Genomic DNA, 57671 nt, shown 5'->3' with positions numbered 1-57671 from the left:
CGGACTCAGTCCGCCCCGTTCCGACGGCCACATGGCATGATGCCTGACGTCGTTCAGATTGCTGGTCAAGATGGTCATCAAGGGCAAAGCCACCTCATTGGATATCGCACACATGGCCGGCGTCTCGCAGCCGACGGTATCGCGTGCGCTGCGTGGCAGCCCGATGGTCAATGCCGAAACCCGCCAGCGCATTCTCGATATCGCCCGCCAGCTGAACTACAAGGTCGACAAGAACGCCTCCAGCCTGCGCTGCCAGCAATCCGGCACGCTGGCACTGCTGTTCTTCGAGGACCCCACCAACGATGACTCCTTGATCAACCCGTTCTTCCACTCGATGCTGGGCTCGATCACCCGTGCCTGCGCGTTGAAGGGGCTGGATCTGCTGGTGTCGTTCCAGCAGTTGTCCAGCGACTGGCATGCCGATTTCGAGGACAGCAACAAGGCCGACGGCATCATCCTGCTGGGGTACGGCGACTACCACGAGTCGGTGGAGCGGCTGCAGCGGCTGGTGGAGCAAGGCACCCACTTCGTGCGTTGGGGCGCGGCCTTGCCGGGCCAGCCCGGCGTATCGATTGGCAGTGACAACTTCCAGGGCGGCTTTGATATCAGCGCGCACCTGCTTGAGCAAGGCCGCCAGCGCATCGCCTTCCTCGGCCATGCGTCCAGCCACTACCCCGAATTCGAAGAGCGCTACCGCGGCCATGTCGAAGCCTTGGCCGCGCGCGGCTTGAGGGCAGATCCATCGCTGCAGCATGACGCCATCACCACCGAGGACTCCGGCCACGCTGCCTGCATCGCCCTGCTCGACAGCGGCAAGGATTTCGATGCCATCTGCGCGGCCAGTGATCTGATCGCCATCGGCGCATTGCGTGCATTGCGAGAGCGCGGTGTACGCGTGCCGCAGGACATCGCGGTTACCGGCTTTGACGATATCCCACTGGCAGCATCGGTATCGCCGCCGTTGACCACGGTGCAGCAGGACACCAAGCAAGCCGGTCAGCTGCTGGTCGACAAGCTGTTGAGCCTGATTGCCGGCGAGGCGGTGGAAGGCCTCACCATTCCGGTAAGGCTTGTGGTGCGGGAATCATCGCTTGGCGTGTGATTCGAGCAGCAAGTGCTGCCGCATGCCTTGGCTCAGCTGAAATCCTTGAGGATTTCGCCCACACCTGACGGCGAGATTTCGAAGCCCAGCGGCGTGCCGGGGTTGATGACCACGCCGTAGCCACCTGGCACACGGCGCAGCACGTCCAGCATCAGCATGCGGATGTTGTGCGGTGCCTGCTGCTGGTGGAAGCCAACCCGCGCCATATCGGTGAATACCGCAACGTGCAGCACGCCCTGCTTGTCGAACAGCAACGGATCAAAGCCACTGCCGTCGGCCGTGACCAGACTGCCGGTAAGCAGCACCACTTCGGAGGCGACGAAGGCCTGCATGAAGGCGCGGATCGGCAGCTTGCCGTCCATTGCGGTCTGCAACAGGGTTTCGATGGGGGTTTGCGGGGGGAGCTGGTTCATGCGGTGCCGCCGGGAATGCCTGGGGGCGGATTGTAGCGGGTGGGGCTTTGGGAGTCGCAAAGGCTGGTGCAGAAGCAAGAGCTACCCCTCCCCGGCCCTCCCCTTGCCTTCGGCAAAGGGAGGGAGACAAGCGCCCCCTGCCGCGCCGCGATCTGCCCCCTCCCTTTTGCGTAGCAAAGGGGAGGGTTGGGGAGGGGTGCTTTTGGCGCGGGGAACTAGCTAGCTAAAGCTGCCCTCACCCCAACCCCTCTCCCGCTAGCGGGAGAGGGGCTTAAGCGAGCATCACTGCGCCAGTCGCACGTCCCTGGCGTGCTGATCCGCCATAGCAGCATCCAACTGCACACGCAGCTCCGGCTGCAAGACCTGCCCCTCCAACACAAAAACCTTGACGCCATGCGCCGGCACTTCGGTCTTCAGAGAAGTTTTCACCTTCAGCGAGCGGCCATCCAGCACATCACGCCACTGCCCGGCTTGGAGGTATCGGCTCACCTCGAACGAGCGCGCAGCATCGCCCTTGTTCAGCAACACCAGCACCGTCTGTGCCGTGTCTCCATGCTGCAGCACACGGTAGAACACTGCCTCATCGCCCTGCAGTCGTTCATTCACCTGCAGACCGCGCTGCAATGCAGGCGTGGCTTCACGCAACTTCGCTATACGCCGCAGCGGCGCGAAAATCGGGCTCTGCCCTGCCGCATCCACACGTTGCTGGCCAAAGTAGGCGCGATTACCCGCATGTTCGGCGCGGCCGCGCATGAAACCGGTCTCCGAGCCGTAATAGAGCACCGGAATGCCGCGTGCGGTGAACAACCAGTTATGCGCGTCGATGAAGCCGGCATCGCTGGCATCCAGCCGCGCCATGTCGTGGTTGTCGTAGAAGCTCATCAGTGCGTATGGATTGGCATACGGGCCGCCGCTCAGGTGCAGCGGTTCGGCTAGCGCTTCAAAGCCCTTCTGCTCTTTGCCGAACACCGAGGACATAGCACCACGCAGCGGGAAATCCAGCACGCTGACGTTGGCGTTCGCCGGCCAGGTGTGCTCGGCAATCTTGGCGGCGTCGTAGTCGAAGGCTTCGCCGAACATGAACATGTCCGGGTGCTCGGCACGGATGCGGTTTACGAACTCATGCCACCACGGATGTGGCAGCCAACCGATGGTGTCGATGCGCAAGGCATCCACACCCTGCGCGGTCCATTGCAGGTAGGCGCCAACCAGGTAATCCATCACCGCCGGATTGTGCTCGTTGAAATCCGACAGCTCGGCCAGGTTGCCGTCGAAGATCGAGCCCTTGCTGCCATCGACCGGGCCGATGTTGTTGTAGAACGCGTGCAGCGGGTTGTGCTTTGGATCGAGCTTGTCCGGTGCAAGGTTCTGATGGTAGGCGATCAGCTTGCCGTCCTTGTCGAATATCTGCCCGAACTGCGGCTGCCGCTTGGGCATGGTCCAGGCTGGCGAACCGTGGTTGCCGACGATATCCAGCACCAGTTTCAGCTTGGCATCGTGCAGGCCCTTGCTCAGCCCGGCGAAATCCAGATCGGCGCTGGGCAGATGCTCGTCCAGCTTGTAGAAGTTGATGCCCCAATAACCGTGATAGCCGGTCTTGCCGCGGTCAGTCAGCGTGCTGGTGCAGCTGATCGGCTTGCTGCCGGTGAAAGCCTGATCGGGATTGTCGATGATCGGCGTGATCCACACCGCGCCAAAGCCGAGCTGGCGGATGTAGTCGGCGTTGTCCAGCACGCCCTTGAAGTCGCCGCCGAGGTAACCGATGTTGCCGTCGATCTTGTCGGGGCACGGCACCGGGATATCGAATGTGCGGTGTTCGCCGCCCTGGTCGCGATGGTCGTTGCTGGTATCGCCATTGACGAAGCGATCGGTGACCACGAAGTACACCGCGTCACTGGCGAATGGCTCAGTGGTGCCGATGTAATCCGGCCGGTTGCCGGCCAAGACCGAACCCGCCGCCACTGCCAGACCAACCGCTGCTGCCAAACGACTACGCATCACACCACCTCCTGTTGCGACGGAACCCGCAGCACGCACAAGCCGGCTACGAACAGACTGCATCCACCCAGCACCAGCACGTGGATGGGATCGCCACCAAGCCAGTTGCGCAGCGCAAAGCCCAAGGCACTGGCTGCGACCAGCTGCGGGATCACGATGAAGAAATTGAAAATACCCATGTACACGCCCATCTTCGCCGCCGGCACGCTATCCGACAGCAGCGCGTAAGGCAGCGATAGGATGGAGGCCCAGGCGAAGCCGACGCCGACCATCGACAGCAGCAGCCAATGCGGGTCCTTGATCAGCATCAGCGAGATCAGGCCCAGCCCGCCCAGCCACAGATTGACCAGGTGGCTCCAACGCAGGCCGATGGCGCGCACCATCAGCGGAATGATCAGCGCCGCCACAGCAGCAAAACCGTTGTAAGCGCCGAACAACACGCCGACCCAGTTTGCACCTTCGTTGTACGCGGCAGACTGCGTATCAGTGGAACCGAAGTGCGTGCCCGCCACCGCTGCGGTGGTATAGATCCACATCGCAAACAAGGCGAACCAGGAGAAGAACTGCACCCACGCCAGCCGCCGCATCGTGCCCGGCATGCTGCGCAGGTCATCGACGATGGTAGCCAGCATATGCGTGCCCGGCAGCACCCGCGCCACGGTGAGCAGCAGGCCGTAGCTGGCACACAGGCCGGCCAGTACGTAGAGCATGCGGTCGCCTTGGCGCCAGGCGATCAATGCCGCCAACACCACGCCCAAGCCAAGCCACACGCCAATCTGCCGCCACTGCGGCAGGCCGCCAGCACGCTGCACGGCATGCACAGCGGCCGGCTCCGCATCATCGAAACTGGCCAGCTCGGCCGGCGAATACTCGCGCGTGCTGAACACCGTCCAGCTCATCGCCAGAAGCAATACTGCTGCGCCGAAGTAGAAGGCATAGCGCACGGTATCCGGTACTTCACCCGGTCCCGCGGTATTGGCCACGCCGAAGTGCGCAAGGATGAAGGGCAGGAAGCTGGCCACCACCGCGCCCACGCCGATGAAGAAACTCTGCATCGAAAAACCGGCTGGGCGTTGCTTGGGCGACAACTGGTCACCGACGAAGGCGCGGAACGGCTCCATCGAGATATTGATCGAGGCATCCAGCACCCACAGCGTGCCAGCGGCGATCCACAGCGTCGGCGAGTTGGGCATGACCAGCAGGGCGAGCGTGGTCAGCACCGCGCCGATCATGAAGTAGGGGCGACGGCGACCCCAGCGCGTCCAGGTGCGGTCAGACAGGTAGCCGATCACCGGCTGCACCAGCAGGCCGGTCAGCGGTGCGGCGATCCACAGCCCTGGCACCGCGTCCATCGGCGCGCCCAGCGTTTCAAAAATGCGGCTGGCATTGGCGTTCTGCAGCGCGAAGCCGAACTGGATACCCAGAAAGCCAAAACACATGTTCCAGATCTGCCAGAACGACAGCTGCAGTTTGCTATTCATCAAGCGCTTCCCCCCTCCGGGAATCACGGATGCGATGTTGGGCGCGGATGCGCTGCGGCCATGGTAGAGGGCGCACCTGTGATCTGCACCGCTGTTGCATACGTATTCAATGCGGCATTGCGCCCACAGCGGCCTCCACCGGGGAATAGTGGCGCCACGTGCCAACCTCGGAGGGCGGCGCGCCGACCAGAACCCGGAGTTGAGACCCGCATGGCCGATACACGTCCCACCCCTGCCCGCCTGTCGCTGAAAGCTGCCTTCGCGCTGCTGCTGATCAGCTGCCTGCCCGCTCACGCCGCCGACCTGGCGCGCGTTACCTCACCCGACAAGCAGCTCGTGGTGATCGTCGAATCCCAGCACGAAGGCCGCCCCTCGTATCGGGTGGAACGCAAGGGCGAGGCGGTGATCGCGCCGTCGCGGCTGGGCATGCTGCTGGGCGATGGCCGCCTGGAGCGCAATGTCGCGCTTACCGGGCAGTCACAGCGCAGCTTTGATGAGACCTGGGAGCAGCCCTGGGGCGAGCGCCGTCTCACCCGCAATCACTACAACGAACTGCGCGCCAGCTTCACCGAGAAGCCCGGTGCCGGCCGCAACTACGAGCGCCGCTTTGACGTTGTGTTCCGCGTCTACGACGACGGCATCGGCTTCCGCTACGAATTCCCGCAGCAGGCGGGCATGAAGCAGGCACAGATCCACGCCGAGCTGACCGAGTTCGCACTGGCCCGCCCAGCCACCGCCTGGTGGATTCCCGCCTTCGAGTGGAATCGCGAGGAATACCTGTACCACCAGACCCCGTTGAAGGAGGTCGGCACCGCGCAGACCCCGCTGACCCTGCGCAGCGACAACGGCCTGCACATCTCCATCCACGAAGCCGCGCTGGTGGACTACGCCGGCATGAACCTGGCGCGTGGTGATGGCGACATCCTGCGCGCAACGCTTACCCCGTCCAGCAGCGGCGCGCCGGTGGTGCGCACCCTGCCCTTCAACACGCCGTGGCGCACCATCACCCTCGGCGAGAAGGCGGGCGACCTGGCTGAATCAAGCCTCATCCTCAACCTCAACGAGCCCAACGCCATCGGCGATGTGAGCTGGTTCAAGCCGGCCAAATATGCCGGTGTTTGGTGGTCGCTGCACCTTGAAACCGAAACCTGGGCGACCGGCCCGAAACACGGCGCCACCACCGAGAACACCCGCCGCTATATCGACTTCGCCGCCGCCAATGGCTTCCGTGGCGTGCTGGTGGAAGGCTGGAACATCGGCTGGGACGGCGACTGGTTCGCCAACGGTGAGGCCTTCGACTTCACCCGCGCCACCCCGGATTTCGACCTGCCCGGCCTTGCCAGCTACGCCGCCGGCAAGGGGGTGCACCTGATCGGCCACCACGAAACCGCCTGCGCGGTCAGCCATTACGAACGCCAGCTGCCTGCCGCCCTGGACCTGTATGCGCGCAACGGCGTGGATGTGATCAAGACCGGCTATGTCTGCGACGCAGGCGACATCCACCGCCAGGATCAGGTCGATGGCCCGATCACCCGCGAATGGCACGAAGGCCAGTGGATGAGCAACCACAACCTGCGCGTGCTCAAGCAGGCTGCCGCCAAACACATCGCGATCAACTCACACGAGCCGATCAAGGACACCGGCCTGCGCCGCACCTACCCGAACTGGGTATCGCGCGAAGGTGCCCGCGGCATGGAATTCAACGCCTGGGGCAACCCGCCCAACCCGCCCGGTCATGAAGCCACGCTGGTATTCACCCGCATGCTGGGCGGGCCGATGGATTACACCCCCGGCATCGTCAGCCTGAAGGGCCGCAACGGTCTGGCCCTGCGCAGCACCCTGGCCAAGCAGCTGGCCCTGTACGTGGTGCTGTACAGCCCGGTGCAGATGGTCGCCGACTTGCCCGAGCACTACGCCCAGCACCCCGACGCCTTCCAGTTCATCAAGGACGTGGCGGTGGATTGGGAGGAAAGCCATGTACTCAACGGCGAAGTTGGCCAATACGTGACCTTTGCCCGCAAGGCGCGTGGCAGCGAGGAATGGTTTGTGGGCAGCGTTGGCAGTGAAAAGCCGCAGGCGCTGGATGTTGCCTTGTCATTCCTGACCCCGGGCAAGCGTTACCGCGCGGAGATCTACCGCGACGGGGAAGGCGCGAACTGGGAGACGGCACCGTTTGCGTTCGTTCGCGAGGCACGCGAGGTTGGCAGTGGCGACCGGATCAAGCTGCAGTTGGCGGCTGGTGGCGGCGCTGCGGTGCGGTTTGTTCCGGTGGAGTAAGCGCTGGGCGGCTTGAAGCCCAAGGCTTTGGGCTTTGGGCTTTGGGCTTTGGGCTTTGCTTCACAGCCGTCATTCCCGCGAAGGCGGGAATCTCTCCTGGCCTTTGGCCTTTGGCTTTGCTTCACAGCCGTCATTCCCGCGAAGGCGGGAATCGCTCTTGTCTTTGAATTTTGCGCGGAACGTCACGAGCGCAGAGCGATTCCCGCCTGCGCGGGAATGACGGCATAAAACCAAAGCCAGAGCCAGAGCCGGGGCCAGGCCGATTCCCGTCTTCACGGGGATGACGGCGTAAAGGCGGAACCCCCGCAGAAAGCGTTTTCAGACCTATCTGCCCCCGCAAACCCGCATTGAATACGTATGCAGCCCAGCGCCACGGGCTTGCCCGCTGATTACCATGCGAGTCAGTCGCAGGCAGCAAAAAACAGCGATGCATCCCCCACCCAAAAAAATACGGGGGAGCACAAAAAACATCCAAACGACATCACCTGGGAGAGGGGAGTATGTTGAACACCAAGCGCAATCTGCTGAGCGTTGCACTGGCCTCAGCCATCACATTGACTGCCACCGGCGTGCACGCACAGACCGTGGACGACGAAGCCAAGGCAAAGCCGAAGGCAGAAGCAACCGATCTGGACACCGTCACCGTCACTGGCATCCGCCGCGGCATCGAGAGCGCGATTTCGGTCAAGCGTGACTCAACCTCGATCGTGGAAGCCATCTCGGCCGAAGACATCGGCAAGCTGCCGGACGTCAGCATCGCCGAATCCATTGCCCGCCTACCCGGCCTGGCCGCCCAGCGCGTCGCCGGCCGTGCCCAGGCCATCAGCGTGCGCGGCCTGTCGCCCGACTTCGCCACCACCCTGCTCAACGGCCGCGAAATGGTCAGCACCGGCGACAACCGCTCGGTGGAGTTCGACCAGTACCCGGCCGAACTGATCAGCGGCGTCACCGTGTACAAAACCCCGGACGCCGGCCTGGTTGGTCAGGGCCTGTCCGGCACCTTGGATCTGCAGACCGTGCGCCCGCTCAGCTACGACGAGCGCGTCATCGCCGTCAGCGGCCGCTACCAGAAGAACTCGCTGGGCGAAGCCGCTGGCGAAGATCCGTACGGCAACCGCCTCAACTTCAGCTATGTCGACAAGTTCGCCGACAACACCATCGGTCTGGCCATCGGCATCTCCCATTCGGAGATGTCCAAGCAGGAGAACCAGGTCGGTCTGTACGAGCCCTGGCAGGCGATCGGCAACAACTGGCGCCCGGGCGTTGCCGCCGGCACCTTCTATTCCGACGGTATCAAGGCGTTGCGACGCACCGGTAACGCCAAGCGTGACGGCGTGATGGCGACCCTGCAGTTCCGGCCGAACAACAGCTGGACCAGCACGCTGGACACTTTCTACACCAAGGCCAAGGAACACGACACCGCCAACCAGATGGAAATCCATCTGGGCGATTACAACGGAAATTACGACCGTTTGAACGTCACCGACGTGGTGGTCAACGGCAATGGCAGCTTCGTCAGCGGCGTGGCTCACAACGTCTATCCGTTGGTGCGCGGGATGTACAACAACCGCGAAGACACCATCAAGGCAATCGGCTGGAACAACGAATTCAATTTCGGCGATGTGCGTGTTGTTGCCGATGTCAGCTGGTCCAAGGCCGAGCGTGACGAACTGAACCTGGAAAACAACCTGCAGCTGCTGCCGGCACCGATGCTGGATTCGGTGAAGCTGAACTTCGCTGGCGGCAACTTCCCGCAGTTCACCCCGGGCCGGGACTATTCGGACTTCAGCAAGCTCTACCTGACCAACACCATCTATGGTTCTGGCTACGGCAAGACCCCGCATGTGGATGATGAACTGAAGGGCTTCAAGCTGGCTGCCACCTTCCCGGTGCCGGAAGGCTTCAGCTGGTTCTCCGACTTCGACGTCGGCATGAACTACGCCGACCGCAGCAAGAACAAGACCCAGGCCGAAGGCAACATCAATCTGGGCGCGCAAGGCATCACCAGCATCGCCGCCGACCTGCAGTACAAGCCGGTCAATCTTGGCTTTGCCGGCGCAGGCTACATTCCGGCCTGGAATGTGCCTGCTGCAGTTGGCCGCTACATGGTGTTCAACCCGACCACCACCGAGAGCTATCTGATTCCGAAGCAGTGGACGGTGGACGAGAAGATCACCACCACCTTCCTGCGCGCCAACATCAGCACGCATATCGGTTCGATCCCGGTGCGCGGTAATGTCGGTATCCAGGCCCAGCACGTTGACCAGTCCTCAAGCTCCAACTACTGGGACGGCTCGCAGCCGGTTGGCAGCCAGGTGATTCCGATCAACGCAGGCAAGAAGTTCCTGGATTTCCTGCCGAGCTTGAACCTGGCCTTCGAGCTGCCAGCCGAAAACACCGTGCGCTTCGCTCTGGCCCGCCAGGTTGCGCGTCCGCGCGTCGACGAACTGCGTGCCTCGATGGAATTCGGCATGGACACCAACACCGGCAAGCCTGGCTCCAGCGGCGGCAATCCGACCCTGGATCCGTGGGTAGCCAACGCAGCCGACCTGTCCTGGGAAAAGTACTTCGGCAACAAGGCCTATGTGGCCGCCGCAGTGTTCTACAAGGACCTGAAGAGCTACATCTACACCGAAAAGCGTGACGGTTACGACTTCACCAACCAGGTGGCGGAGTGGCTAAAGGTTGGCACCAATGCAGCCCAGCTGCAGGTCCCGGCACAGTCGATCGGCTACTACACCGCACCGTTCAACGGCACCGGTGGCAGCCTGCGCGGTGCCGAGCTGACCGCATCGTTGCCGCTGGACCTGTTCTCCGATGCCCTGCGTGGCTTCGGCGTGGTGGCCAGCGCCAGCTTCAACGACAGCGACATCATGATCAAGCCGGATCCGGCCAACACCTCCAGTGTTGGCAGCGCGCCGATCATGCTGCCCGGCCTGTCCAAGCGCGTTTACAACTTCACGGCCTATTACGAAAACAGCGGCTTTGAAGTGCGTTTGAACCAGCGCAAGCGTTCGGACTTCATCGGTGAAATCGGCAACTTCAACGGCGCGCGTACCCTGCGTTACGTCAAGGGCGAGAACGTGTTGGACGCGCAGCTCGGCTACAGCTTCGGCGACGGCACGATGTTCAACGGCCTGAGCCTGTTCCTGCAGGCCAGCAACCTGACCAACTCCAAGTACGAAACCTATGCCGGTAGCAAGGATCGTCCGCTGGAAACCGTGGAATGGGGCCGCACCTACCAAGTGGGCGTGAACTACAAGTTCTGATCGGTTCTGGTTGAATGCGAACTCAAGGCCCGCTGCTTTTGCAGCGGGCCTTTTGCGTTGGCGGCGAAATTGCTGCAAAGGCCGCATTGAAGCGTGTTGAGACCGTAGTTCAGCGCTTCGGCTGGTGCTTCTGCTGGTGCTTCTGCTGGTGCTTCTGCTGGTGCTTCTGCTGGTTCTTCTGCTTGTGCTTCTGGTGGTGCTTCTGCTGGTGCTTCTGCTGGTGCTTCTGCTGGTGCTTCGGAAGTTTTGCCGTCATTCCCGCGTAGGCGGGAATCGCTCTGGCTCTGGCTTCGCTCTGGCTCTGGCTTCGCTCTGGCTCTGGCTCTGGCTTTGGCTTCGCTTCAGCTCTGGCCTTGGCAATTCCCTTCTCCCGCTTGCGGGGGAAGGTGCCCGGAGGGCGGATGGGGGAGCTTTCGCTTTGGTCTGCTACTAAGAGCGCCCTCACCCCAACCCCTCTCCCGTAAACGGGAGAGGGGCTTTAGCAACAGCCAAAGCCAAAGCCAAGAGCAAAGCCAAAGCAAAAGCAAAAAAAAAGGCGGAGATGCTATCTCCGCCCGCACAAAAGAGAGAACAACAAAAATCAGCTGCGACGCGCGCAATACACCGCGTGTCCAGGCAATACCAGTTCGCCAGCCTCAACTGCACCAGCCACCGGACCCGGCAGCGCCAAGGCCTGCCACTCACCTGTCGGCAACGCATGCCGCACGGCCTCGCCCGACAGATTGAAGGCCAACAACAAAGTCTCTTCCCCGGCTTGACGCTCGAACAACAACACCGGCTCAGCACTATCCAGGAAGCGAATCGAACCCTCGACCAAGGCCGGATGCGCCTTGCGCCAGCTCAGGAAGCTGCGGAACGCGTGCAGCACCGAATCGCCATCCACCTCCTGCGCCTGCACTGACAAAGCCTGATGCTCGGCAGGAATCGGCAGCCAAGGCTTGCCAGTGGTGAAGCCAGCCAACGCCCCATCGGTCCACGGCATCGGCGTACGGCAACCGTCGCGGCCCTTGAAATTCGGCCAGAAGGTGATGCCATACGGATCCTGCAGCGCTTCAAACGGTACGTCTGCTTCGCCGAGACCCAGCTCTTCACCCTGATAGATGCACACAGAACCACGCAGCGAGCACACCAATGCCGCCAGCATCTTCGCCAGCGACGGTTTGGCCGGATGGCCGCCCCAACGCGTCACCGCACGCTGCACGTCATGGTTGGAAACCGCCCAGCACGGCCAGGACTCGCCCATCGCCGCTTCAAGCCGCTCAACGGTCCCGCGGATGTAGGCCGCGCTGTAATCATCCACCAGCAGCTCGAAGCTATAGCCCATGTGCAGGCGGCCCGGCGCGGTGTACTCGGCGGTAGTCGCCAGCGAATCTTCCGACGAAATTTCGCCCAGCGTCACCGCCTGCGGGTACTGATCCAACAAGGCACGCAGGCGTTCGAGGAAACCAATGTTCTCCGGCCGGGTGTTGTTGTAGTAGTGGTACTGGAACGCATACGGGTTGTCCGGGCTGAAACCTCGACCAATGCGCTCGCTCTCCGGCTTGGGCGGATTATCGCGCAGCTGCGCGTCATGGAAGCAGAAGTTGATCGAATCCAGACGGAAGCCATCCACGCCACGGTCCAGCCAGAACTTCACGTAATCCAGGGTTGCCTGCTGCACTGCCGGATTGTGGAAATCCAGATCCGGCTGCGAAGCGAGGAAGTTGTGCAAGAAATACTGCCGACGCCGCGGTTCCCACTGCCAGGCCACGCCACCGAAGATCGACAGCCAGTTGTTCGGTGGGCTGCCGTCATCGCGCGCATCGGCCCACACGTACCAATCGGCTTTGGGGTTGTCGCGGCTCTCGCGGCTTTCCTTGAACCAGGCATGGTCTATCGAGGTATGGCTGAACACCTGGTCGATCATCACCTTCAGGCCCAGCGCATGCGCCTTGGCCAGCAAACGGTCGAAATCGGCCAGATTGCCGAACAGCGGATCGACATCGCGGTAATCGGCAATGTCATAGCCAAAATCCGCCATCGGCGACTTGAAGAACGGCGACACCCAGATCGCATCCACGCCCAACGAGGCCACGTAATCCAGGCGATCGATGATGCCCGGCAGGTCGCCGACGCCATCGCCATTGGTGTCCAGGTAGCTGCGCGGGTAAATCTGGTAGATGACGGCACCACGCCACCATGGAGTCTTGGACATCGAACGCCCCCCTACGGGCCTCAGAGCCCCTGTTTCAGGGCCGCGAAATGTATGCCGGCCAGCTTAGCGTTGGTGCTTTGCCGGCGGTGTTGCTTGCATACGTATTCACTGCGCAAAGGCCCGGTTCTGTTCGGTTTTCGTCCCCGACGGGCCGCCTGCGCCCACACCGCCTATAATCCCGGTGGTACCCCCTGAAGTCTTCCTATGAGCATCGCTGAACATATCCGCCCCGCGCTGGGCCTGCCTGCCATCCAGACCCTTGCCGCAGCGGACATGGCTGCCGTCGATGCCCTGATCCGCCGCCGCCTGTCCTCGGACGTGGTGCTGATCAACCAGATCGCCGACCACATCGTCTCGGCGGGCGGCAAGCGCCTGCGGCCGATGCTGGTGATGCTGGCCGGCCATGCGGTCGGCGGCGCCGGCCCGGAGCACCACCAGCTGGCGGCGATCATCGAGTTCATCCACACCTCCACCCTGCTGCACGACGACGTGGTCGACGAATCCGACCTGCGCCGTGGCCGCAGCACCGCCAATGCCCTGTGGGGCAATGCCCCCAGCGTGCTGGTCGGTGACTTCCTGTACTCGCGCAGCTTCCAGCTGATGGTCGAGCTGGAGCGCATGGCGGTGATGCAGATCCTGGCCGACACCACCAACCGCATCGCCGAAGGCGAAGTGCTGCAGCTGCTGCACGTGCATAACCCGGATACCGACGAAGCCGCCTACCTGCGCGTTATCGAGCGCAAGACCGCGGTGCTGTTTGCCGCCGGCACCCGCCTCGGCGCGCTGGCCAGCGGTGCCGACGAAGCCGTGCAGCAGAAGCTCTATGACTACGGCATGCATCTGGGCTATGCCTTCCAGATCGCCGACGATGTGCTGGATTACTCCGCCAATGCCGACGAACTGGGCAAGAACCTGGGCGACGACCTGGCCGAAGGCAAGGCCACCTTGCCGCTGATCCATGCGATGGCGCACTCGGACGAAGTGGTCCGCAATCGCCTGCGCGAGATCGTGCAGGATGGCGACGCCAGCGCGATGCCGGAAGTATTGGCAGCGATCCATGCCACTGGCGGTCTGGAATACAGCCGCAAGCGTGCCGTTGAATACGCCAACGCCGCCGAACTGGCACTGGACGGCCTGCCGGAAACCGAAGCTGTTGCCGCCCTGCGCGGTCTGGCCCGTTACGCCATCGAGCGCAGCCACTGATCGCGATGGCAGGCCTGCAACAGTTCAACGAGGACGAACGCGCCGTGCTGTTGGCGGTGAAAGGTGTAGGTGCCACTGTGGTGGCACGGCTGGAGCAGCTGGGGTTTCATTCCCTGGCGCAGCTGGCCCAAGCCGAGACCGGCGATGTCGTCAGCCAGGCCTCGGCCATGCTGGGCAGCAGCTGCTGGCGCAACAGCCCGCAGGCACGGGCGGCGATCAGTGGGGCGATAGCGGCGGCGAAGAGCCGTTCGTCGTTGTAGGAGCGGCGTCAGCCGCGAAGCCACGCTTGTTCCCGGCGCTACCAAAGGCGAACCGCCAGCAGCGCATCCCGTGCGGACAGCTGTTGCCGCGATCTGACCGATGGCCGGCTTCGCGGCTTACGCCGCTCCCACAAACCTGTAAATCTGCAAACTGATGCATTGCCGGTGAAGCCCCTGCCGAGCATGGCTCGGCACTACGCTCCCTCCCTTTGCCGCAGGAAAGGGGAGGGTTGGGGAGGGGTGGCTTTACCGCCTTTGATCTGGCTCCGGCTCCGCGACTGTCGCAGCTCCCGCAAAGCTGATGCATTGCTGGTGAAGCCCCTTGCCGAGCATGGCTCGGCACTACCGCTTTGAGATTGCTGGTGAAGCCCCTGCCGAGCATGGCTCGGCACTACCAAGAGCCGTTAGTCGCCCAGGCGCTCTTCCAGAAAATTGTCCATCATCTTCCAGGCGCGCTTGGCGGCGCGTGGGTCGTAGAGGCAGCCCGGCGGGCTGTTGGCGTCGGACTCAGCGAAGCAATGCACCGCGCCGCTGAAATTGACGAATTGCCAGTCGGCCTTGGCTGCGTCCATTTCGCTGCCGAAGTTGGCGATGTCCTCGGCGGTGACGCCGCGATCAGCCGCGCCATTGAGCACCAGGATCGGTACCTTGCCGCTACCGGCAGCTGCCGGGGTTGGGGTCGACAAGCCGCCGTGCAGGCTCACCACACCCGTCAGAGGCATGCCGGCGCGGGCCATTTCCAGCACGGTGGTGCCGCCGAAGCAGAAGCCCACGGCAGCAATGTGCCGGGTGTCCAGTGGAACCTTGCCAGCCTGCGCCTTCAAGGCATCCAGCGCCGCCGCTGCGCGGGCACGTAGCAGGCTCCTGTCCTCGCGCAAGGGCTTGGAAGCCGCCGCAGCTGCATCGTTGTCTTTGGGCCGCACATTCTTGCCGTACACATCGGCAACCAGCACCACATAGTCATCGCCAGCAATCTGCTCGGCCTTGGCAATCGCCGAGGCGTTGACGCCGCGCCAGTTCGGCACCATCACCACGCCCGGTCGGCGCGCATCGCCGTCATCGTCGTAGACCAGCACCCCACTGAAGGTGGTGCCGTCATGCTGCCACTCCAGCGGCTGCGTCTTCATCGCGGCCCACGCTGGCGCCCACGCTGGCGCCGCCGCCAGCCCCAGCATCGTCACTGCAGCCCATCGCCACTTGTTCATGCCTGCGCTCCTGAGAAGAGGACGGAGGCAACCTGTCGATATCGCCTCCCGTGGCGCATTGTGCATTGGCGGCGTTACGCAGGTGTGCTTGGATATGCATCCCCAACGTGTCCTTCTGCATATGAGCCTCGTCGATACCTTCCTTTCCGGCCTTGTGCCGCGCCTGCCGGCAGATGACGCCCCTATGTGGCGCTGGGTAGAAGGCGCAAGCCATTCCGACCTGCAACGCCTGCAGCTGCAGTGGCCGCAGGTACCGGCAAGCCTGCTGGAGCTGCTGGCACAGGTGGATGGCAGCCACTACCGGGACTACCCGCAAGGTGAGGTCAACGTGCTGATGCTTGGCTCGGACGTCGGCGACGGCAGCTACCCCTACTACCTGCGTTCGGTGCAGCAGATCTTCGAGGACAGCACGCAGTGGGACGACAGCATCCGTTCCATCTACGAAGAGTGGCTGGACGATGAGCCGGAGATTCTTGGTGCCGGCATCGATGCCGACGTGCCGATGGGCAGGCGTCTGTGCTTCTCGCACTGCATGAACAATGGCGGCACATCGATGCTGTACCTGGATTTCGATCCTGCCGACGGCGGCATCAGTGGCCAGGTCGTGCGCTATCTGCACGACCCGGACAGCTATGCGGTGATCGCACCCAGCTTTGATGCTTACCTGCAGCAGCTGATCGACGGCGGTTACGCCTTCACCGATGAAGAGGAGTGATCTGCAGGGAGCGGGCGGCGCCGACTGCCAGTCAGCGCCACTTCGGCCTCGGCCAAGGCCTTACAGGATGCCGATACCCGGGATCGCGCTGATGCTGTCCGGGTCAAACCCGGCCAGCTCGGCGAAGTGCCGCCCGCGCGCCACATAGTCCTTGTAGGCACCAAAGCTGGGCGCACCCGGCGACAGCAGCACTACCCCGCCCTGCCCGCCCAACGCAGCACGCGCCAGTTCCACCGCATGTGGCAGATCGGTTGCAGCATGCAGGCCAAAGCCGCCAGCCTCGGCCAACGGGGCAAGCAACGTATTGATGCGCGGGCCGTTGTTGCCCATGGTCACGATCTCGACCGGCGCGTTGTCGCGCATGTGCTCGGCGAAATCCTGCCAATCCACGCCGCGATCATGCCCGCCAACCAGCAGCGCAATGCGCTGGCCGGCAAAACAATCCAACGCCGCAAGCGATGCGTGCGGCGTGGTGCTGATCGAATCGTTCACCCAGCGCAGACCATCGCGTTCGCCCAACAGCTGCAGGCGATTCGGCAAGGGCCGGAAACTCTGCACCGCAGGCGCCAAGGCAACCGCGTCCAGACCGAGGGCTTCCAGCGCGGCCAACACCGCACACAGGTTGCCGCGGTTGTGGCGGCCGGGCAGCGGCGTGTTCGAGGTGTCGAACACCGCTTGATTACCGCGATGCACGACTTCGCCGACCATATGCCAGCCTTCGGGCTGGTTGAACCAGACGATCTGGCTGTGCGGGAGCTGCAGCGCGCGCAGGTGTTCGTCGGTTGCATTGAGCACCGCCACACGCGGATGGCCGCCGGTCACCAACGACAGCTTGTCGTCGATGTAGCGTTGCTCGCTGCCGTGCCAGTCCAGATGCTCCGGAAAGATGTTCAGCACGATGGCGACGTCCGGCCGCGTACCGCTGCGGGCGACTTCGCCGGTCTGGTAGCTGGACAGTTCCACCGCCCAATACTCCGGTGCCGGCTGCGGGTCCAATGCCTCCAGCAGCGGCAGACCGATATTGCCGATCAGGCCGGTGCGATGCCCGCCCGCGCGCAGCAGGTGCGCCAGCAGCGAGGTGGTCGTGCTCTTGCCCTTGGTGCCGGTCACGCAGACCGTGTTCGGCAGCGCGCCATCGGCATCGGCATGCTCGCTGAACCACAGCGAGGTGCCGCCGATGAATTGCGTGCCCTGGGCAAGTGCATGCTGCGCCTCGGGCTTGTACGGACTGATGCCCGGCGACTTGATCACTACGTCGAACGAAGCCAGAAGCTCACCGCTCACATCGGTCTCGACACGCAAGTGCGCATCACCCAGCGCAAGAACTTCAACCGCTTCTGCCGCAGAACAAAGAACCGTCAGCCGTGCAGGAAACCGATCTTCCGATTCCCCATTCCCAACTCCCCATTCCCTATCACGCAAAGCGTGATAGGCCGCGCGGCCCTCACGCCCCCAACCCCACAGCGCGACCCGTTTGCCTTCAAGCTGCGAAATTCGCACGCAGACGCTCCCACAGTGCTGCCGGGATGCGGTGCTCGCCATCAAATACCAGCAGCGGTTCAATCTGCAGTTCGTCCGCCGACAGGGTCGGCTGGATCAGGGTGGCGAAGCGCTTGACCAGCACGTCTTCCTTCCAGTCCGGACGCGATGCCAAGGTCGCCATGGCCGCGCGCGATTCCTTGCCCTCGCCCACGCACTCGAACGGTTTGTGATCCTGGAATTCCAGCAGCGCGTCGTAGCCGCCAGCCTGTTCCATATCGTCCAGCAGGTTGCGACCGAAGATGCGCACCAGGCGGATCTTCGGCATGAACGGGGCCAGCGCCAGGAACACGAAGTGGCACTTCGGGCAGACGCCGCACCAGCGGTTCACCGGGCGCTCGCCGAGGATGTGGAAGTTGCGGTTGCAGCTGGAGAAATGCGCGTCGTAGAAATCGGTCTTGGCGAATTGACGGGCAACCGCCAGTTCCGAGAGCGGGCGCAGCAGCGAGTAGTAATTCAGGTCGGCGGCAATGTACTGCTGCACGTATTCGCCGAACGCCTTCTCGAAGGCCCAGCCCTTGGACCACTGGTGGTTCACCTCACCGGTACCGGCGATCTGGCTGCCGTAGCTGGCCGAGCGCTCGTTGGAGAACACCACTTGATCCACGCCCTGCACGACGGCGGCCAGCACCATGATCGCCGAGTTCACCGCGGTGACCGGGATATGGCCGTTCCATGCGCCCTGGCGATTGAGCTCGAACAGCTCTGGTGCCAGCGTGCGGCCGATGTTGAGGGTCGGCAGGCCGGTGCGCTCGGCGCAGGCACGGATCAGCTGCGAGCCGCCGATCCAGGTGACGGTTTCGGCAACGCCAGCGTTGCGCAGGGCTTCGATGCTGACCAGCGAGTCCTTGCCGCCGCCGATGGCGACGAGAGCGTGGTGGGCCAGCCCGAGCGCAGGCGCTTTACTCCCCTCTCCCTGCGGGAGAGGGGCCGGGGGTGAGGGTACGGCTGCGGAGGAAGCTGCGTCGGCCGACGCCCCCTCTCCCCAACCCCTCTCCCGGGGGGAGAGGGGCTCAGTCACCGGCAGCTTGAACCGGTCACGCAGGTTCAGGCCGTTGCGGTAGGCGAATTCGCCCAGGCCGTTGAAGTACACCGTCTCCACCAACGCGGCCGTGGCCGCGTCGATGGCGTAGCTGTCGATGCTTACCTGCGCCGGCACCGCTGCCTTGTAGTAGCTGACACCTGCAATCAGGTGCAGCAGCTGCAGGGCGCGTTGCACCGCGGCCGTGCGTTCGTCGTCCAACTGGAACGGCGCGCCCGGCACGGTGACGGTCTCGGTCAACTCCGGACCGTCGTCGAAGGCATATACCAGCCGTGCCACACCGGTGTCCGCGGCGAAATCGCAGCGGACGAAGCGGAAACGGGAAACCTGGTCTTTATCAAAAGCTGTCATGGCGTATCCGGAAATCAAACTGGCCGTTGCGCGTCAGCGCGCAACGGACGACAAAGGTTTTCGCAGCAAACAGACGTCATTGCACTTCATCAATGACGTCCTCGCGCGGCAAGGCGCGTTGGTTATAGGTACTGGCCATGCTGAAACCATAGGCGCCAGCATCGGCGATGACCATCACATCGCCCGGTGCGGTCGCCGCCGGCAACTTCACCCGCTCGGCGAACACATCGCTGGATTCGCAGATCGGGCCGACCACGCTGAAATCCACATCGCGCTCAGCATCCAGCCGCGACAGGTTGGCGATGTCGTGCCAAGCGTCGTACAGCGCCGGGCGCAGCAAGGCATTCATGCCGGCATCCAGACCAACGCGATGCACGCCGTCCTTCTCCACCACCTGGGTGGCGTGGGTCAGCAGCACGCCGGATTCGGCCACCATGAAGCGGCCGGGCTCGATCGCCAGCTGGAAGGCCGGGTGCACCGCCTTGATCTCAGCCAGGCCAGCAGCCCAGGCTTCCAGATCGAACGGCTCGTCGTCATCGCTGTACGGCACCGGCAGGCCGCCGCCGATATCGAGGATTTCGACGCTACCGATGCGGCGCGCGAAGCCGGCCATCTCATCAACCATCTGCTTCCAGTGGCCACTGTTCTCGATGCCACTGCCCAGGTGCGCGTGCACGCCGGTGATGCGGATATCCAGCGCGCGGGCAGCAGCGATGAACTCGTCCACACGCAGCGCAGACAGGCCGAACTTGGAATCCTTGCCGCCGGTGTTCACCTTCTTATGGTGACCATCGCCGTGGCCCAGGTCGATACGCAGCCACAGCGAGCGGCCACGGAACACTTCCGGCCAATGCTTCAGCAGCTCGACGTTGTCGACGGTGACATTGACGCCCAGCGCCAACACTGCCTGGTATTCGTTGATCGGCGCAAAGCTCGGGGTGAACAGCACGCGCTCCGGGGTGATACCCGGCACCGAGGCGAACACCAGCTCCACTTCGCCCTGCGATACGCATTCCAGGCCGAAACCTTCGGCAGCGAGGGTGCGCAGGATCTCGGGATGCGAGTTGGCCTTGATCGCGTAGAAACGGCGGTCGATCGCAGGGATCGCCTTCAACTGGCGGGCGCGCTCGCGCACCTTGTCCAGATCGTAGATATAGGCCGGCGTACCCTGCGCAGCCAGCTCCAGCAGCTTCTTCTGCTTGGCCGGCGCCTGCCACCACGGCGTCTGCCGCGGGCGGATGCTGCCGATGATTTCGCGCCAGCGCGGGCCGAATACCTGTTCTTCGTAGACCGGCATCGCACCGCTGTCGATCAGCTCGGCGTGCAGGATCGGCAACAAGCCATCAGCATCCGCCTCGTCGATCACGAAGGTCAGGTTCAAGTCGTTGGAGGACTGCGAAATCATGTGCACGCGCTCCTTGCCGAACGTGGCCCACACGTCGGAGAGCTTGTACAACAGCGAGCGCATGCCGCGACCAACCAGGGTGATCGCCGCGCACGGCACGATCACCTTGACCTTGCAGATCTGCGACAGGTCGGCCGACAACGCGGCCAGCACATCGGTGTTGACCAGGTTTTCAGACGGGTCCAGCGACACGGTGACGTTGGTTTCGGCCGAACCGATCAGGTCCACCGACAAGCCATGCTTCTTGAACAGGTTGAACACGTCGGACAGGAAGCCGACCTGCTGCCACATGCCGATGCCTTCCATCGAGATCAGCACGATGCCGTTGCGACGGCTGATTGCCTTGACCCCCGGTACCGGCTCGGCGGCACCGTCGATGCTGGTGCCCGGCATGTGCGGGCGCTCGGTATCGAGGATGGCCATCGGCACGCCGGCATCGCGACAGGGCTTGATCGAGCGCGGGTGCAGCACCTTGGCGCCGGTGGTGGCGATTTCCTGCGCCTCGTAGTAATCCAGGCGGGTCAGCAGGCGCGCATCCGGCACGTCCTTGGGGTTGGCGCTGAACATGCCCGGCACGTCGGTCCAGATTTCAACGCGGCTGGCACCGAGCAGCGCACCGAAGTACGCCGCCGAGGTATCCGAACCACCGCGGCCGAGGATGGCGGTGCCACCGTCGCCGTGGCGGGCGATGAAACCCTGGCTGATCAGCATGCGGGTGGGCTGCGCCGAGAAGCGCTGCTTGAAGTCGCCGCCGCCCTGCCACTGGCAGTTCACCGACAACCGCTGCGACCACTCGGTCTGGTTGGGTGCGGGCGGAAGTGCGTCCAGCCACTCACGGGCGTCCATCCAGCCAAAATCGAGGCCGTTGCTGCGCAGGTAGGCGGCACCGACGCTGGAGGACAGCAGTTCGCCCTGGCCCAGTACTTCGGCCTGCCAGTCCAGCGGACGGCTGGCCGCGCGCGGGTCGTCCAACAGCGCCTGCAGCGCGGCCAGGCGTTCAGCCAGCACTTCGCTGCCCAGCTCCAGCTCGGCGAGGAATTCGTTGTGACGGGTGACCAGCGCGGCCACGCGCTCGCGGCTGTCGGCGGCGCCATCGGCAATCGCGGTCAATTCATTGGTGACGCCGGACAGGGCCGACACCACCACCAGCACCCTGCCGCCGGTCTCGTCCGCACGTTTTTTCGCCAACTGACCGATCGTGTTCCAGCGATGACGACGCGACACCGAGGTGCCACCGAACTTCAGGACGATCCAGCGATCAGCAATTGGGGAAGCAGACATTGGCTTTGAGGATTCACTAGTGGGAGAAAGACCCGGCAATGCGGGCGGAACCCCCGATTCTATGCCAAGCCTGTTGTGCCGGGACGGCTGAGTTACCAGCGATACCATCGCCGCCCGGCCTCCCCTCCCGGGATGCAGAAAGTAGCATTTGCAACGATCCGGGTCATCTTTGGGTGAATGGGGCCGGATTGCGGGCTTTGGCTTTGGCTGCGGCTTTGGCTGCGGCTCCCGCTTTGGCTCCTGCCTTTAAATGCCCCAAAAGCCTTGCCACCTCTAGCACTTTCACTCAACTCCCCTAAGCTGAGTCCAGCCCCGCCACGTCCCACGTCCCAAAATCCCCCCCCAACCCACCCCACCCCAAAACCCATGCCCCCACGTCGCTACCTGCAACTGGACGTCTTCGCCCCCCGCCCCGGCAGCGGAAACCCACTCGGCGTCATCTTCGACAGCGGCGGCCTGGACACCGCCGCCATGCAGGCCTTGGCCGCCTGGCTGAACCTCTCAGAGACCATTTTCTTCCTGCCGCCGGATGAAGGCGCCAGCTACCGCATCCGCATCTTCACCCCCAGCAGCGAACTCCCCTTTGCCGGCCACCCCAGCGTCGGCGCGGCGTGGGCCGCAGTTACTACAGGCTTGGCAAAACCAATTGGCGGCCGGCTGATACAGCAATGTGCTGCCGGTCTGCTGCCAGTGCAGGTAAGCGGACCAGAAGATGCTCCAACCATCCTGTTGGCCGGCCCTCCCGCCCAGCAGCTGCAGACCGCGCCAGGCGCTGTACCGGAACAACTGCAGGCACTACTCGCCCCCGGATACACCCCCGAACTCTGGGATAACGGCCCACGCTGGTGGCTGTTGCCGGCCCGCGACGCAGCCAGCGTGCGTGCCTTGAGCCCGGACATGACCGCAATCCGCGACTGGAGCAATGCCACCGACGCGACCGGTGTTGCGGTGTTTGCGGCCGAAGCCGGCCCAGACCACGCCGTGGTGGTCCGCGTATTCTGCCCGGCAGATTCGGCGAGCGTGCCAGAGGATCCGGTAACCGGCAGTGCCAATGCATTGATTGCCGCGTGGCTGCAGCAGCGCGGTCAGTTGCCGGGAAACAGCGGCAACTACGTGGTCAGCCAAGGCCGTGAAGTGGGACGCGATGGCAGCGTCCACATATCAATCGATGCGCAATGCACGGTCTGGATCGGCGGTCAGGTGCAGCCGGTTATCGCCGGACAGGTGCACTGGTAAGCTGCCCAGCCGTCGCTCGGAACCGATTCGCAATGTCTGTTCGCCGCTATCTGCAGTTGGATGTGTTCGCCGCCCGTCCTGGCACCGGTAACCCGCTGGGTGTCATCGTCGACAGCGAAGGCCTGGATGATGCAGCCCTGCAAGCCATCGCCGCCTGGCTGAACCTGTCCGAGACCATCTTCTTCCTGCCGCCGGACGAAGGCGCCAGTTATCACATCCGCATCTTCACCCCCAAGGGTGAACTGCCATTCGCCGGCCATCCCAGCGTCGGTGCCGCTTGGGCCGCGGTGGAACTGGGCCTGGCCACGCCGGACGACAACGGCCAGTTGATCCAGCAATGCAAAGCCGGTCTGCTGCCAGTGCGGGTACAGGGCGGTCGCTGGTTCCGCCAGATCCATGTGCGCAGCCCGCAGGCAGAGCACCGCGATATCACCCTCGATGCCCTGCCCGAAGGCCTGGCTGCGCTGGCCAAACCCGGCCACAACCCGGAGCTGTGGAACAACGGCCCGGACTGGTGGCTGTTGGAAGCCGGCAGCGAAGCCGCCCTGCGTCGCTACAAGCCGGAGCTGACTGCCATCGGTGCCATGCCGGGCCGCGGCAAGCTGGCGGTGTATGCGCCGGCAGATCGGCCGGATGTGGGCTACCAGTACGCGGTGCGCGCCTTCGCTCCAGGCGTGGGTGTCAACGAAGACCCGGTAACCGGCAGCGCCAACGCACTGGTTGCCGCGCAGTTGCTGGCTCAGGGGCGGATCAAACCCTTCCAGCAATACCTGGCCAGCCAGGGCCGCGAACTCGGCCGCAATGGCGAGGTGCGGGTGGAAGTGGATGCGGACTCCAACATCTGGATTGGTGGTGAAGTACAGCAGGTGATTGCTGGGCAGATTGAGTGGTGAGGGCGCAAGCCATGCCGGCTATTCCCTTCTCCCGCTTGCGGGAGAAGGTGCCCCGAAGGGGCGGATGAGGGGAAGCGCGCGAAGCACGCATGCCTTTGCCTTTGTCTTTGCCGACAGCAACAACCCAAAAACACCAAGCAAGCGGACTACGTCCGCCTCCCCTCACCCCAACCCCTCTCCCGCGAGCGGGAGAGGGGCTAAAGCCAAAGCCAACTGCCAAAGCAACGGCAGCAGCCGCAGCAACAGCAACCGCAACCGCCTCACAGCCTTCGGACTCTCCCATGACCACCCGCCGCTTCCTGCAACTCGACGTCTTCGCCCCACGCCCCGGCACCGGCAACCCCTTGGCCGTGGTGCTCGATGCCGATGGCCTGGACGATGCCGCCATGCAGGCCATCGCCCGCTGGACCCGCCTGCCTGAAACCACCTTCATCTTCGCCCCGACCAAGCCCGGCACCAGCTACGGCATCCGCATGTTCGCACCGCAGAAAGAGGTGCCGTTCGCCGGCCATCCCAGCGTCGGCAGCGCACATGCAGTGCTCGAAAGCAGCGTCGCCGCCGCAATCGACGGGCAACTGGTACAGGACGGTATCGCCGGCCAGCTGCCGCTACAGATCAGCGAGCACGACGGCGTTCGCACCATCGCCATCCGCACACCGCGCGCTTCGGTGGCTGAGATCGTCACCGCAGACGACCCACGCCTGCAGCCAGCCATCACCGGCTGGTCGCTGGGCACGCTGCCACCGGCCTTGATGGACGGCGGCCGCCGCTGGTGGGTCGTTGAAGTTGCTGATGAAGCCGCACTACGCGCGCTCCACCCGGACTGGGACGCAATCGCCACACTCGCGGAATCCACCGGCGCGATGGGTGTTTTCGCCTATGCACGCGCCGCTGGCGACAACTATCAGCTGGTGGTGCGAGCTTTCGTCGGCAATGGCCGCCGCTTTGAAGATGCCGCCTCCGGCGCCGCCAATGCGGTGTTGGCTGCATGGCTGGACGAACGTAGCGCCCTGCCCGGCAGCGACAAGCGCTACACCGCCAGTCAGGGCCGCGAAGTCGGCCACGATGCTTTGTTGGAACTACGCATCGACGAGCACGGCGACGTCTGGTCCGGCGGCCAGGTGCAGACGGTAATCCGCGGCAGCATTGATTGGTAAATCACTGAAAGGAATCCCCGGTGCAGAACAAGCAAACCTTCGATATTCATTGTGATTGTGGCCAGGTCGGCATCCGCGTGGAGGGCGCACCTGCTGCTCGCGCCTACTGTCATTGCCGCGCATGCCAGCAGTTCTACGGACTGCCCGTGTTGTCTGCCAATGCCTGGCCCAGCGAAGCCTTGAGCATCGTCAAAGGCCACGCTCTGCTGTGCACCCACCAGCATCCGCACCTGCAGATGCGACGACACTACTGCATCAGCTGTGGACAGACGCTTTACGGCAGCAACCGCTTGGATATGGCGGTGATCCGCACCAGCTTGATCGCTGACGCGCATGACGGCGATCTACCTGCGGAACACGCGCCCACACTGCACATTTTCTATGCCTATCGGGCACTCGATATCGACGATGCGCTACCAAAGTTCAGCGAGGGTTGGGATGGCCCCCTTCATCAAGTAGGAACCGCCACCACTCAAACCTCCGCTGTTTGATAGCCTGCGGATCGATGCAGAACAAAACAACGGAAAAAGCTGGCGACGGGAACCATCGACTGGCAACAAGGGTCACACCCGCTCAGCCAACAGCCAATACCAAAGGACCAGAAATGCGCAGATGGATCTCGCTGTTATCGCTGCTGTTTGTATTCACCGCCTGCTCGGCCGAACCCGCACCGCCGCCGACAAAGGCGCTGTTCGTCGGCAACAGCCTGATCTACGTTGGCAACCTGCCAGCCACGTACGCGGCACTGAGCACCGCCAATGGTCACCCAGTGCACAGCCAGATGATCGTCAAAGGCGGCGCGCTGCTCGACCAACGGGTTGCCGATGGCTCAGTACAACGCGCACTGAGCGAGCATCACCCGCAGCTGCTGATCCTGCAGGAACAAGGCGGCGCCCTGCTGTGCTGGCCGGACCAATCTGCCTGCACAAAATCGCAGGCAGCGATCAGTACACTGGCGAAGGCAGGTAGCGACGCCGGTGCACGTGTCCTGCTACTCGGCAGCTATCAGGCACAACCGGCCGCATCTGCCCGCCTGATCGCCAAGGAAACAGCAGCCGCCGAACAGGCCGGCATTCCCTATATAGCAATCTCCGAGGCACTGCGTAGCGCCTCGGCCGCAGCCCCCGACCTGCAGTGGTATGACGCTGACGGCATGCACCCGGGCCCGGCGCTGACCCTGCTTGATGCCATCCAGCTCTATCGCGCCGTCCACGGCCGCCTGCCTGAGCACGGCTTCTCGGTGACGGCACCGATCTATCTACCCAAAAGTGGGCTCGATGCAAGCTTGCGCGATGCCAATGCCGGCGCACCGCTCGCCGATACACCAACCCACATCGACTACCCTGATGCGATGATTCAGCGCATCAATGCGCTGCTGCCATCCCCGCATCCCTGACAACGAGCTCACCATGCCCCACCTGACCATCGAATTCAGCAGCAATCTCAGCGCCGCGATCACCCCCGCAATACTGCGGAACGTCAATCACGCGCTGCTCGGCACCGGCCAGTTCGAGGAAGCGGACATCAAGTCCCGCGCCCTGCCATTTGAATGCTTTGCGGTTGGCACCAACGACAGCCCGCGCGGCTTTGTCGCCGCACGGCTGGCAATGCTCAGTGGTCGCAGTGATGAGATCAAACGCAATATCGCCAACATCGTGCTGGCGTCGTTGGAGTCGGCCATCGGTGCGTCGCAAACTGAACTGCAGATCAGTGTTGAAGTTGTGGATATTGACCGTGACAGCTACGCAAAGACGATACGCGGCGCTTGAAGCCTTTCCACATACTGTCAATCGTGTCTTGTCAGTCGTCCAAGCGTGAGATCGCGGTTGCCGTCCCATCAACTGGAGTCTCGTCATGAGTGCAACCCGCTTCCACTCCGTATCCCCATTCCTCGGCACCAACGACCTGCCGGCGACTCTGGCTTTCTACATCGAAAAACTCGGCTTCACGCAGGCATGGGAATGGGGTGAACCTGCCGAATTGGCGGCGGTGTGTCGCGATGAGGTTGAGCTGACGCTCGCCAGTCGTGCCGATGCAAAGCCCGGTGGTATCAGCCGGTTGTACCTGCATATCGATGGAATCGACAGCTATCACGCGCAACTGCAAGCCGCAGGCGTGGTCATCACCGTCGCCATTGCCGACCGACCGTACGGCATGCGCGATTTCAATATCACTGATCCAGCTGGCAATGTGCTGTGTTTCGGGCAGGCGTTGCCACAACCCGAGGGAATTGTGGGAACGGCGTAAGCCGCGAAGCTCGTACCGGGACCGACAGGCAAACATCTGCAATTGCGAAAGAAGCGGTTGGGTTTGGATTGTCAGCTTCGCGGCTTACGCCGCTCCCACAACCCTGGGCTTCTTTGCGATCTGGTAACCCAACCAGGCGAATGGGATGTAGGCCAACAGCACGTCCAACACTTCGAACCAACGCGGCGCCGGTAGCATGAAACAGCTGGCGACGCCGCCCACCAGGAACAGCAGGCCGATCAGCACCGCCGGAACTTTGCTGACTCGTCCGACAATCCAGGTTGCCAGCAGCGCTCCTGCGAACGTACCCAGCGCATGGGCGAGGAAGGGAAACAGGAAATGTCGCGGCTCCAGCAAGGGCATCGCCACCTGCAAACCTTCAGTAGTGGTGAGATCCATACCGGGTGGTGGTGGCAGCAACTGGCCACCGAGCAGGATCAGCCCCATGTTCACCGCGCTGCCGGCGATCAAGCCCAGCACCACCGCAAGCAGGCCTCTCAGGAATGCGCGCATCACCCTATCCCCACCCGTCCGATGATGGGCTGAGTATGATCCAAGCCTTGTCTGGCCGCTCGTTTTGTTTCTGGAGATACGCGTGTCCCACCGCCCCCTGCAAACCTACCAGGGCAGCTGCCATTGCGGCGCTGTCAGCTTCCGCATTCAAACCGACTTCCCGGAACTCACCACCTGCGATTGCTCGATCTGCCGACGCAAGAACGCACTGATGGTGAAGGTGCATGAATCCGCGTTCGAGCTGCTTTCCGGGCAGGAGGCGCTGGTGCAGTATCAGTTCCACACGATGACCGCGCACCACTATTTCTGCGGCACCTGCGGCATCTATCCGTTCCACCGCAAGCGGGTTACCCCGGACTACTACGGGGTAAATGTGTTCTGCCTGGAGGAGTTTGATCCAGCGGGGATTCCGGTTCGGGCGACCGTGGGTGCGGGGATGGCCTGATCAGGCATCCGGAGCCGGCTTTAGGCTTCGGCTTTGGGCTTCGGCTTTGGCTTGGGCTTTGGCTTTGGCTTTGGCTTTGGGCTTGGCTTTGGCCTTGGCTTTGGCCTTGGCCTTGGCCTTTTCCCTTCTCCCGTTTACGGGAGAAGGTGCTCCGAAGGGGCGGATGAGGGCGGCTTTGGGCTTCCAGCCCCTGCTTTTCCCGCAGCACTGCCGAAACAAAGCGCAACTGCACGTTGCTTCGCACCGCCCCCTCACCCCACCCCCTCTCCCGCTCGCGGGAGAAGGGCTTCAAGCAAAGCTCAGCGCCAGTTGTAGTTGAACGAGACGCCGATAATGCGCGGGTCGTTGTAGACCGCCGCCATGTAGTTCTCGATCACACCCTTGAGGTTCTTCTCGTTGGTGATGTTGCGGGCGAACGCCGCCACTTCCCAGGCACCGTAGCCGCCGGTATAGCCAACGCGCAGGCCACCTTCAAAGTTGCCCTTGGAGTAGAACTCCTTGCTGTCGTACAGCACGAACTGGGTCTCGCCCTGCTTGTTCCAATCGGTGGCGAAGAACACTGCGCCATCATCACCCACCGGAATGTCGTAACGCGCGGCCAGGTTCAAGTTGTATTTGGGCGCATTCGGCAACGGGTTGCCGTCGATCTGCGCGTAGACATTGCTGCCGATCTTGATGGTCGGGTCGTTGACCGTACACACCACCACACCATTCAACGCACAGACCTGTGCATACACGCGCTTGTCCTGGATCTCGCTGTGCAGCAGGCTCAGGCCGGCGGTCAGCGACAGGTTCGGGATCGGGCGCCAATCCATGTCGGCTTCCAGGCCATAGGCGCGCGCCTTGTCGGCATTGAACAACACGCCGTTGCCATTGGAGTCGTTACCGTTGAGCTGGATGTCGTTGACGGTATAGGTGAAGCCGCTGACGTTCAGACGCAGGCGGTTGTCGAACAAGCTGCTCTTGATGCCGGCTTCCCAGGACAGGATGGTTTCCGAATCAGCGGTGGTGAAATCAGCATTGAATACCGCCGAGCGGCCCTGGATGGTCGGGCCTCGGAAGCCGCGCGCAACGCGTGCGTAGAGGCTCAGCTCCGGGCTGACCTCATACATAGCGCTCAGGTCCCAGCTCGGCTGCGTGTCCGACATCTCGACGTTGTGACGGCCCTTGTAGGTCACCGACCCGGCAGCGGTGTTGGCGGTCTTCAGCAGACGCGTGCTCTTCTCGTCCTTGGTCGCGCGGATGCCTGCGGTCAGCGTCAACGCATCGGTGGCCTTCCAGCTCACCTGGCCGAAGCCTGCCCACGAGGTATTGATGTTGCGCAGGCGCACCCAGTTGTTGGGATTGCGGGCCGGCGTGTTGAGGAACCAGGCGCGCTGGTAGAAATCGGTGGTGTCGCGGCCGTCGAAGTAGAACGCGCCAACCTGCCATGACAGCGGATCGGTGGCATTGGAGGCCAGACGCAGCTCCTGGGTAAACTGGTCCAGATCCTGCACCTGGCCCATCGACTGGCCATAGCCGTTGGGCAGGCCATTGACCGGATAGTTCGCCGCCGCACCGCCGTCGGTATCGCCACGGCTGTAGCCGGAGGTGGTCTCGTAGGCGCTGATCGAGGTCAGCGTGGTGTTGCCGAAGTCGTAGGTCGCCTTCAGCGAGCCACCGTGGGTCTTGTAGGCCTGCGGGTTGTTGTCGGCCTCATCGAAGGCGACCTTGTCGCGCGGCACATCGACGCGGTTGCTGCCCTTAACCAGCGCATTGCGCAGGAACAGGGTGGAGGTGCCTTCATAGTCGCGGGTATGCACGGAACCGAGCAACGAGAACTGCTCATTCGGCTTGTACAGCAGCTGCAGGCGCAGGTTGCGGTCGTCGTAGCCGCCCATCGTGTCGTTCTTCGGCGTCACCGTGCCATCGGCGCTGGGGCCGCGATAGGTGTTGTCCACCCAATCGTCGCGGTGCTGGTACAGGGTCGACACGCGGTAGGACAGCACATCATTGATCGCGCCGCCCATGCCGCCGTCGATGGCGACCGTGTTGTAGCTGCCGTAGCTCACGTTGACCCGGCCGCTCGGGTCCTGGCTTGGCTTGGCCGTGTCGAACTTGACGATGCCGGCGGTGGTGTTGCGGCCGAACAACGAGCCCTGCGGGCCGCGCAGCACTTCGACCTGGTCCACGTCATAGACCGGATTGGACTTCAGCACGACATGCTCCAGCACCACGTCGTCCTGGATGATGGAGACCGGCTGCGAGGCGCCGAGGTAGAAATCGATATTGCCCAGGCCACGAATATAGAAGCGCGGGAAGATGCGCCCGGTGGTGGTTTCGGCATAGAAGCTGGGCACGCGGCCAGACAGCGCCAGCAGCGTATCGTCGGCACCTTCGGTATAGCTGCGCAGGGCTTCGCCCTGCACCACACCCACCGACACCGGCACGTCCTGCAGGTTCTGCTCGCGGCGCTCGGCGGTGACGGTGATGGTATCCAGCGCCGTGGCGGCGCTGCGCGCCTCGGCCGGTGCGGCATCCTGGGCCAGCGCGGTCTGCGCGGCCAGCGGCAGGATCAGCAATGCGCAGGCCTGGGCCAGCAGCGAGCGACGCGGAAAATCATGGGTAACGCGGGTAACTGCAGAAACGGTGCGGTGACGCTGCATGGAATGGCCTTGGTTGGCAGTTGATGATTGCGCCCGGCCCGGACAGGGCCAATGACGCGGCATGAGGCGCGCAGATCATCACCGCACAAGGTTGCAATTCGATGGCATTGCCAGCGGGCACCTCCATAAAGCAGAACGCCAGCGCAGGAGCAAACCTCTCCCACGCTGGCGATGACACGCTTCAATCGGTGCCCGGCGTTCCAACCGCTCAGCGGCTTGCTGCTGGATACGCTCAGCGCAACTGGTCTTTCAGGAACAACCAGGTGATCAGGGTCGCGTCCGGCCCCTGCGGATCGGTGAACGGCAAGCCGGAGGTGCTGCCGCTCCAGGCATGGCCCATGCCATGCACGAGATAGTCCTGGACCAAAGTCTTGCCACCGTAGGTGTAGTTCTTGATCGTGTAAGCACGCCCACCCGGCACCTGGCCGGCGATGGTGCTGGTCGGAACGTATTTGACTGAATCGTTGTCCAGCCCGTCATCGGCCAGATCGTTGGTCTGCAGGAACTGACGCACTGCCTGCTGGCCGTTGACCGGGTTGACCGTGGCATCGGCGCTGCCATGGAACACCAGTACCGGCAGCGGGCGCGGCGACGGCGAACCCGAGCACTGCCAAGCAAGCTTGCCATTGCTTTCCGGTGAGTAGATGCTGCCCGCCAAAAGTGCATAGGCGCTACCCGATACCGTGGTCGCGCCCTTGTACATGCCGCCGGAATGGATCGCGCCCGCAGCGAAAACATCCGAATAGCAGGCCAGCATGATCGAGGTCATCGCACCCCCGGCGGAAATGCCGGTGACATAGACCCGCCGCGGATCGACGGCGTAGGCGGCCTTCACCGCATCGACGACGCCGGCCAGGATCGAGGCCTCACCGCTGCCACGTGCCTGGTTGATCGGCAGCTGCCAGTTCCAGCAGCGCGTCGGGTTGGACGTAACATTCTGTCGCGGATAGACCACGATGAAACCTTCGACATCGGCGACATCATTGAAACCCGAGGCTTCACCCATCAGGTTGGGTCCGTTGACGCAGCCGTGCAGTACCAGCAGCACCGGCAATGGCTTGGTTTCCTCATAGCCCGCCGGCACCCACACCTGGTACTCGCGACTGCCAAACAGGTTGCCGTAGACACCGAAGTCCCAATGCCCTACCGAACCTGCGCCGAAGGCGCTGCCAGCCGTTGCCAGCCAAGTACAAAGCGCCAGTAGAACGATCTTGATCGTATTGGTTGCAGATTTCATTACCAGATCCTCATGCGTGAGTCGTGGATGAAGTCGTACCGGGAATCCTCGCGGACCAGTTGCCGCCAGGGTGTTGCACCGCCGCCGTCAAACCCAGCCGGTGGCGTAATAGATGCCGATCACCACGAACACCGCCAGGGTCTTGATGATGGTCACGGCGAAAATGTCCTTGTAGGCCTGCCGGTGGGTCAGCCCGGTCACCATCAGCAACGTGATCACGGCGCCGTTGTGCGGCAGGCTGTCCATGCCGCCGGAGGCCATCGAGGCAACGCGGTGCAGCACTTCCATCGAAATGCCCGCGGCCTGTGCGTTCTCGATGAAGGTCTCCGACATCGCCGCCAGCGCGATGCTCATGCCGCCGGAGGCCGAGCCGGTGACGCCAGCCAATCCCGTGACCGTGACCGCCTCATGCAACAACGGATCCTTGATCGAACCCAAGGCATTGGCCACCACCATGAAGCCGGGCAGCGCGGCGATGACCGCGCCAAAACCGTATTCGGAAGCGGTGTTCATGGCAGCGAGCAAGGCGCCGCTGATCGCGGTCTTGGTGCCATCGGCAAACTGAGTTACGACCGGGCGCCAGGCCAGCAGCATCACCGACAGGATGCCGACCAGCAACGCGCCCTCCACCGCCCAGATCGCGGCGATCTTCGGCACTTCCTGCACCACCGGCGCGGACTTGCCCAGGATCGACGGCACGAAGCTGTGCTCGGCGCCATACCAATGTGGAATGCCCAGGGTGAACAGCTTGTTCGAGGCGAACACCAGCAGCAGCGGCAACACCGCGATACCCGCATGCGCGAGGTTGGTGCCAGTGAACGGCGTCGGCTCATTGACCAACGTCGCCGGATCGCCATAGCCCTCGCCATTGCGCACGGCAACGCGCCGGCGCCACTCCAGGTAGGCCATGCCTACCGTCAGCACGAAGATGCTGCCAAGCACGCCGAGCACCGGCGCGGCCCAGGTGTCTGTACCGAAGAACGTGGTCGGGATGATGTTCTGGATCTGCGGCGTGCCCGGCAGCGCATCCATGGTGAAGCTGAAACCGCCCACCGCCAGCGTCGCCGGAATCAGACGTTTGGGAATATTGCTCTGGCGGAACATTTCGGCGGCAAACGGATACACCGCGAACACCACCACGAACAGCGACACACCGCCGTAAGTAAGCAGGCCTGATACGAGCACGATAGACAACATCGCCCGCTGCGGCCCGAACAGCCGGATCGCCGCGCCGACTATCGATTTGGAAAAACCAGACAGCTCGATTAGCTTGCCGAACACCGCGCCCAGCAGGAACACCGGGAAGTAGAGCTTCAGGAAGCCGACCATCTTGTCCATGAACAAGCCGGTGAACATCGGCGCCACCAGCGAAGGGTCGGTCAGCAGCACCGCCCCGAGTGCGGCAATCGGCGCGAACAGGATCACGCTGTAACCGCGGTAGGCCACCAGCATGAGGAAGCCCAGCGCTGCAAGTACGATCAGTAACGACATACGGCGCTTCCGAATGATGAGGCGCTCAGTATCCTGATCTGATCGCCGTTGCCGACTGGACCTAGGTCCACTCGCTGGTACACAGACACCCCGCTAGCCTTGGCTCCGAGGGTGGCATACGGCCATCTACAACGTACTTGCCTGGGGAGGACCGAATGAAGCGGAATTGTTTGAGCCTGATGATCGGCGCGCTGTTGGCCTCCGGGCCGGTATTGGCACAGGAAGCACAACCAGCTGCACCGGCGACGGGCAAGGCCGCTTCGGCCACCAACCTGGACAGCATCACCGTTACTGCCCGTAAGCGTGAGGAAACGCTGCAGGAAGTGCCGGTCGCGGTCACCGCCTTCACCTCCGAAGCGCTGGACAAGTTGAACGTGCAGGACATCGCCGATCTCGATTCGCAGGTGCCGAACCTGACCATCTATGCGGCGCGCGGCGCCAGCAGCACGGTCACCGCCTACATCCGTGGCGTCGGCCAGTCCGATCCCACCTGGGGCGCGGACCCGGGTGTGGGCATCTACCTGGATGATGTCTATATCGCACGCCCGCAAGGTGCGCTGCTGGACGTGTTCGACGTCTCACGCATCGAAGTACTGCGCGGCCCGCAGGGCACGCTATACGGCAAGAACACCATTGGCGGCGCGATCAAGTACATCTCACGCGGCCTGCCCACGCAGGTCGAGGGTTACGCCCAGATCACCGCCGGCAACTACAACCAGCTTGATGCCAAGGCGGCGATCGGCGGCCCGCTGGGCGGCGCCGACAGCGGCCTGCGCGGGCGCATCGCGGTGGCCAGCATGAACCGCGACGGCTTCGGCGAAAACACCTTCAATGGCCAGCCGATCAGCGACAAGCAGATCAATGCGGCGCGCTTGAACCTGGGTGCCTACGCAGGCGACGACTTCGACGTGCAGTTCGCCCTGGACTGGATCGACGACCAGTCCGGCATGCGTGGCTCCAAGATGCTGGCGCGCAACCCGTTCACCCCGGCCTACCCGCCGATGGATGACCGCTACGACATCCGCTCGGGCATGCGGAACCTCAACAGCGTCGAGACCAAGGGTGCTTCGGCAACGGTGAACTGGCGGCCCAACGACGATATTGCACTGAAGTATGTGGTCGCCAAGCGCGAGTCCGACAGCCACTCCAACATCGACTTCGACACCACGCCGGTCAAGCTGGCCGACGTCGGCGGCTTCTACGAGGACAGCCAGGTCAGCAACGAACTGCAGCTCAACTACGACGCCGGTGGACGCGTGCGCGGTGTGGTCGGTCTGTACCAGTTCAGCGGTGAAGCAGGCGGGCAGATCCGCAACAACTTCTTCAACCTGCAGTTCGGCGATACCCGCGGCAAGGTGCTGACCGACAGCATCGCGTTGTACGCAGACTGGACCTTCGACCTGACCAACAAGCTCAAGCTCGATGTTGGTGCTCGCTACACCGACGAGGACAAGCGCGCCGTCGTGTTGAACCGCTTCTACTCCGATGCCACCTTCACCCGACCGATCGCAGTTGCCGCCGACTTCGACAAGACCACCAACTTCAAGAACGTCTCGCCCAAGGTGTCGCTGGATTACCAGATCACCCCAGACATCATGGTCTACGGCCTGGCAACACGTGGCTTCAAGTCCGGCGGCTACAACATCCGCGCCAACGCCGTGGCCGTGCCGCGCTCGGCCGAGCCGTTCGATGACGAGACCGTCGACAGCTTCGAGATCGGCAGCAAGATGGGCTTCCTGGATTCACGCCTGTTCCTGAACCTGTCGGCCTTCCACAACAAGTACAAGGACATCCAGCTGTCGGTGTTCACCGGCATCGACACCAATGGCGACGGCGTCAACGATGCCTTCTTCGGCGACTTCACCAATGCCGGCAAGGGCACCGTCAACGGCCTGGAAATCGAGTACCAGTACCTGCCGACCGCACACTGGCTGATCTCCGGCAACCTGGCCTGGCTGGACACCAAGTACGACGAGTACATGGACCGTGGCGTCAACGTCGCCGACAAGATGAAGTTCACCAATGCGCCGGAGTTCTCGGGTGCATTGAATGTGGAGTACCGCACCGAACTGGCCAATGGCAGCAACCTGTCCGCACGCGTTGGCTACAGCTACCAGAGCGAAGTGTGGCCGACCACCGACCTGAGCCCGGTGATCCGTCAGGACGGCTATGGTCTGGTCAATGCCGGCGTGATCTGGAAGCTCAATGACGCCTGGACCTTCTCGCTGCAGGGCACCAACCTGGCAGACAAGGAATACCGCACCACCGGCTACAACATTCCGGCGGTCGGCACCTTGATCGGCTTCTACGGCCCGCCGCGCCAGTACAGTCTCAGCGTCCGTTACGATTTCTAGGAAACACCTGCATGACGCAGTCTTACGATGATCTGTACTGGAACAGCAACGATGGCCTGCGCCTGCACGCGCGCGACCACGCACCGGCTGCGGGGCAATCGCCCCGCGGCACGGTGGTCTGCATTCCCGGCCTGACCCGCAATGCAGCCGACTTCGATGTGCTCGCCAAAACGCTGACTGACGTCGGCTGGCGCGTGCTTGCAGTCGACCTGCGCGGGCGTGCAGGTTCGGCACGTGCACCCGACCCGACCAGCTACAACCCGCGCGCCTACGCCGACGACATGGTGGCGCTGCTGCGTTCGCAGAACATTGCCAAGGCGGTGTTCATCGGCACCTCGCTGGGTGTGCTGGTCACCATCACCCTCGCCTCGCGCGCACCGGAGCTGATCGCAGCTGCGGTGCTCAACGATGCCGGCCCCAAGGTGCCGCGCGAAGCCTTGGCGCGGATCGGCAAGTACGCCGGCAAACCCTTGCCGCCGATGGATCTGGAGCAGGCAACCGCCTATGCCGAATCGATCGGCAAGGCCTCCTTCCCGCGCTTCACTACCGACGACTGGCGGGCGATGGCCTCACGCAGCTTCCGCCAGCGCGACGACGGCCTGCTGGAACTGGACTATGACCCGGCCATCATCCGCACCACTCGGCCGTGGGTGCTGTGGCTGCTGCGGCCGGTACTGTGGCGGGCGGTGCGCGGACTGACGTCGCGCGTGCCGGTGCTGGTGGTACGTGGTGCGTTGTCGGACATCCTGCCTGCCGATGTCGCACGGCGGATGGCAGCAACTTCGCCGAGCGCCAGTCTGGTCGAAGTACCGGACGTTGGTCACGCACCGACCCTGTCCGAGTCCGAGGCACGTGATGCGATCCTTGCCCTGCTTGGACGCCTGCAATGAGCACCAACGACGCAATCAAAGAACTTCCGGATGCCCTGCAGGCATTGCAGCGATGGGCCGCAGCAGAGCGCCTTGGCAAGCCTACCCACATCGCGCAATCGCGCATCGATGCGTTTGCCGAGGCCACCGGTGACCACAACTGGATCCACGTTGATCCGGTCCGCGCGCAGGCCAGTTTGCCAGGCGGGACGACCATCGCCCACGGCTTCCTGCTGCTCTCGCTCACCGTCGAAGAAGACGTGGCCGCCCTGACCGGCTTCCCCGGCATCGCCCACGTGCTGAACTACGGTTTGAACAAGGTCCGCTTTCTTGCACCTGTGCCCAGCGGCTCGGACATCCGCGTGCGCTCACGCTTGGTTTCACTGGAGCCCCGTCAGCCCGGGCAATGGCTGCTGACCCAGCACAAGAGCGTGGAGCTGCAACCCGGCGGCGAGGTGGCACTGGCTGCCGAGCAACTGTCACTGATCGTGATCGCACCCTGACGCCAACCTTCCCGGCCAGCAATGGTCGGGAGCCAGCACGCCGGCCACGGTTCTCTCTACACTGGAGCGATGTTGACGCCCTCCATCGTCCTGTTCGCCTGCATCGCGTGGACCGTGCTGCTGTTCGGCGTCGCCCTGTGGGGTGAACGCCAAGGCCACCGTCTCGGCAGGATCTGGCCTGCCATCTACGCCCTGTCTTTGGGCGTGCATTGCACCGCCTGGACGTATTACGGGGCTGCCTCGCAGGGCGTGCAATGGGGCTTCCCGATTCCGCCGACCTTGATCGGCATGGCGCTGATCTTCGCCTTGGGTCTGCCATTCCTGGCACGGCTGGGCCGGCTGGCCAAACAACACAACAGCGCCACCATCGCCGATCTGGTGGTCGCACGGCTGCGCACCGACCAGGGCTTGGGCGTGACCATCACCCTGGTCGCGCTGTTCGGCATCGTTCCCTATATCGCGCTGCAGCTCAAAGCCATAAGCCAGGGGCTCAGCGCGCTGCTCGGCGACACGTTCGCCGCCAGCGGCTGGCAGCTGGACATGTCGTTCTGGTTCGCGCTGACGATGGCGGCGTTCACCATGCTGTTCGGCGCACGCAAGGCCTCGGCCACCGAGCACAACCGCGGCATCGTGGTCGCGCTGGGGCTGGAGTCGCTGCTGAAGTTGGCGGCGCTGCTGGCGATTGGCCTGTATGCGGCAATCTCGGTGCATCGCGCCGGCACGCCGCTGCTGGAAAAGATGGCGCATCTGCCGCCGCCAGCGGTTATCCCCGACTTCATCACCATGGTCGCATTGGGCGCGATGGCCGCGTTCACCCTGCCCCATCAGTTCCATGTCGGCGTGGTCGAGCTGCGCCAGTCCTCCGATCTGAAGACCGCACGCTGGCTGTTCCCGCTCTACCTGCTGTTGATCGGCCTGCCCTCGGTGCCGATGGCGCTGTCTGGTGCCGCGCAGCTCGGGGCCTCGGTATCGCCTGATCTGTACGTGCTTGCCTTGCCGCAGGAGCGCGGCCATCACCTGCTGGCGTTGCTCGCCTACCTGGGCAGCCTGAGCGCTGCCACCGGCATGATGATCCTGTCCGGGCTGACCTTGTCGATCATGCTCGGCAACCACGGCTTTGGTTCGCACTTGCTGGGCGGCATGAATGGCGGCGGCGATGCAGGTGCCGATCTGCGCCCACGCGTGCTGGCGTTCCGCCGCGCCGGCATCCTCGCCGTGTTCCTGATGTCGTGGCTGTACAGCCGCGCGATGAGCGGCACCGAGGCACTCAGCGATTTCGGCCTGATGTCGTTCACCGCACTGTCGCAGCTGGCACCGGCGGTACTATTGGCGGTGTATCGGCCTCGCACGCCCTCGCCTGCGATCATGGCCGGCATCGTGCTGGGCTCGCTGGTCTGGCTGTGGCTGGTGTTGCTGCCGATGGTGATCCCGGCACCCGATCCAACAACCGGCGGCGAAGGGTTGCACTGGCTGGCGCTGTTCTCGCTGCGCATGCAGCCCGGCCACATCGCCATCAGCATGGGCGCCAGCCTGGCGGTCAACCTGATCACGGTTGCGCTGGTATCGCGCGCGATACGCCCATCGCTGCCACTGCAGAAAGACGCCGTGGCCGCAGCGTCCATGCGCAAAACTGCCGGACGCTTCCTCGGCCCGGAGCGGGCGCGGCAATTGATGGACGGGCACGACGGGCAGATGCTGGATGACGACCGGGTCACCGCTATCGAACGCGAGCTGACCGCCGTCGTTGGCGCTGGCATGGCACGGCTGCTGGTCGAGGCCGCACGTGATGGTGGCGCCGCGCCGCTGGATGCGGTCACCCGCGCCGTCGGCGAAGCGACTCAGGCACTACGCTTCAACCAGCGCCTGCTGGAAGCCGCGTTGGAAAACATGAGTCAGGGCATCAGCGTGGTCGATGCCCAGCTGCAGCTGGTGGCCTGGAACAGTCGTTATGCCGCGCTGTTCAAATTCCCGCCTGAGCTGCTGCAGGTCGGGCAACCGGTTGCCAACCTCACCGCGTGGGCGTTGGGAGAACTGAAGATCAGCGAGGCGCCGGGCGACAACGTCGGCAAGGCGCTGACCCGGCGCATGGCGCATATGCGTCGCGGCACGCCGCATCTGTCCGAGCGCATCTTCCCCGACAACACCATCGTCGAAATCCGTGGCAACCCGATGCCTGGTGGTGGCTATGTCGCCACCTTCACCGATGTCACCGCGTTCCGCATGGCCGAGGACGCGCTCAAGCGCAGTAACGAGACCCTGGAACTGCGCGTGCAGGACCGCACCGCGCGACTGGAACAGGCCGTGCACGAAGCCGAGCGCGCCAACGTAGCCAAGACGCGATTCCTCACCGCGGTCGGCCACGACCTGATTCAACCCCTGCACGCCGCGCAGCTGCTCACCGATGCGATGTCACAGCACATCGAATCCGAGTTCCTGGATAGCTTCCTGCGCCAGATCCGCGGCGCCCTGGATTCCACCGATGATCTGCTGTCGGGCCTGCTCGACATCTCGCGCCTGGAAGCAGGCGGTTTGGTCGCCGATCCGCGTCCGTTCGCATTGTCGACCGTGCTTGATCCCTTGGCACAGGAATTCGCCGTGCTGGCAGCAGCGCGTGGCCTGCAGTTCCGCTATGTACGCAGCCGCGTCTGGGTGCATAGCGATCCACTGCTGCTACGCCGGGTACTGCAGAACTTCCTCGCCAACGCCATCCGTTACACCCGTAGCGGAGGCGTGTTGCTGGGCGTGCGCCGGAATGGCGACACGCTGGCAATCGGCGTACATGACAGCGGCCCGGGTATTACCCCGGAGCAGCAGAGCGTCGTGTTCGAGGAATTCCATCGCGGCGACCGCAGCAACGGCCAGGGGCTCGGCCTTGGCCTGGCAATTGCGCACCGTATCGCCGACCTGCTGCACGCCCCACTGGCACTGCACAGCGTGGTCAATCGTGGTTCGGCGTTCTCCATCACGGTGTCGCGGGCAACGCCGCCGCCAGCCTCACGCAATGCAGCGCCTGCAGGCAGCAACAGCACCATCAAGGGCACGCGGGTGTTGGTGGTCGACAACGATCCGGACGCACTGGAAGCGATGCGGCAGATGCTGCTCGCCTGGGGCTGCGATGTAATCGCCGCCGGCGACTCCACGGCGGTCGATGCGTCAGCAGGCGAAGCTGCGCTGTGGTTGTTCGACTACCACCTTGATGATGACGATACCGGCGTGCAGCTATGGAAGCGGCTTGTCGCCATGCATGGACAGCGACCTACCGTGATCCTAAGCGCCGACACCGGCAGCGACACCCGCGAGGCGGTCCGTGAAGTCGGCTTGTCACTGTTGAACAAGCCCTTCAAACCGCTGGCGCTACGCTGGGCAATCAATCATCTGTTGGCTGTGCGCAGTACAGTCGAGACCTGATGCGAAGCTGACACCGCTGGATCTGCTGATCGGCCAGTGACCGCGATGCAGGTCAGGCGCCCTGCGCCTCTTCAATCTGCCGCGATGGATCGTTCAGGCCCATTTCGTGCAATACGCGAATCGCCTGCGCGCGGTTGCGCACGCCCAGCCGGCCCATGATGCGGGTCATATGCGCCTTGACCGTGCGCAGCTGTACGCCAAGGCGATCGGCGATCTGCTTGTTGAGCAGCCCTTCGGCGACCAGACTCAGGACCTTGTACTGGTGCGCGGACAGGCTGGCCAAACGCGCGGCCAGATCGGCGTCCTTGCTGAAAGGCGCAACCCGGGCAACGGTTTCGCGCAGCATCGCCGGTATCCAGCGCTCGCCATCGAGCACGGTCTGCAAGGCCTGCTGCAGGTCCACCAGCCCCGAGCTCTTGGGCAGATAGCCGGCGGCTCCAAGGTCAATAGCGCGGCGGATCACGTGCGGCTCTTCATTGGCCGAGACAATGATGATCGCCAACCCCGGCTGCAACGCACGGATCGTCGCCAATCCTGCAAGGCCATGATTACCCGGCATATGCAGGTCCAGCAGCATCAGGTCGATCTGCTGGCTCTCGATTGCTTCCAGCACGCTGTCCAGTGAATCGGCCTCGCTGATCTGCAGATCATCAACCGCCTCTTCGGCCGCGCGGTGCAAGGCAGCGCGGAACAAGGGGTGGTCATCGGCAATGAGCAGGGTTGGCATGTCCAGGCGAGGTTAGCAAATTAGCCAGCGACCGGGCACGGGTACCTAGGTACGCTGGCACATACACACTGGCTTGCTAGTGTGTGGCAATGAACATCCCCCGCCCCGTTACCCTGCTTTGCGCCGCGCTGCCGCTGTTGGGCTGCGTCTCCGTCGCCCATGCCGCCAAGCCCGGCCCGAACGCTGCTGCGCCCGTGTTCGAGCAGTGGCGCGAAACCGAGCACCGCGGCAGCGATGACCTGCTGACCGCCGGGTTGGGCCTCGATGGCCTGCGCGCCACTGCCGCCCCGGCATTCGCCAGCCCGGGCCAGCCGACCGCAGAAGAAGCCCGGCGCCGGGCGATCTGGAGCAGCTGGCGCGGCATCGCCGACCTCACCCCAGGCGGTGGCTTTGGCGATGTCTACGGCAACCTGCAGGCGGCACCGGGCCGGGAGTTCTCGGCCTACGCGCGCATCCCCGGCGCCCGCCAACCCCATCGCGTGCTGGTGCAGATACCCGATAACTTCGATCCAAAGCGACGCTGCCTGGTAGCGACGGCCTCGTCCGGCTCGCGCGGCATCTATGGTGCGATTTCGGTTGCTGGCAGCTGGGGCCTGGCCCATGGCTGCGCTGTCGCCTATACCGACAAGGGCACCGGCAGCGACTATTACGACCTGGACGCCAGGAGTGGCTTCCAAGCTGACGGCACACCTGCCACACAAGGCGCGCTGGCCTTCGCCCCGACCGATGCGAAAGCCGCGCATGGCATTGCCTTCAAGCACGCCCATTCCGGCGACAACCCGGAAGCGGACTGGGGCCGGCATCTGCTGCAGGCACTGCAGTTCGGCCTGCAGGCACTGGACCGCGCCTACCCGCAATCGGCACCGTTCACCCCGGCAAACACGCGCACGCTGGGCGTAGGCGTTTCCAATGGTGGTGGCGCGGTGCTGCGCGCAGCCGAGATCGAAGGCGACTGGTTCGATGCCATGGTGGCTGGCGAGCCGAACGTCTCGGTTGCCGGCGCACCGCCGCTCTACGACTTCGTCACCCAGTCAGCGCTGCTGATGCCCTGCGCGCTGCTTGCGCTTGATGATCTACCGCAACCGCCGATGCAGGCACAGGCGGCGCCGGCATGGACGCAGCGCTGTGCCGTCCTGAAATCGGCCGGGCTGGTGCAAGGCGATGACACCGCCGCACAGGCACAGTCGGCACGCCAGCAACTCGCCGACGCGGGGCTCAGCGATGGCGCGCTGCGCGCCGGTGCGTTCTCTACTGGATTCGATCTGTGGCGTGCAATCGCGGTTACCTATGCATCAGCTTATGGTCGCTACGGCGCGGGCGAACATCCCTGCGCTTACAGCTACTCTGCTGTCGGTGCGGACGGCAAGCCCGTTCCTGCGACCGCCGAGCTGCGCGCAAGCTGGTGGAGCGAAGCCAGCGGCATTCCGCCGGGCAGTGGCGTTGTGCTGGTGGACGGCAATGCCGCCCAATCGGCGGATGATCCGCTGCACGGGCTGAACTGCCTGCGTGCACTCGGCGCTGGCGACAGCACCGATGCCAAGCGCGTACGCGCAGGCATCGCTGACGCAGCCGCCAAAGCACCCCGTCGCGGCCTGCCTATCGTGGTCATCCACGGCACCGACGACGGGTTGGTACCGATCAGCATGACCAGCGACCGTTACGTGCCGCTGGCACGCAAGGCCGGCGCACAGATCGCCTATTGGCGGGTAAGCAACGGCCAGCACTTCGACTCGCTGCTGGCCTTCCCGGACTACCGCAAGCGCTATGTACCGCTGCTGCCCTACATGTTCGCGGCAATGGACCAAGTATGGGATCACCTTGAAGATCCAGCGCGCGCCCTGCCACAGGATGCACTGATCCAGCCAACCCCGCGTGCGGAAGCACCGTTGCAGCGCTCGCAGCTGTCCATTCCCGCAGTCTCAGGCCGCTGACGCGCTGCCAACCAGGATATCCAGATGTCATTCGTTACACGCTCCGACCAAGCAGAATCCAGCGCCTACGCCTATCCGCTGCTGATCAAACAGCTGCTGCACACACCACTGGCGGTGAATCCTGATCAGGAGATCGTCTACGGCGACAAGGTCCGCTACAGCTACCGCACGTTGCAGGCGCGCATCGGCCAGCTGGCCGGTCTATTGACCTCACTGGGCGTGAAACCCGGCGACACCGTGGCGGTGATGGACTGGGACAGCAACCGTTATCTGGAAAGCTATTTCGCAGTACCGATGATCGGCGCCGTGCTGATGATGGTGAACGTTCGTCTGGCCCCGGAACAGATCGCCTATACGCTGAATCACAGTAGCGCGCGGGTGATCCTGGCCAACCGCGAGTTCCTGTCGGTGCTGGCGAGCATCAATGAACAGCTGCCGGATCTGCGCACACGAGTCCTGCTGGACGATGAAGGCGGCCCGCTGCCGGATGGCTTTGTCACCGAGTACGAAGTGGGCCTGAAGCAAGCCGAGCCGATCAGCAATTTCCCCGACTTCGATGAAAACACCCGCGCCACCATGTTCTATACGACCGGCACCACTGGTCTGCCCAAGGGGGTCTACTTCAGTCACCGACAGTTGGTGCTGCATTCGCTGGCGGCAATGGCTGCACTGGGAAGCGCGCCCAGCCAAGGTCGCCTGCATCGTGATGATGTCTACATGCCGATCACCCCGATGTTCCATGTCCACGCATGGGGCGTGCCGTATGTGGCCACGCTGATGGGCATAAAACAGGTCTACCCGGGCCGCTACCTTCCAGGCAAGCTGCTGGAACTGATCGCGCGCGAGAAAGTGACGTTCTCGCACTGCGTGCCAACCATTCTGCATATGCTGCTTGCGCATCCAACTTCAGCAGATACCGACCTGCGCGGCTGGAAGGTCATCATCGGCGGCGCAGCATTGCCACGTGCACTTTGCCAGCAGGCATTGGCGCGCGGCATCGATATCTTCGGCGGCTACGGCATGTCCGAAACCTGCCCAGTACTGACCCTCGCGCAGATCGATGCCGACGCCTTGGCCGGTACCGACGAAGAGCTGTCGTTGCGCACCAAGGCCGGCATCCCGATACCGTTGGTGGACCTGCGCATCGTCGACGAGGACATGAACGAAGTCGCCCACGATGGCATCGCCACCGGCGAAGTGGTGGTGCGCGCACCTTGGCTCACCCAAGGCTATCTACACAATCCAGAGGCCTCGGCCACGTTGTGGGAGGGTGGTTACCTGCATACCGGCGACATCGGCAACATTGATAGCGGCGGCTACCTGCGCGTCACCGACCGCATCAAGGACGTGATCAAGACCGGCGGTGAATGGATCTCGTCACTCGCACTGGAGGACATCATCGCCATGCACCCGGCGGTCAATGAAGTCGCGGTGATCGGCATTGCCGATGCCAAATGGGGCGAGCGACCGCTGCCGTTGGTGGTCAGGCACGCAGGCAGCACGGTTACCGAAGCCGAGATCATCGAGCTGGTCGCCGCCCGCAGCCGCGCAGGCGACATCTCCCGCTACGCGATCCCCGACCGCGTCAGCTTCGTCGATGCGATAGAACGCACCAGCGTGGGCAAAATCAACAAGAAGAAGCTGCGTAGCCAGCATGAGCTGCCGGCTGATCCAGCCCAAAGCTGATGTGCAAGCTGGCAATCGCCTGCTTTTGTAGGAGCGGCGTAAGCCGCGAAGCTCGCATCAATGAAGTTACCAATCTGCCCCCAATCGGATGGATCACCATCTTCGCGGCTTACGCCGCTCCCACAAAAAACCGATGCCAAGGGATTGGCATCGGTTTTCGGGTGACTAAGATGTTCAAACGAGAAGCCTTGTCGCCGCCGCAGCCCTTCAACCCTCCGGCGTAGCCGCCTTGTAAACCGGCTCACCATCAACCCAGGTCGACAGCACCTTCAGGTCATCAAGCTGATCGGCAGCAACCTTCAACGGATCACGATCCAGCACCACAAAGTCCGCACGCAGGCCGCGTTGCAGCTTGCCTACCTGCGCTTCGTCATGGCCGGCCCAGGCCGCATCGCTGGTGAAGCCACGCAACGCCTCGGCGGCACTCAGGCGCTGCTCCGGCTGCCAGCCACCCGGCGGCTGGCCATCGCGGTCCTGGCGGGTCACTGCTGCATACAAGCCCAGACGTGGGTCGACCTGCTCCACCGGGAAGTCCGAGCCCAAGGCCAGGCGTGCACCGCTGTGCAGGAAGCGCTGCCAGGCATACGCACCGAGAATGCGTTCCGGCCCAACCCGCTGCTCGGCCCACCCCATGTCCGAGGTGGCGTGGGTGGGCTGCATCGAGGCGATCACGCCGAGCTTGGCGAAACGCGGGATGTCCTGCAGCGACACTACCTGTGAGTGTTCGATACGCCAGCGGTGATCGTTGTCTTTGTGTGCACCCAGCACCTTCTCGTAGGTATCCAGCACGATGCGGTTGCCGCGATCACCGATGGCATGGGTGGCGACCTGTACCTTGCAGCCATCCGCCTTGCGCACGGCAGCTTCGAACTCCTCCGGCGAGGTCATCAGCAGGCCATGATTATGCGGGTCGTCACTGTAAGCGGTCAGCAGGGCCGCACCGCGGCTGCCCAGTGCGCCGTCCATGTACAGTTTGACCCCATGCATGCGCAGGCGGCCGGCTGGGTGATCGTAGAGCCCCGTCTTGCACAGATCGTCCAGCGCACCCTGATTACCGTCGGCATAGGCATCGATGCGCAGCGGCAGCTTGCCTTGCTCGGCCAGACGCTTCATCAGTGCCAGGTCTTCGCGCGATACACCCATGTCGTGTACGCCAGTCAATCCGTAGCTGACCGCAAGCTGCAGGGCGCCAAGCAGGCGCTTCTCACGCGTGGCATCATCCGGCTTGGGGATATGCGCCGAAACCAAGCTAGCTGCCCCATCCACCAGTACCCCACTAGGCTTGCCTGCGGCGTCGCGAACGATACGCCCGCCTTCCGGCTGCCACTCACCGGACAGTGACTTGCCGGCCTTTTCCGCAATACGGATTGCAGCACTGTTGACCCAACCGGCGTGGCCATCGACCCGCTCCAGATAGACCGCACGCTGCGGGAAGGCTGCATCCAGATCGGCGGCGGTGGGGAAATCGGTGTTGTCCCAGCGGTTCTGGTCCCAGCCCCGGCCCAGCAGCCACTGCCCCGGAGCCAAACTCTTTTCGAATGCTGTGAGCCGCGCCAACACCTCAGCCCGATTGCGCGCACCGCTCAGATCGGCCCACACCATCATCTCGCCAAGTCCGACCAGATGCGCATGGGCATCGATCAGGCCCGGCACCACCGTCGCATCACCCACATCAATGCGTGGCGCCTGCGGATACAACTGCAGCAGCGCATCGGCGCTGCCCACGTCCAATACCCGCCCGCTATCACTTTCCCATGCAATAGCACCAACTAGTGGCTGGGCAGGATCGCCTGTACGAATGGTGTCGGCCACCAGCAATTTGACCTCAGCCTGGACCGGCATTGCATAAAGACAGGGAAGCAACAGAGCCACACAGGCGATACGACGCATCACGCACTCTCCGCGTTGGAATGCGTGGACTATGCCGTCATCGACGACGTCTTACAAACCATATACCGGAACTGCGATCAGGCAGAAACACCCGCTACGCTCAGTCGGCACTTACGTCCACGCGTACGCGGATCTGCTCGCCCGGGTGGTAATCGCGATGGGTGCGGTATTGCCGGCCAGCGTATTCGTAGGTGACGTCGTAACCATCGACCCGCTCGCTCTCGCTGCCATACCCGGTGGGTTCGCACACACGTACGTCACCGCGCTGGTAGGTGGGGCGGTTGCTGGCCTCATAGATGGCACGACCGGCCGCGCCACCGGCAATAGTGCCGACCGCGGTACCCAGGTAACGGCCATCACCACCACCGATGCGGCTGCCGAGCACCGCGCCGGCCAAGCCACCGATCACCGTCGCCCACTGGCGACCGCTTTCGTTGCCCTGCCGGTACTGGCCGTTGTCGTAGCCACGCTGGTCATAGCCGTCATTTCGATAGCCGTTGTTGTTGCCGTAGCCGTTGTTGCCATAGCCGTTGTTGCCATAGCCGCCGGCCTGATAACCATTGTTGTTATCCACATAACCGCCATCGTTGCGCTCATAGCAGCGCTCGTTGCGGCCCTGATTGCTGTTGACGATGACCGGATCCACCCGCACCACGCGCGCATAGTCGTACACCGCACCGTTGCCGGCGTAGTCGCCGCCGCGGTACTGGCCGTTGTCATAGCGCGAATCCGGCCGGTACTGGCCATCATCGTAAGAACCGTTGGGGCGGTATTGGCCGTCGTCGTAGCGCTGTGCGGACGCATTGAAGGCGACCAGACCACCGACAACAAGGACAGCGGCAACAGCTAGCGAGCGACTCATGGCAGTAACCACTCCGGCTGGAATGAAGAACAAGGGATGAGCGATGCTCAGGCGCGACAGGTGAAACGACCCTGAACCGGACCTGCCAGCGCTGAACGCCAGCAGGGCCAGGGCAGGATCATCGCCAGATCAGGCCGAAAACTCGGTATCCAGGCTGATCGGCACCGCGCTAAGCGCCTTGGAGATCGGACAGTTCTGCTTGGCGTCATCGGCAATTGCACGGAACCGGGTCTCGTCCAGGCCCGGCACCACCGCCTTCACCTTGAGCCGGATCTGCGACAGCTGCGGGCCGCCCTCCATCGACAGGTCGACATCGGCGCGGGTGTCCAACGAGGTCGGCGGGAAGCCGGCTTCACTGAGCTTGGCCGACAGCGCCATGGTGAAGCAGCCGGCATGTGCGGCAGCAATCAGTTCTTCGGGGTTGGTGCCCTTCTCATCGCCGAAGCGGCTGTTGAACGCATAGCGGGTGTTCTCCATCAAACCGCTCTGTGGTGTACTCAAGCGGCCCTGCCCGGTCTTCAGATCGCCTTCCCAGTGCGCGGTTGCGTGACGCGAAATACCCATGGTCGAACTCCTCGTGGTGGATGGCCGGGCCAGCCTAAACCACAGCGTGTTAGCGGTTTGTGCGCCGCAGCCATCGGCACAACGGCGTGCCCGCCGAGCGCGGGCAACACCGCGATTGATCGCACTCCAACCCGGTTTTTGCATGGCTTCCGGCACCGATTTGTTGTCCAAATGCGTCCAGAACCAATTTTTATGGGCTTTTTCTTCGATTACCTATTGGCGTCACGCAATTCATGCCCTACATTTCGCTTGCCGACGGGGTCGGCACGACCAACAACCAACCGTTCACGGAACAGGAAATCATGGCAAAGACCGCTAAAAAGGCTGCCCCGAAGAAGGCAGTGAAGAAAGTAGCTACGAAGGCTGCAACCAAGGCTGCCGCCAAGCCGGCCGCACTGAAGCCGATCAAGGAAGCACTGACCAAGTCCGGTCTGGTCGCCCACATCGCTGAAGCCACCTCGGTCGCTGCCAAGGACGTGCGCGCTGTGTTCGCCGCCCTGGAAGGCGCCGTCGCCGCCTCGGTCAACAAGAAGGGCGCTGGTTCCTTCACCCTGCCGGGCCTGCTGAAGATCTCCACCGTGAGCGTTGCTGCCAAGCCGAAGCGCAAGGGCATCAACCCGTTCACCAAGGAAGAGCAGTGGTTTGCCGCCAAGCCGGCCACCACCAAGCTCAAGGTGCGTCCGCTCAAGAAGCTCAAGGACGCTGCGCTGTAATCAGCGCGCCCCTTGGCGAATGAACGGGACGGCCCTGCCGTCCCGTTTTTTTTTGCTTCATCGCAACGTGGAAAACGTTCCCATGGGTCGCAGCGTTCCGCCTGTGGCATGGGAAAAACACTGGAACACAGCGTCATGGTCCAACGCCTCGTACCGGCGCCAGCGCGGGCCTATGGTGGCCACTCCCCCGCTTCCCCACGTAGTCCACCATGTCCATCAGCAAGCATCGCTACCGAATCTCCGTCACTCCGATCGAGACCGACGGCCAGCAGTGCAGCGGCCGTTGCTCGATCGAGTTCGAACAACGCAGCCAATACAACTGGATGCGCCAGCTGGAATCCGCGCAAGGCCAACGTCGACTGTCCTGCAATGAGGACGCCGGCGTGGTGGTTGTCACCGGCCTGCTGGAGACCCTGGCCGAATCGGCAGCCAAGCCCGACAGCCTGTTGAGCGCGCTGCAGCCGGAGCTCGGCCAGTTGCTGCACAAGCTCAAGCAGCTGCAGACGCCGGCGGAGTAAGTCGCTGGCAGCAAGCCGACCGGCCCTGCAGACCTCCAACATCGTCGCGCGGGAGCGGAAGTCGCTTGCGCAGGCCAAGAGTAATATCGGCTTGCTCGCCTGAGCATCGCGACCGGAAAACAGCACTTCAAACGCTGATATCGCACCGGCCCGCTTGTCCGTACCAGTGGCTGGGAGGTCAGCCGAGGCAGTACTTCAGTCCGATTGGACCGAGCCTGCTAATTGGCCGTTCACCCAATCCGGTTATCTTGCTAGTCCAACCTGCTGCCATCACCGAGTACGCCCGATGAACCTGCGTTCCCTGCTCCTCCCCAGCATCGCCCTGCTCGCCATGGCCGGCAGCGCCCATGCCGCGCCGCAGATCAACGGCAAACAATTGACCGTTGGCGCCGCCGATGTGCAGCAATACCTGGACGGCAGCTTCCCGCGCACGCAGAAGGCACTGGGCGGGCTATTGGCGCTGACCGTGAGCCAGCCGCACCTGACCCTGCCACAGGGCAGCCGCCTGGATCTGGGCTTCAACCTGGCCATGGCCGCTGGCGGTTCGTCGATGCCGGTGGGCGATGTACAGATCAGCAGCGGCCTGCGCTACGACGCGCAGACCCAGGGCTTCCATCTGGACCAGCCCACCGTTGATGGTTTCCGCCCCAGCGCAGCTGGTGGTGGTGAGTTGGATTCAAGTACCCGCAGCCTGCTCAACAGCTGGCTGGCCGACTACGCGCGCCGCGAACCGATCTACAAGATCGACCCGGCCATCGCCAAGGTGATGGGCGTGTTGCAGGTAAAGTCAGTGGGCATCCAGAACGGCCGCATCGCCGTGGACTTCAACCAGAACCTGGGCAGCTTCGTGCCGCAGGGTTTGCTCGGGAACTGAGCCGCCCTGCTGTAGAAACGAAAAAGGCCGCGATTGCGGCCTCTTTCATTTTGTTTCCTTGTAGGAGCGGCGTAAGCCGCGAAGCTGACGATGTGTCAGCCCCGAAGCCGAGCATTCGCCAACGGAACCGCTTCGTCATTCATTGGCAGCATCTGAGCTGGCAGTGGCTTCGCGGCTTACGCCGCTCCCACAAAACCAGCGGGCGCTTTTCAGCGCTTCGGCTGCAGCATCGTGCCGGTGCACTTGGGCGAGCCGCAACGGCATTCCCAGATCTTCTTCAGGCGCGGGGTGTGACGCTCGGCCAGGGTGATGCCATAGTTGTAGGTCAGCTCTTCGCCGGCCTTGATGTCGCGGATGGCTTCGATGAACACCTTGTCAGCGGTGCGGTCATCGCCCTCAGCCTCTTCGATCATCGCCTCGCAGTTCGGATCGCAGCTGTGGTTGATCCAGCGTGCGTCATTGCCCTTGTAGTTGGCATCGATGACGTAATCGTCGTTCAGGGTGAACAGGAAGGTGTGGCCGGTTTCCACATCACCTGCATCGTCTGCGTCCACTTCGGCATGGGTACGACGCTTGCCCTTGTATTCGATGACGCGCTCGCCCTTCTTGATGGCGGCCACGGCGAACACACCGTTGCCGTGGATGGAGGATTTGCGCGCCTGGATCTTCTTGGGCATTTACATGGCCGGGACTTGAGTGAGGCGGTGATTCTCGCCCATTGGGCAGGACAACCCAAGGGGAGGCACCTGGATTGGGGATTCCGCGTCATGCTTTACGACGAATCGAAAGCATGGAGCAGCGGCTGCGCCGCGCACTTGCTGCTGACTTTGGCTCCCTCTCCCCTTGTGGGAGAGGGTTGGGGAGAGGGGTAGCTGTTGGCGCAGGATCAAAACTCACCAATATCCCTACCCGACTACTTTTAAGCAGAAGCGAACTGCAGCGGCTGCGCCGCTCCCCTCTCCTGCCTTCGGCATCCTCTCCCACAAGGGGAGAGGAAACAGCAGCGGCTGCGCGGCTCCCCTCTCCTGCCTTCGGCATCCTCTCCCACAAGGGGAGAGGAAACAGCAGCAGCTGCGCCGCTCCCCCTCTCCTGCCTTCGGCATCCTCTCCGGCGAGGGGAGAGGAAACAGCTGCAGCTCCCTGATTGGCAGGGGGTTTCTGCCACCTGAACAGCAAAACTTGGCCCTCCCGACGAGAAAGCGTACAATTTTGGTCCACATTGATTCCCCGTTACCGCAATGCTCCGCGTCACCAAGCTCACCGATTACGCCACCGTCGTCCTGACCGTGCTAGCCGCACGGCCAGCCGAAGTGTTGAGCGCGACCGATCTGGCTGAAGCCGCCGGATTGGAGCCGCCCACCGTCAGCAAGCTGCTCAAGCCGCTGGCCCAGGCCGGTCTGGTTGAAGGCCTGCGCGGCGTGCATGGCGGTTACCGGCTGACCCGCCCGGCCTCCGAGATCACCCTGATCGAGATCCTGGAAGCGATGGAGGGCCCCTTGGCCATCACCGAATGCAGCCAGGAGCAGAGCCAGTGCGGCCTCGCCGGGCAATGCGGTGTGCGTTCCAACTGGCGGCTGATCAATGATGTCGTTTCCGATGCCCTGCGCGGCGTCACCCTCGCGCAGATGCTGCACCCCTTACCGCTTGCCGACCGTCGACGCATCAGCGCCGACGTCGTCTCCTGAACAACCGTAGGCAGCCCTAATGGCCACCGAAATCATCGAACCGGTCGACACCGTCGACAGCCCGAACCGTGAAATCCATGAGCAGCTGGGTCGTAAATACGACGCAGGCTTCGTCACGCTGATCGAATCCGAGTCGTTCCCCCCCGGCCTGGACGAGGACGTCATCCGCGCGCTCTCGGCCAAGAAGGAAGAGCCCGAGTGGATGACGCAGTGGCGCCTGGACGCTTACCGCCACTTCCTGACCATGCGCCAGCCGGACTGGGCCAAGCTCGAGATCGCGCCGATCGACCTGCAGGCGCTGAGCTACTTCTCCGCGCCCAAGGGCCCGAAGTACCAGTCGCTGGACGAAGTGCCCAAGGAACTGCTGGACACCTACGAAAAGCTCGGCGTGCCGCTGCATGAGCGGGCGAAGCTGGCCGGCGTGGCGGTGGATGCGGTGTTCGATTCGGTCTCGGTCGGTACTACTTTCCGCAAGGAACTGGCCGACAAGGGCGTGATCTTCTGCTCCATCTCCGAAGCCATCCGCGAGTACCCGGAGCTGGTACGCAAGTACCTGGGCTCGGTGGTGCCGGTGGGCGACAACTATTTCGCCGCGCTGAACTCGGCGGTGTTCTCCGACGGCAGCTTCGTGTTCGTGCCGGCCGGTGTGCGCAGCCCGATGGAGCTGAGCACCTATTTCCGCATCAATGCCAGCAATACCGGGCAGTTCGAGCGCACCTTGATCATCTGCGAGGACAAGGCCTACGTCTCCTACCTGGAAGGCTGCACCGCGCCGATGCGCGATGAAAACCAGCTGCACGCCGCGGTGGTCGAGCTGGTGGCGCTGGAAGATGCCGAGATCAAGTATTCGACCGTGCAGAACTGGTACCCGGGCGACGAGAACGGCGTCGGCGGCATCTACAACTTCGTCACCAAGCGTGCCGAATGCCGCGGCGCCCGCGCCAAGGTGACCTGGACCCAGGTGGAAACCGGCTCGGCCATCACCTGGAAGTACCCGTCCTGCGTGCTGCTGGGCGACGACTCGGTGGGTGAATTCCACTCGGTGGCGCTGACCCACCATCGCCAGCAGGCCGATACCGGTACCAAGATGATCCACATCGGCAAGCGCACCAAGAGCAAGATCATCTCCAAGGGCATCAGTGCCGGCCGTGGCCAGAACACCTATCGCGGCCTGGTGCGTGTTGACCGTGGTGCCGAAGGTGCGCGCAACTACACCCAATGCGACTCGCTGCTGATCGGCAAGAAGTGTGGCGCCCACACCTTCCCCTACATCGAGGTGAAGAACCCCAGCGCCACCGTCGAGCACGAGGCCACCACCTCCAAGATTTCCGACGACCAGTTGTTCTATTGCCGCGCACGCGGCATCGACCAGGAAAACGCGGTGTCGATGATCGTCGACGGCTTCTGCAAGCAGGTGTTCAAGGAACTGCCGATGGAGTTCGCGGTGGAAGCCAAGAAGCTGCTGGAAGTGTCGCTGGAAGGATCGGTCGGATGAGCCGCCTATCGCTGCTCCTGCTGGCCGTGCTGCCGTTCGCAGCCTCTGCCGCGTCACCGGGCAAGGCCTGCGACGATGCCCGCACCCAGCTGGATATCAACGAGTGTGCGGCGGCGGAAGCCACCGCCGCCGACGCCGAGCTCAACGCCGTGTACCGGCAGGTGATGCAGAAGCTGCAGGGCCAGCAGGTCGCCATCGACAAGCTGCGCGCTGCCCAGCGCCTGTGGATCCCGCTGCGCGATGCCGACATCGAAGCGCGCTACCCGGTGGGCAAGGACGAGAACCCGCGTGTCCTGTACGGCTCGATGTACCCGATGCTGTATTCGGCCAACAAGGCCGAACTGACCCGCAAGCGCACCCAATGGCTGCGCGCCACCTTCCTCGATCGCGCCGAAGGCGAGCTCTGATCGCCCCGCACCCCACATATTGAAGAACGCACCCTCATGCTGAAGATCGAAAACCTCCACGCAAGCATCGGCGACAAGGAAATCCTCAAGGGTCTGTCGCTGGAAGTGAAGCCGGGCGAAGTGCACGCCATCATGGGCCCGAACGGCGCCGGCAAGTCCACCCTCGGCAATGTCCTGTCCGGCCGCGACGGCTACGACGTCACCGCCGGCAGCGTGCAGTTCGAAGATGGCGACCTGCTGGAGCTGGAACCGGAAGCACGCGCCGCCGCCGGCCTGTTCCTGGCTTTCCAGTACCCGGTGGAAATCCCCGGCGTCAACAACACCTACTTCCTGCGCGCCGCGCTCAATGCACAGCGCAAGGCACGCGGCGAGGAAGAACTGGACTCGATGCAGTTCCTCAAGCTGGTCCGGCAGAAGCTGGCCGTGCTGCACCTGAAGGACGAGTTGCTGCACCGCGGCGTCAACGAAGGTTTCTCCGGTGGCGAGAAGAAGCGCAACGAGATCTTCCAGCTGGCCGTGCTTGAGCCGAAGCTGGCGATCCTCGACGAAACAGACTCGGGCCTGGACATCGATGCGCTGAAGAGCGTGGCCGATGGCGTCAACGCGCTGCGTTCGCCGGAGCGTTCGTTCCTGGTCATCACCCATTACCAGCGCCTGCTCGACTACATCAAGCCGGACGTGGTGCATGTGCTGGCCGACGGCCGCATCGTCAAGACCGGTGGCCCAGAACTGGCGCTGGAGCTGGAAGCGCACGGTTATGACTTCCTGAAGGACCGCGTGGTCCGCGAGGCAGCCAAGTAATGAGTGCCCTTCTGGATTCCTTGGCCGGTACGTTCTGCGGCAGCAAGGAGCGCGCCGAGCTGCTCGAAGCTGCGCTGAAAACCGGCCTGCCCGCCGCCCGCAACGAGGCCTGGAAGTACACCTCGCTGCGCCAGCTGGAGCGCCGCAGTTTCACTGCCGCGCCGCTGCAGGCCCCGGATATCGATGCCGCGCTGCTGGCCGACATCCCGTCGCCGCGCCTGGTCTTCGTCAACGGTCGTCACAGCGCTGCGTTGAGCGATCTGTCGTCGCTGGATGCCGGTGTGCAGGTGCGCACCCTGTCTGCCGTGCAGGCCGAAGAGCCCGAGGCGCTGCGTTTCCTTGGCCGTCGCTTCGAGCGCGCCGAAGAAGTATTCGCCCAGCTCAATGCCGCACTCGCCGATGAGGGCGTACTGGTGCAGGTGGCCGAAGGCATCGTCAGCGAAACGCCGCTGCATCTGGTGTTTGTCAGCGCGGCGGATTCCGCCGACCACGCCTGGCACCATCGCCACCTGATCGAGCTGCGCCGCGGCGCCATGTTTGGCCTGGTCGAGCATCATCTGCAGGCCGGTGACAGCGCGCATCTGGACAACACCCTGGTGCACGTACACATCGCCCAGGATGCGGTGCTATCACATGCCCGCGTACAGGCCGACAGTGCACGCGCCACCTCGCTGCTGCGCACCGATGCGGTGCTGGCGCGCGATGCGCAGTATCGCCGCATCGACCTGGAACTGGGTGCCGCACTGAGCCGTCATGAGCTCAACGTGCGTCTGGAAGGTGACAACGCCAAGCTGACCGCCAATGGCGTGCTGCTGGGCACCGGTCGTCGCCATATCGATACCCGTCTGGGCATCGAGCACATCGCCAAGAACACCAGCGCCGAGCTGGTCTGGCGTGGCGTGACGGCCAACCGCAGCCGCGTCGTGTTCCATGGCGGCATCGGCATCCGCGAAGGCGCCGATGGCACCGATGCCAACCTGTCCAACAAGAACCTGCTGCTGTCGGCCGATGCCGAGATCGATACCCAGCCGACGCTGGTGATCGATGCCGACGAGGTCAAGGCGGCGCACGGCGCTACCGTTGGTCAACTCGACGCCAATGCGCTGTTCTACCTGCGCTCGCGCGGCGTGCCGGCCGAACAGGCGCGCGCCATGCTCAGCGCCGCGTTCTGCCACGAGCCGCTGTCTGCGGTGGAAGGCGTTCTTACCGAAAAGCTGGCCCGCCATCTGGACCAGGCACTGCAACAGGCAGGCATGGCATGAATCTCAGTTCCCCGCGTCCGATTCACCACCCGGCCACCGCTCCCGATTGGGAGCGCGTGCGCGCCGACTTCCCGCTGCTGATGCGCGAAGTCAACGGCAAACCGCTGGTGTATTTCGACAATGCCAACACCGCGCAGAAGCCGCTGTCGGTGATCGGCGCGGTGGACGAGTTCTATCGCCGTTACAACGCCAACGTCAGCCGCGCGGTGCACGCGCTTGGCAGCGAAGCTACTGAAGCCTACGAAGGCGCACGCACCAAGCTGGCGCGCTTCCTCAATGTGCGCAGCGATGAGCTGGTGCTGTGCAGCGGCACCACCTTCGCGATCAACCTGGTCGCCTATTCGTGGGCGCTGCCGCGCTTGAAGAACGGCGACGTGATTCTGGTCTCGCGCATGGAGCACCACGCCAACATCGTGCCGTGGCAGCTGGTTGCCGAGCGTACCGGCGCGACCATCCGCGTGGCCGAGATCAAACCCGACGGCAGCCTCGATCTGGACGCGCTGCATGCAGCGATGACCCCGGAAGTGAAACTGCTGGCGCTGACCCATGTATCCAACGTGCTGGGCACCATCAACCCGGTCCGCGAGATCTGCCGCGAAGCCCGTAAGCGCGGCATCATCACCGTGATTGATGGCTCGCAGGCCGCACCGCACCTGACTGTGGATGTGGCGGCGATCGGCTGCGATTTCTATGCGGTGACCGGCCACAAGATGTGCGGCCCGACCGGCACCGGCGCGCTGTGGGCACGCCGCGAACATCTGCAGGACATGCCGCCGTTCCTTGGCGGCGGCGAGATGATCAAGGAAGTCAGCTTCGACGGCACCGTGTTCAACGACGCCCCGCACAAATTTGAAGCCGGCACGCCGAATATCGCCGGTTTCATTGGCCTGGGTGTGGCCGTGGATTACCTGGAAGCACTCGGCCGCGAGCACATCGAAGCGCGCGAGCAGGAACTGCTGGCGCACTTCACCGAAGAACTGCAGCGCGTTGAAGGCCTGCGCATCTTTGGTACCGCGCCCAACAAGGCCGCAGTGGTGTCTTTCCAGATCGAAGGCGCGCATGCGCACGACCTTGCGACCCTGCTCGACCTGCAAGGCGTTGCCGTGCGTTCCGGCCAGCATTGCGCACACCCGCTGCTGCAGTACTACGGCGTAGCGGCCACCTGCCGCGCCTCGTTGGCGTTTTACAACACGCATGAAGAGATTGAATCCTTCATGGCGGCGTTGAAGAAAGTGCGCAGCCTGCTGGGTTGAGAAATTCAGCTGTTGTAGGAGCGGCGTAAGCCGCGAAGCCACAAATCCAACGGCACAAGCTCTACCCCTCCCCAGCCCTCCCCAGCCCTCCCCTTGCCTGCGGCAAAGGGAGGGAGCGCTTTACTGGCTTCGGCAGAGTCCCCACGACCTGCCAGTTGTAGGAGCGGCGGGAGCCCCCCCCCCCGCCCCCCCCCCCGGGTCAAAGAAAAAGCCAAAAGAAAACCCCAAACCGAAGCCGCGGGCCCCCCGCCCACCCCCCCCAGGGCCCCC

The 57671-nt window shown here is 63.5% G+C and carries 47 protein-coding genes; 29 read left to right on the top strand and 18 right to left on the bottom strand.

What is annotated here, in order from left to right:
• Window positions 1-70 precede the first annotated feature (70 nt).
• Window positions 71-1102, top strand: coding sequence for a LacI family DNA-binding transcriptional regulator (locus ACVOLZ_RS10630; protein ID WP_481516117.1), 1032 nt, complete (start codon window positions 71-73; stop codon window positions 1100-1102).
• A 32-nt stretch (window positions 1103-1134) separates the two neighbouring features.
• Here ACVOLZ_RS10630 and ACVOLZ_RS10625 read toward each other — a convergent pair whose 3' ends face one another.
• The 3 genes from ACVOLZ_RS10625 to ACVOLZ_RS10615 all read right to left on the bottom strand — a co-directional run bounded on the left by ACVOLZ_RS10625 (window position 1135) and on the right by ACVOLZ_RS10615 (window position 4994).
• A complete protein-coding gene (locus ACVOLZ_RS10625) occupies window positions 1135-1515 on the bottom strand; it encodes an SseB family protein (RefSeq protein WP_481516101.1) in 381 nt (126 codons plus the stop codon).
• A gap of 282 nt (window positions 1516-1797) precedes the next feature.
• Window positions 1798-3513 (bottom strand): alpha-amylase family glycosyl hydrolase, encoded by a 1716-nt coding sequence (locus ACVOLZ_RS10620; RefSeq protein ID WP_481516100.1) that lies wholly within the window; start codon window positions 3511-3513, stop codon window positions 1798-1800.
• A complete protein-coding gene (locus ACVOLZ_RS10615) occupies window positions 3513-4994 on the bottom strand; it encodes an MFS transporter (RefSeq protein WP_481516099.1) in 1482 nt (493 codons plus the stop codon). Before ACVOLZ_RS10615 ends, ACVOLZ_RS10620 begins: the two co-directional genes overlap by 1 nt.
• 210 nt (window positions 4995-5204) lie before the next feature.
• On the opposite strand from ACVOLZ_RS10615, the gene ACVOLZ_RS10610 reads away from it, so the two are divergent.
• Window positions 5205-7271: a glycoside hydrolase family 97 protein gene (locus ACVOLZ_RS10610; protein WP_481516098.1), complete on the top strand. Its 2067-nt coding sequence runs from the start codon at window positions 5205-5207 to the stop codon at window positions 7269-7271.
• 500 nt (window positions 7272-7771) lie between these two features.
• Window positions 7772-10540 carry a TonB-dependent receptor gene (locus ACVOLZ_RS10605; RefSeq protein ID WP_481516097.1) on the top strand — a complete coding sequence of 923 codons (2769 nt, stop codon included), beginning with the start codon at window positions 7772-7774 and terminating at the stop codon, window positions 10538-10540.
• A gap of 109 nt (window positions 10541-10649) precedes the next feature.
• On the opposite strand, the gene ACVOLZ_RS10600 is transcribed toward ACVOLZ_RS10605, so the two are convergent.
• On the bottom strand, window positions 10650-10796 hold the full coding sequence (locus ACVOLZ_RS10600; protein ID WP_481516096.1) for a hypothetical protein: 147 nt from the start codon (window positions 10794-10796) through the stop codon (window positions 10650-10652).
• A gap of 324 nt (window positions 10797-11120) precedes the next feature.
• Window positions 11121-12734: an alpha-glucosidase gene (locus ACVOLZ_RS10595; protein ID WP_481516095.1), complete on the bottom strand. Its 1614-nt coding sequence runs from the start codon at window positions 12732-12734 to the stop codon at window positions 11121-11123.
• A 204-nt stretch (window positions 12735-12938) separates the two neighbouring features.
• Between ACVOLZ_RS10595 and ACVOLZ_RS10590 the strand changes: the two genes are divergently transcribed.
• On the top strand, window positions 12939-13937 hold the full coding sequence (locus tag ACVOLZ_RS10590) for a polyprenyl synthetase family protein (protein WP_481516094.1): 999 nt from the start codon (window positions 12939-12941) through the stop codon (window positions 13935-13937).
• Between the two features lie 5 nt (window positions 13938-13942).
• On the top strand, window positions 13943-14197 hold the full coding sequence (locus tag ACVOLZ_RS10585; RefSeq protein ID WP_481516093.1) for a helix-hairpin-helix domain-containing protein: 255 nt from the start codon (window positions 13943-13945) through the stop codon (window positions 14195-14197).
• A 404-nt stretch (window positions 14198-14601) separates the two neighbouring features.
• Here the strand turns inward: ACVOLZ_RS10585 and ACVOLZ_RS10580 are convergent, their stop codons facing one another.
• On the bottom strand, window positions 14602-15402 hold the full coding sequence (locus ACVOLZ_RS10580; RefSeq protein ID WP_481516092.1) for a dienelactone hydrolase family protein: 801 nt from the start codon (window positions 15400-15402) through the stop codon (window positions 14602-14604).
• 121 nt (window positions 15403-15523) lie between these two features.
• Between ACVOLZ_RS10580 and ACVOLZ_RS10575 the strand changes: the two genes are divergently transcribed.
• Complete coding sequence (locus ACVOLZ_RS10575) at window positions 15524-16117, top strand: SMI1/KNR4 family protein (RefSeq protein WP_481516116.1); 594 nt, start codon at window positions 15524-15526, stop codon at window positions 16115-16117.
• Window positions 16118-16177: 60 nt separating this feature from the next.
• On the opposite strand, the gene murD is transcribed toward ACVOLZ_RS10575, so the two are convergent.
• The 3 genes from murD to ACVOLZ_RS10560 all read right to left on the bottom strand — a co-directional run bounded on the left by murD (window position 16178) and on the right by ACVOLZ_RS10560 (window position 21735).
• Window positions 16178-17617: a UDP-N-acetylmuramoyl-L-alanine--D-glutamate ligase gene (gene murD / locus ACVOLZ_RS10570; RefSeq protein WP_481516091.1), complete on the bottom strand. Its 1440-nt coding sequence runs from the start codon at window positions 17615-17617 to the stop codon at window positions 16178-16180.
• A complete protein-coding gene (murL, locus tag ACVOLZ_RS10565) occupies window positions 17598-19049 on the bottom strand; it encodes a UDP-N-acetyl-alpha-D-muramoyl-L-alanyl-L-glutamate epimerase (RefSeq protein WP_481516090.1) in 1452 nt (483 codons plus the stop codon). The genes murD and murL overlap by 20 nt, the downstream gene beginning before the upstream one ends.
• Window positions 19050-19125: 76 nt before the next feature.
• Window positions 19126-21735, bottom strand: a complete 2610-nt coding sequence (locus ACVOLZ_RS10560) for a bifunctional aspartate kinase/diaminopimelate decarboxylase (protein WP_481516089.1) — start codon at window positions 21733-21735, stop codon at window positions 19126-19128.
• A gap of 366 nt (window positions 21736-22101) precedes the next feature.
• Between ACVOLZ_RS10560 and ACVOLZ_RS10555 the strand changes: the two genes are divergently transcribed.
• The 7 genes from ACVOLZ_RS10555 to ACVOLZ_RS10525 all read left to right on the top strand — a co-directional run bounded on the left by ACVOLZ_RS10555 (window position 22102) and on the right by ACVOLZ_RS10525 (window position 27268).
• Window positions 22102-22971: a PhzF family phenazine biosynthesis protein gene (locus ACVOLZ_RS10555; RefSeq protein WP_481516088.1), complete on the top strand. Its 870-nt coding sequence runs from the start codon at window positions 22102-22104 to the stop codon at window positions 22969-22971.
• Window positions 22972-23003: 32 nt separating this feature from the next.
• Window positions 23004-23864: a PhzF family phenazine biosynthesis protein gene (locus tag ACVOLZ_RS10550; RefSeq protein WP_481516087.1), complete on the top strand. Its 861-nt coding sequence runs from the start codon at window positions 23004-23006 to the stop codon at window positions 23862-23864.
• A 281-nt stretch (window positions 23865-24145) separates the two neighbouring features.
• The gene (locus ACVOLZ_RS10545) at window positions 24146-25021 is read left to right on the top strand and encodes a PhzF family phenazine biosynthesis protein (protein WP_481516086.1); all 876 of its coding nucleotides are present in this window, start codon (window positions 24146-24148) and stop codon (window positions 25019-25021) included.
• 20 nt (window positions 25022-25041) lie between these two features.
• Window positions 25042-25512, top strand: coding sequence for a GFA family protein (locus ACVOLZ_RS10540; RefSeq protein WP_481516085.1), 471 nt, complete (start codon window positions 25042-25044; stop codon window positions 25510-25512).
• Between the two features lie 113 nt (window positions 25513-25625).
• Window positions 25626-26417, top strand: a complete 792-nt coding sequence (locus tag ACVOLZ_RS10535; protein ID WP_481516084.1) for a hypothetical protein — start codon at window positions 25626-25628, stop codon at window positions 26415-26417.
• Between the two features lie 13 nt (window positions 26418-26430).
• A complete protein-coding gene (locus tag ACVOLZ_RS10530; protein WP_481516083.1) occupies window positions 26431-26790 on the top strand; it encodes a 5-carboxymethyl-2-hydroxymuconate Delta-isomerase in 360 nt (119 codons plus the stop codon).
• Window positions 26791-26875: 85 nt separating this feature from the next.
• Complete coding sequence (locus ACVOLZ_RS10525) at window positions 26876-27268, top strand: glyoxalase superfamily protein (RefSeq protein WP_481516082.1); 393 nt, start codon at window positions 26876-26878, stop codon at window positions 27266-27268.
• Window positions 27269-27352: 84 nt separating this feature from the next.
• Here the strand turns inward: ACVOLZ_RS10525 and ACVOLZ_RS10520 are convergent, their stop codons facing one another.
• Window positions 27353-27781 (bottom strand): hypothetical protein, encoded by a 429-nt coding sequence (locus ACVOLZ_RS10520; RefSeq protein WP_481516081.1) that lies wholly within the window; start codon window positions 27779-27781, stop codon window positions 27353-27355.
• Window positions 27782-27863: 82 nt separating this feature from the next.
• On the opposite strand from ACVOLZ_RS10520, the gene ACVOLZ_RS10515 reads away from it, so the two are divergent.
• Window positions 27864-28226 carry a GFA family protein gene (locus ACVOLZ_RS10515; RefSeq protein WP_481516080.1) on the top strand — a complete coding sequence of 121 codons (363 nt, stop codon included), beginning with the start codon at window positions 27864-27866 and terminating at the stop codon, window positions 28224-28226.
• 299 nt (window positions 28227-28525) lie between these two features.
• Here ACVOLZ_RS10515 and ACVOLZ_RS10510 read toward each other — a convergent pair whose 3' ends face one another.
• From ACVOLZ_RS10510 to ACVOLZ_RS10500, 3 genes are all read right to left on the bottom strand, one after another.
• On the bottom strand, window positions 28526-30871 hold the full coding sequence (locus ACVOLZ_RS10510) for a TonB-dependent receptor (RefSeq protein WP_481516079.1): 2346 nt from the start codon (window positions 30869-30871) through the stop codon (window positions 28526-28528).
• A gap of 232 nt (window positions 30872-31103) precedes the next feature.
• Window positions 31104-32108 carry an extracellular catalytic domain type 1 short-chain-length polyhydroxyalkanoate depolymerase gene (locus ACVOLZ_RS10505; protein WP_481516078.1) on the bottom strand — a complete coding sequence of 335 codons (1005 nt, stop codon included), beginning with the start codon at window positions 32106-32108 and terminating at the stop codon, window positions 31104-31106.
• Between the two features lie 87 nt (window positions 32109-32195).
• Window positions 32196-33599: a GntP family permease gene (locus tag ACVOLZ_RS10500; RefSeq protein ID WP_481516077.1), complete on the bottom strand. Its 1404-nt coding sequence runs from the start codon at window positions 33597-33599 to the stop codon at window positions 32196-32198.
• A 155-nt stretch (window positions 33600-33754) separates the two neighbouring features.
• Here ACVOLZ_RS10500 and ACVOLZ_RS10495 point away from each other — a divergent pair, with 155 nt between their 5' ends.
• The 4 genes from ACVOLZ_RS10495 (at window position 33755) to ACVOLZ_RS10480 (ending at window position 40733) form a co-directional block, all read left to right on the top strand.
• Entirely contained in the window at window positions 33755-35953 is a 2199-nt protein-coding gene (locus ACVOLZ_RS10495; RefSeq protein ID WP_481516076.1) for a TonB-dependent receptor, read from the top strand.
• 11 nt (window positions 35954-35964) lie between these two features.
• Window positions 35965-36843 (top strand): alpha/beta fold hydrolase, encoded by an 879-nt coding sequence (locus ACVOLZ_RS10490; protein WP_481516075.1) that lies wholly within the window; start codon window positions 35965-35967, stop codon window positions 36841-36843.
• On the top strand, window positions 36840-37325 hold the full coding sequence (locus tag ACVOLZ_RS10485; protein WP_481516074.1) for a MaoC family dehydratase: 486 nt from the start codon (window positions 36840-36842) through the stop codon (window positions 37323-37325). Before ACVOLZ_RS10490 ends, ACVOLZ_RS10485 begins: the two co-directional genes overlap by 4 nt.
• A 69-nt stretch (window positions 37326-37394) precedes the next feature.
• A complete protein-coding gene (locus ACVOLZ_RS10480; RefSeq protein WP_481516073.1) occupies window positions 37395-40733 on the top strand; it encodes a hybrid sensor histidine kinase/response regulator in 3339 nt (1112 codons plus the stop codon).
• 52 nt (window positions 40734-40785) lie between these two features.
• On the opposite strand, the gene ACVOLZ_RS10475 is transcribed toward ACVOLZ_RS10480, so the two are convergent.
• The gene (locus tag ACVOLZ_RS10475) at window positions 40786-41460 is read right to left on the bottom strand and encodes a response regulator transcription factor (RefSeq protein WP_481516072.1); all 675 of its coding nucleotides are present in this window, start codon (window positions 41458-41460) and stop codon (window positions 40786-40788) included.
• An 89-nt stretch (window positions 41461-41549) separates the two neighbouring features.
• On the opposite strand from ACVOLZ_RS10475, the gene ACVOLZ_RS10470 reads away from it, so the two are divergent.
• Both ACVOLZ_RS10470 and ACVOLZ_RS10465 read left to right on the top strand, forming a co-directional pair.
• Window positions 41550-43391, top strand: coding sequence for a 3-hydroxybutyrate oligomer hydrolase family protein (locus ACVOLZ_RS10470; RefSeq protein ID WP_481516071.1), 1842 nt, complete (start codon window positions 41550-41552; stop codon window positions 43389-43391).
• Window positions 43392-43415: 24 nt separating this feature from the next.
• Complete coding sequence (locus tag ACVOLZ_RS10465) at window positions 43416-45077, top strand: fatty acid--CoA ligase (RefSeq protein ID WP_481516070.1); 1662 nt, start codon at window positions 43416-43418, stop codon at window positions 45075-45077.
• A 207-nt stretch (window positions 45078-45284) separates the two neighbouring features.
• Here the strand turns inward: ACVOLZ_RS10465 and ACVOLZ_RS10460 are convergent, their stop codons facing one another.
• The 3 genes from ACVOLZ_RS10460 to ACVOLZ_RS10450 form a co-directional block, all read right to left on the bottom strand.
• Window positions 45285-46967 carry an amidohydrolase gene (locus tag ACVOLZ_RS10460; protein WP_481516069.1) on the bottom strand — a complete coding sequence of 561 codons (1683 nt, stop codon included), beginning with the start codon at window positions 46965-46967 and terminating at the stop codon, window positions 45285-45287.
• A gap of 100 nt (window positions 46968-47067) precedes the next feature.
• Complete coding sequence (locus ACVOLZ_RS10455) at window positions 47068-47829, bottom strand: glycine zipper 2TM domain-containing protein (RefSeq protein ID WP_481516068.1); 762 nt, start codon at window positions 47827-47829, stop codon at window positions 47068-47070.
• A 129-nt stretch (window positions 47830-47958) separates the two neighbouring features.
• A complete protein-coding gene (locus tag ACVOLZ_RS10450; protein ID WP_481511396.1) occupies window positions 47959-48393 on the bottom strand; it encodes an OsmC family protein in 435 nt (144 codons plus the stop codon).
• A gap of 302 nt (window positions 48394-48695) precedes the next feature.
• Here ACVOLZ_RS10450 and ACVOLZ_RS10445 point away from each other — a divergent pair, with 302 nt between their 5' ends.
• From ACVOLZ_RS10445 to ACVOLZ_RS10435, 3 genes are all read left to right on the top strand, one after another.
• Window positions 48696-49106 (top strand): HU family DNA-binding protein, encoded by a 411-nt coding sequence (locus ACVOLZ_RS10445; protein WP_481508646.1) that lies wholly within the window; start codon window positions 48696-48698, stop codon window positions 49104-49106.
• Between the two features lie 209 nt (window positions 49107-49315).
• A complete protein-coding gene (locus tag ACVOLZ_RS10440) occupies window positions 49316-49624 on the top strand; it encodes a DUF3861 family protein (RefSeq protein ID WP_481516067.1) in 309 nt (102 codons plus the stop codon).
• Window positions 49625-49910: 286 nt separating this feature from the next.
• Window positions 49911-50498: a YceB family lipoprotein gene (locus ACVOLZ_RS10435; protein WP_481516066.1), complete on the top strand. Its 588-nt coding sequence runs from the start codon at window positions 49911-49913 to the stop codon at window positions 50496-50498.
• Between the two features lie 209 nt (window positions 50499-50707).
• On the opposite strand, the gene ACVOLZ_RS10430 is transcribed toward ACVOLZ_RS10435, so the two are convergent.
• On the bottom strand, window positions 50708-51175 hold the full coding sequence (locus ACVOLZ_RS10430) for an SET domain-containing protein (RefSeq protein ID WP_481516065.1): 468 nt from the start codon (window positions 51173-51175) through the stop codon (window positions 50708-50710).
• Window positions 51176-51736: 561 nt separating this feature from the next.
• Here ACVOLZ_RS10430 and ACVOLZ_RS10425 point away from each other — a divergent pair.
• From ACVOLZ_RS10425 to ACVOLZ_RS10400, 6 genes are read left to right on the top strand one after another with little or no spacing between them, the layout of a single operon-like run.
• Complete coding sequence (locus ACVOLZ_RS10425) at window positions 51737-52183, top strand: SUF system Fe-S cluster assembly regulator (protein WP_057627263.1); 447 nt, start codon at window positions 51737-51739, stop codon at window positions 52181-52183.
• 19 nt (window positions 52184-52202) lie between these two features.
• Entirely contained in the window at window positions 52203-53678 is a 1476-nt protein-coding gene (gene sufB, locus ACVOLZ_RS10420; protein WP_481516064.1) for a Fe-S cluster assembly protein SufB, read from the top strand.
• Window positions 53675-54085: a lysozyme inhibitor LprI family protein gene (locus ACVOLZ_RS10415; RefSeq protein ID WP_481516063.1), complete on the top strand. Its 411-nt coding sequence runs from the start codon at window positions 53675-53677 to the stop codon at window positions 54083-54085. The genes sufB and ACVOLZ_RS10415 overlap by 4 nt, the downstream gene beginning before the upstream one ends.
• A gap of 36 nt (window positions 54086-54121) precedes the next feature.
• The gene (gene sufC / locus ACVOLZ_RS10410) at window positions 54122-54886 is read left to right on the top strand and encodes a Fe-S cluster assembly ATPase SufC (RefSeq protein ID WP_282271346.1); all 765 of its coding nucleotides are present in this window, start codon (window positions 54122-54124) and stop codon (window positions 54884-54886) included.
• Entirely contained in the window at window positions 54886-56148 is a 1263-nt protein-coding gene (gene sufD / locus ACVOLZ_RS10405) for a Fe-S cluster assembly protein SufD (protein ID WP_481516062.1), read from the top strand. Before sufC ends, sufD begins: the two co-directional genes overlap by 1 nt.
• Window positions 56145-57401 carry a cysteine desulfurase gene (locus ACVOLZ_RS10400; protein WP_481516061.1) on the top strand — a complete coding sequence of 419 codons (1257 nt, stop codon included), beginning with the start codon at window positions 56145-56147 and terminating at the stop codon, window positions 57399-57401. The genes sufD and ACVOLZ_RS10400 overlap by 4 nt, the downstream gene beginning before the upstream one ends.
• Window positions 57402-57671: the final 270 nt, after the last annotated feature.

The sequence above is a fragment of the Stenotrophomonas sp. STEN020 genome, from assembly GCF_056760195.1.
The sequence above is the reverse complement of the archived record's forward strand: the minus strand, read 5'-3'. Positions and strand labels throughout refer to the sequence as shown.

Excerpts from the sequence above, each read along its gene's own strand:
- ACVOLZ_RS10630 (WP_481516117.1), top strand. The coding sequence starts at position 71 with ATGGTCATCAAGGGCAAAGCCACCTCATTGGATATCGCACACATGGCC.
- ACVOLZ_RS10625 (WP_481516101.1), bottom strand. The coding sequence starts at position 1,515 with ATGAACCAGCTCCCCCCGCAAACCCCCATCGAAACCCTGTTGCAGACC.
- ACVOLZ_RS10620 (WP_481516100.1), bottom strand. The coding sequence starts at position 3,513 with ATGCGTAGTCGTTTGGCAGCAGCGGTTGGTCTGGCAGTGGCGGCGGGT.
- ACVOLZ_RS10615 (WP_481516099.1), bottom strand. The coding sequence starts at position 4,994 with ATGAATAGCAAACTGCAGCTGTCGTTCTGGCAGATCTGGAACATGTGT.
- ACVOLZ_RS10610 (WP_481516098.1), top strand. The coding sequence starts at position 5,205 with ATGGCCGATACACGTCCCACCCCTGCCCGCCTGTCGCTGAAAGCTGCC.
- ACVOLZ_RS10605 (WP_481516097.1), top strand. The coding sequence starts at position 7,772 with ATGTTGAACACCAAGCGCAATCTGCTGAGCGTTGCACTGGCCTCAGCC.
- ACVOLZ_RS10600 (WP_481516096.1), bottom strand. The coding sequence starts at position 10,796 with ATGACGGCAAAACTTCCGAAGCACCAGCAGAAGCACCAGCAGAAGCAC.
- ACVOLZ_RS10595 (WP_481516095.1), bottom strand. The coding sequence starts at position 12,734 with ATGTCCAAGACTCCATGGTGGCGTGGTGCCGTCATCTACCAGATTTAC.
- ACVOLZ_RS10590 (WP_481516094.1), top strand. The coding sequence starts at position 12,939 with ATGAGCATCGCTGAACATATCCGCCCCGCGCTGGGCCTGCCTGCCATC.
- ACVOLZ_RS10585 (WP_481516093.1), top strand. The coding sequence starts at position 13,943 with ATGGCAGGCCTGCAACAGTTCAACGAGGACGAACGCGCCGTGCTGTTG.
- ACVOLZ_RS10580 (WP_481516092.1), bottom strand. The coding sequence starts at position 15,402 with ATGAACAAGTGGCGATGGGCTGCAGTGACGATGCTGGGGCTGGCGGCG.
- ACVOLZ_RS10575 (WP_481516116.1), top strand. The coding sequence starts at position 15,524 with ATGAGCCTCGTCGATACCTTCCTTTCCGGCCTTGTGCCGCGCCTGCCG.
- murL (WP_481516090.1), bottom strand. The coding sequence starts at position 19,049 with ATGACAGCTTTTGATAAAGACCAGGTTTCCCGTTTCCGCTTCGTCCGC.
- ACVOLZ_RS10560 (WP_481516089.1), bottom strand. The coding sequence starts at position 21,735 with ATGTCTGCTTCCCCAATTGCTGATCGCTGGATCGTCCTGAAGTTCGGT.
- ACVOLZ_RS10555 (WP_481516088.1), top strand. The coding sequence starts at position 22,102 with ATGCCCCCACGTCGCTACCTGCAACTGGACGTCTTCGCCCCCCGCCCC.
- ACVOLZ_RS10550 (WP_481516087.1), top strand. The coding sequence starts at position 23,004 with ATGTCTGTTCGCCGCTATCTGCAGTTGGATGTGTTCGCCGCCCGTCCT.
- ACVOLZ_RS10545 (WP_481516086.1), top strand. The coding sequence starts at position 24,146 with ATGACCACCCGCCGCTTCCTGCAACTCGACGTCTTCGCCCCACGCCCC.
- ACVOLZ_RS10535 (WP_481516084.1), top strand. The coding sequence starts at position 25,626 with ATGCGCAGATGGATCTCGCTGTTATCGCTGCTGTTTGTATTCACCGCC.
- ACVOLZ_RS10530 (WP_481516083.1), top strand. The coding sequence starts at position 26,431 with ATGCCCCACCTGACCATCGAATTCAGCAGCAATCTCAGCGCCGCGATC.
- ACVOLZ_RS10525 (WP_481516082.1), top strand. The coding sequence starts at position 26,876 with ATGAGTGCAACCCGCTTCCACTCCGTATCCCCATTCCTCGGCACCAAC.
- ACVOLZ_RS10520 (WP_481516081.1), bottom strand. The coding sequence starts at position 27,781 with ATGCGCGCATTCCTGAGAGGCCTGCTTGCGGTGGTGCTGGGCTTGATC.
- ACVOLZ_RS10510 (WP_481516079.1), bottom strand. The coding sequence starts at position 30,871 with ATGCAGCGTCACCGCACCGTTTCTGCAGTTACCCGCGTTACCCATGAT.
- ACVOLZ_RS10505 (WP_481516078.1), bottom strand. The coding sequence starts at position 32,108 with ATGAAATCTGCAACCAATACGATCAAGATCGTTCTACTGGCGCTTTGT.
- ACVOLZ_RS10500 (WP_481516077.1), bottom strand. The coding sequence starts at position 33,599 with ATGTCGTTACTGATCGTACTTGCAGCGCTGGGCTTCCTCATGCTGGTG.
- ACVOLZ_RS10495 (WP_481516076.1), top strand. The coding sequence starts at position 33,755 with ATGAAGCGGAATTGTTTGAGCCTGATGATCGGCGCGCTGTTGGCCTCC.
- ACVOLZ_RS10490 (WP_481516075.1), top strand. The coding sequence starts at position 35,965 with ATGACGCAGTCTTACGATGATCTGTACTGGAACAGCAACGATGGCCTG.
- ACVOLZ_RS10485 (WP_481516074.1), top strand. The coding sequence starts at position 36,840 with ATGAGCACCAACGACGCAATCAAAGAACTTCCGGATGCCCTGCAGGCA.
- ACVOLZ_RS10480 (WP_481516073.1), top strand. The coding sequence starts at position 37,395 with ATGTTGACGCCCTCCATCGTCCTGTTCGCCTGCATCGCGTGGACCGTG.
- ACVOLZ_RS10475 (WP_481516072.1), bottom strand. The coding sequence starts at position 41,460 with ATGCCAACCCTGCTCATTGCCGATGACCACCCCTTGTTCCGCGCTGCC.
- ACVOLZ_RS10470 (WP_481516071.1), top strand. The coding sequence starts at position 41,550 with ATGAACATCCCCCGCCCCGTTACCCTGCTTTGCGCCGCGCTGCCGCTG.
- ACVOLZ_RS10465 (WP_481516070.1), top strand. The coding sequence starts at position 43,416 with ATGTCATTCGTTACACGCTCCGACCAAGCAGAATCCAGCGCCTACGCC.
- ACVOLZ_RS10460 (WP_481516069.1), bottom strand. The coding sequence starts at position 46,967 with ATGCGTCGTATCGCCTGTGTGGCTCTGTTGCTTCCCTGTCTTTATGCA.
- ACVOLZ_RS10455 (WP_481516068.1), bottom strand. The coding sequence starts at position 47,829 with ATGAGTCGCTCGCTAGCTGTTGCCGCTGTCCTTGTTGTCGGTGGTCTG.
- ACVOLZ_RS10450 (WP_481511396.1), bottom strand. The coding sequence starts at position 48,393 with ATGGGTATTTCGCGTCACGCAACCGCGCACTGGGAAGGCGATCTGAAG.
- ACVOLZ_RS10445 (WP_481508646.1), top strand. The coding sequence starts at position 48,696 with ATGGCAAAGACCGCTAAAAAGGCTGCCCCGAAGAAGGCAGTGAAGAAA.
- ACVOLZ_RS10440 (WP_481516067.1), top strand. The coding sequence starts at position 49,316 with ATGTCCATCAGCAAGCATCGCTACCGAATCTCCGTCACTCCGATCGAG.
- ACVOLZ_RS10435 (WP_481516066.1), top strand. The coding sequence starts at position 49,911 with ATGAACCTGCGTTCCCTGCTCCTCCCCAGCATCGCCCTGCTCGCCATG.
- ACVOLZ_RS10430 (WP_481516065.1), bottom strand. The coding sequence starts at position 51,175 with ATGCCCAAGAAGATCCAGGCGCGCAAATCCTCCATCCACGGCAACGGT.
- ACVOLZ_RS10425 (WP_057627263.1), top strand. The coding sequence starts at position 51,737 with ATGCTCCGCGTCACCAAGCTCACCGATTACGCCACCGTCGTCCTGACC.
- sufB (WP_481516064.1), top strand. The coding sequence starts at position 52,203 with ATGGCCACCGAAATCATCGAACCGGTCGACACCGTCGACAGCCCGAAC.
- ACVOLZ_RS10415 (WP_481516063.1), top strand. The coding sequence starts at position 53,675 with ATGAGCCGCCTATCGCTGCTCCTGCTGGCCGTGCTGCCGTTCGCAGCC.
- sufC (WP_282271346.1), top strand. The coding sequence starts at position 54,122 with ATGCTGAAGATCGAAAACCTCCACGCAAGCATCGGCGACAAGGAAATC.
- sufD (WP_481516062.1), top strand. The coding sequence starts at position 54,886 with ATGAGTGCCCTTCTGGATTCCTTGGCCGGTACGTTCTGCGGCAGCAAG.
- ACVOLZ_RS10400 (WP_481516061.1), top strand. The coding sequence starts at position 56,145 with ATGAATCTCAGTTCCCCGCGTCCGATTCACCACCCGGCCACCGCTCCC.